This window comes from Alterluteimonas muca (assembly GCF_021191595.1).
Classification (GTDB): Bacteria; Pseudomonadota; Gammaproteobacteria; order Xanthomonadales; family Xanthomonadaceae; genus Luteimonas; species Luteimonas muca.
This window is the reverse complement of the sequence record NZ_JAIWPS010000001.1, coordinates 396,055-453,725: the sequence shown is the minus strand read 5'-3', so window position 1 is coordinate 453,725 and position 57,671 is coordinate 396,055. Positions and strand designations below refer to the sequence as shown.

The following is a 57,671-nucleotide window of genomic DNA, read 5'->3' as shown; positions in this document are numbered from 1 at the left end:
GCCAGAGCCTGGTCCGACCTAGCGCGCCGCCATTTCGAGCTACGAAGCCTGCCTTCGGCGGCCGCCGCCTTGGGGCTATGAGACAATCCCGCAATGAACATCGAACGCCCCCGTCCCCAGATGGATCCTGTCCTTGGACAGAAGATTCAGCACATTCTTCACGACATACGAGACGAATATCTGGCGGACCATCAGCATCCCTGGATCATTGGTTTTTCAGGGGGCAAGGACAGCACCCTCGTCACCCATCTCGTGTTCGAAATGCTGATGTCTTTGGCTCCGCACGAACGCACCCGCGAGGTCCACATTGTCTCGAACGACACCCTTGTCGAGAGCCCGTTGGTCATCACTCACATCGCATCAGTGCAATCTGAAATCGACCACGCCGCCAATGCTTGGAGACTGCCTATTCAGGTGGTGACGACTAAGCCAGATGACGATGCAACTTTCTGGGTGAACCTCATCGGCCGCGGCTACCCACCGCCCAATCGATCTTTCCGCTGGTGCACGGACCGGATGAAGATCCAGCCCACGAGCCGCTACATCCGTCAACAGGCCGACGTGGCGGGCCAGGTCATTCTGTTGCTGGGCGTGCGCCGCTCAGAGAGCGCGACCCGTGCGGCGTCTGTCGCACGTTACGACAATGGCGAACGTCTTAACCGCCATAATGACCTGGTTAACTGTATGGTATTCCGCCCGATTGTGGAGCTATCCACAGACGAGGTCTGGGAGTACTTGGCTTTTACGCCCCCACCGTGGGGCGGTACTCATGGCGCGTTAATCCAGCTCTACATGGACGCCGGCGCAGCCGAGTGTCCAACAGTGCTGTCCCAAGACGACGCGCCCGGCTGCGGCACTTCGAACTCCCGTTTTGGCTGCTGGACTTGCACCGTAGTGGAGAAGGACAAGAGCCTCATGGGCTTCGTCGAGGCCGGCTATGGCGAGTTCACTCCGCTGATTCGCTTCCGCGACTGGCTAGCGGCCATCCGGAACGACGCGGAGCGCCGCCTGGCGCGTCGTCGCAATGGCAAGCTCACGGTCACCAACGACGGCGTTTTCATTCCCGGCCCTTTCACACTTGAAACCCGCCAGGAAATTCTGGACAGGGTCTTCTCGCTACAAGATGAAATGAAAACGAAACTGATTGATGATTCGGAAGTGAGTAGAATTCGAGAAATATGGGCTGAAGATGCCAGCGTGTTTGCCACGCGCTCGATGGAAGAAGCGCGGGCGATGGCTGGGGCCAAGTAAGGACGCAGGGGAGGAGTAGCCAATGCCACGTGACGTTGTGACGCTGTTCGCGCAGGACGCAGGGAAGAAACTTATTCGAAAGTGCTGCCGCCAAATCAACCTACCGGTTGATGATCTTCGACGGCTTGTCGAGGAGGTTGTGGACAAGAGCACCATGCAGCGCCGTCATGGCCTTTATGAGGCGTTCGACGAAGTTCTGGGTGCCACGTATGAAGATGAGGCCGACGATGCATCTTGAGTCGATTAGCCTCCGCGACTGGAAGGCCTTTGAGTCCGCGACCTTTGACTTCCCTACACCCGGCAAAACCAGGAACGTCGTCGTCATTGGCGGCCGCAACGGGTTTGGCAAGACCTCCCTGTTTGAGGCGCTAGCGCTGGGCCTGTTCGGCCGAGATGGGCTGCGTCTGGTTCTCCGCGCTGGCGTGGCCAGCGACGACCAGGGGCGGGCGCAGTCATTCAAAGACTTCATGGAGCGGGCCCTTTTCGGGAATGCGCTGGCGAAAGGTCGCAACTCCTGCCGTATTGAACTCAAGTTCATTGACGATGTGGGTGAGCCGATTTGGATAGACCGCACCTGGTATTTCAACGATCAGGGCAAGCTAAAATCTGGCGAGTCTGCCGAACAGCTGAAAATCTTCCAAGGCATTGGTCGCCGTGTTGTCGGTCCTGGACGGACCGAGCACGACGTAGAAGGCTGGTATCGGGACTGGCTTTCTAAAACCTTTATTCCTACTTCGCTTGCCGGATTCTTCTTATTCGATGGTGAATCGGCAGCGGTTTACGCTGAGCGAGACATGGGCTCGCAAGTCCGGGAGGGCATTGAGGGATTGCTCGGCCTGAACTGGCTTAAGCAGCTTCAGAAAGACCTGCGTGGCTATGCCAATAGCAAGCGTAGCCAAGTCCCGAAAGGGGTCAGCAACGAAGCGATCGCTGAGCTAGATGCTGCTGTCAATGCTATGGAAGATGAGTTGGCCCGATGCAAAGAGCGACTCACTACTATCGAAACTGACATACGAGACAATGAAGCGCTACGAGATGCGCTCACCCGGGAATTAGGCTACGGAGCCGGCACGCGGGCGCAGCTGGAAGAGCTGACGCGGGACCAGGCGGATCATGAAAAGCGATACAACGCCGCTCAGGATCAACTCGTCAGGGCCTCCCAGTCTGACCTGCCATTGGCGCTTGCGGGTGGATTACTTCTTTCGAAGGTGGAAACACGGTTGGACCAGGAATCACGTCTCGACCAGTGGGAGGCTGCGTTGTCACAGCGTGACAGCCGCACTGCCAGCGTCCTGGAGTTCTTGAACGAACAGTTGCCCTCCGTCGAACCCGCATTGCTGGAGCGTCAGGTAGACAGCGTTCGGGGAGCTGTGGAGAAGGCGCTGGAGCGGCTATGGTTCCCACCTCCAGGCGACGTGGCTGATGGATTCCGACATGCACATGCCCGTGGCCCCATGCTTCACCGCGTTCTTGATCGCCTGAGGGATGCCAAGGCCGTTTCGTCCGCCAGCATCATTGAGCTTCTTGAAACCATGGAGAGCAGTTCGGCCAAGCTGCGCGAAGTGGCTGCACTCATCCGCTCCACCGAAGGCTCGACCCCTCAGGTTGAAGAGAAGCGAGACCAACTCAACGACATCAACCTGAAAATCGGGGTGATGCGCGAAGAGCGTGGTTCGCTGACCAATATTGTGAAGTCCCGTGGCGCGGATCTGGAGCAGAAGCGGCGCGAGTTGGGACGGCTCACCGGGCACCTTGACCAATCCGAACGCCCCGCACAGTTGGCAGGACGGGCGGAACAGGTGGCCAGATGCTAGGAAATCTGGTGGAAGAGGCATGGCCAATGCAGTCCGAGGCCGTCGCTGAAGCCATGACTCGCGGCATCCGTTCGATGGCGCATCGGAGTGATTACCTGCGCGAGGTGACCATTAATGACGAGGGGGCTGTTGAGCTCTCCTCGCCAGATGGTCGTGACCTGAGGCAATACGATCTTTCCGCTGGGGAGAAGCAAATCTTCACTCAGGCGTTGTTCTCGGCAATCGCTGAGGTCTCTGAGCGCACGTTTCCGCTGGTCGTGGATACCCCATTGGGGCGTCTGGATGAGAACCATCGGCTGAATGTCCTGAAGCACATCACGAGTCGGAAGGGCCAAGTCATTTTGATTTCCACGGATACCGAAGTGGTGGGCCAGTATCTAGCTGCCATCCGCAGCAAAGTTGGAAAGTTCTACATCATTCGCAACAAGGTGGAGGATGGTGTAGCAAGGAGTTGGTGTGAGGAAGGCTACTTTGACGGGCAAGGAGTCTGAGATGAGCAATGACAACAACGACTACCTAACGCTTGAAGTGGTTTCGGGGGCGGCGTTCCGTTCAACCGCCGACACCGACGAGCTTTCGCAGCGCGTCAAGGACCGGCTGGGCTTCGGTTCTTTCAACATCCCGGCACGCCTGGCAATCGCCAGGTCCCTTGCCATTCAAACGCCGCCGCCGAAGCCTGCGGGGGAGGCGGGGCGCGTCATCAAGGGCGACGTGCTTTTTGGATCCGGGGCCGACTTGGCTGCGTGGATTTCGCTGTTGGTGGAGCACGCCGGCGCGGCGTTGACGATCAAGGACCTTCAGGGCACCGTTCAGCGCCATTGGGCCAGGGGCATGATGATACTCTCCGAAGAGCTGGATGCCTCTGACGGGGACAACGCCGAGTTCTGGAGGCGTTTGGCAGAAAGTGCACTGCCGGATGTCACCGAGAAACGTCGTGGTCACACCGCTGCAGTCACCGCAGAGCCGAGCCTTGGTCCTGTACCGGTACGCATTGGTGAGATTGGTCGTGAGGTGGCCAGCAACGAGGAAGTTGTCTGGACGCTCAATGCGCCTGGCGGCAGTCCGCACAGTGCCTTCATGGGGGGCGTCGGCAGTGGCAAAACGCGCACGGCCGCGTTTGTTCTGCGCTCCATCGCAGAGCAGACCAACGTCCCCTTGCTGGCCTTTGATTTCAAAGGCGACATGGCAGACCGCCACAATGCTCTGGACCGGGCGTTTGGTGCCCAGGTGCTGTCGCCGCCGCTGGTTCCCATCCCCCTGGATGTATTCGCTCTTTCTGACAAGAGCAAGCATGGCATCATCTCGACGGCTCAGCGGCTCCGTGACAGCCTCAGCAACCTGAAGCAGACCAGGTTTGGCGACCTCCAGAAACGTCGTCTCAATGACGCGCTGGAAGAAGCGTTACGCACTCGCAGTCCTTGCACTCTAGAGGACGTGAAGGATTGCCTTGAGAGCGCTTACGCAACTGCTGGTGCAAAGGAGGATGGGGCCATCGCGACGCTCGTCGACCTGTGCCGCCTGCCCCTTTTCGAGCCCAAGATGTCTCCGGAGGACTTCTTCTCGAAGTCCTGGATCATCTCCTTGCCGGCCAATGTTCCAGAGCTGGTCAGGGTAACAGTAGTGGCCTTGTTAACGGACGCACTGGAGCGTTTCATCAACTCCCAGCAGGACTCCGAGACGGACAGCGAAGGCAATCGCTCTCTCCGCATCCTGTGCGTGGTGGATGAGGCGCATAGAGCTTTGGAAGCCCGGCTTCCCGGCTTGTCGAACTTGATTCGCTTGGGCCGCTCTAAGGGGGCAGCAGTCATGCTGATCTCTCAGAAGCCTGACGATTTCGAAGGCGAAGACGATGATTTCCTTTCGGAAATGGGGCTGCTGGTATGCTTTGGAACCAATGCAAGAGAAGCTTCAGTCAAGCGAATCTTGGGCGCAGGGGCGTCCCTGACTTCGCTGAAGACTGGCGAGGCGTTTGTCAGAGCCCGTGGAGACGCGAAGGCTCGAAAGGTTTTAGCCTGGAAGTAACTGTCTGAAATGGCGCTACAAGACGACCGTTAACAGCCACACTATTATTTATCTTGCGACTGCCGTTTCCGTCGAACTTCAACTGGGTCGTTGGCGTGCGGAGTTAACTCAGCCTCGTTGAACGCTGCGATCGCTCCAGAATTCTTTTCTGCGTTAGCAGAAATAGCGCCGGAACGAGTGGCGCCTACGCCCTTGCAGTTCACCTCACATAACGTCATCTCCAGCGATTGGGAAGGCGGACGCGCGACCTGTCCACCCCCTTCCACTCCGCATATGCTTGCTTCAACTTGTCGTCCGCCTGTTTGAGACCAAGCATGTAGTGGGTTAGGCGTATAGCTAGCGTCGCGCCCTTGCTTACCATAGTGCTCCGCTCCTCATTCCATATGGTCTCATTAAAGGGCCGGGCATTCATGGTCATCGGAATCTTCTCGATCTGCTGGAAAGATGCGGGAACGCTCTTTGTCGTACGCAGTAATGCGCAAGTGTCGGCCACGATCTTCATCCCGATTGGCCTGAACAAAAGCCTCGGATCCGTAGAGCTTCTTGCCCTCTTCGATGTTTCTTCAATCTTCTTGCCATCGAATACGCTTTTCAGAACGGGGTCGACGATCGCGAGACGCCTATAAAAGTCGATGACTTCACTCCTATAGGCATCAATTCGGTCGTCGGGCAGGCGATTCTTGGAACCCAGCTTCAGCTCATCGGCGCTTCGTGTTTCCGCGATGTGCTTAACGATGGTGCTGTTTACGTCGTAGAACTTTCCTATTGTGGTCCAAGCGCCTGAGGTTCGCGGAATGGAGCTCCCAAACAGCTCCGTGTCCACCTGCCCTCGACTAAACCAAGGATGATCGTCAATTAACTGTCGAGTTATAATCGCCGGGAGATCGACCTCGTCCAGAGCAATGATGTCACGCCGAGCTACTGGTACAGCCCTCTTGTTAAGCGCAATAAAGAGGCCTCGGGTCTTACGCAACCCTAGCTGGGTGTTGACGTGAGGGACGAAGATCACGGAGACTTTTTCGTCCCCAATATCTACTCCCATCTCTAGGACTTTCTTAACTCCAGCCAGGCGATGTTGACCATCAAGCGCAAAAAGGACTTCGTCGCCGCGAAGCTCTAGGTATCCAACAAGGTCCTGATCACGCTCGATGATGTCGCCGAGGTCATGCTCAGGAAGGGTGCTACTCAAGCCGAATGGATGCCAGACGGGAGCACCGCCCTGCACCCCGATTACAAGAGAATTGAAGAATCGATCCTCTGTCGTTCGCAGGTACTCCGCAAGGTCTGTCGTGCGCCCCTTATCGTCCAAAGCACGCTGTATTAACGCGCCCAGTTTTTCGTTAGATTGAATCTGACTAGCGTAACCAACGCGTTCTGAAAGCTCTTTAAGGTTAATCAGAGAGGAGTAATATATCCAACTACCCAAAGCACCCTGGAGGGATGGGAGGAATATCTTATCTTTCGTTGAAAAGCGCTCCTTGCTGCTCTAACTTCGGCGCTGAATCCTATATCGCTGTACGCAGGCATAAGGGCATCGTGGAGTTCCATCTCAACATCCTTCACTTCTTGAGGAGTGCCGTAAAAATGCGCAAAGAAAAAGAGCAATTCGCCTTCGAACACCTTGATGAACTTCCGAACACGAGCCCTCCCCCTCGCGGATTCTTGCTCTCGCAAGTATTCACCGAATCTTTTGTGAAGCGTGCGCTCGGTCTTGCCCACGTAGAGGGGGTACCCAATGGGAGGAAGCGCTGGGCCAAGAAGCCCCACGACAAAGCAGTAGAATCCTGGCTGCGCCGGAATAGCTGAGTGATTAGCCCTTTCGAAACGAGTGTGTTGCCAGGCCAGCCTATGCTTAGCCGAAAAGTCTGCCCATCTTGCTGGCTTGGGAAGGCAACTTATCTTGCGGAGTTCGTCACCCGCCAGCCCTTCTAGGAATGCGTCCATTCAGCTCCTGCGGTGAAATAGTGCCACTCGCGCCTTCGGTACTTGGAATCTTGCAGGACCCTAGGCGCTGATTGTCGATCACTCGACACTGCCGATACTCCCCATCCACGTCATGCAAGACAGTGGCTGATCCGCCCCAAGGCTGTGCGTCCCCCCTCGATCAGAGGCTGGAACACGTTGGTTGCGGCGTTCGCGCGCGGTCTTCTGCAGTGAAAACGGGGTCAGGTTCACTTTTTTGACGTGGCTGCGTCGGGTCTGAAACGGGGTCGGGTCCACCATTCCGACGTGGCTGCGTCCGGAAGCCTGACGGCACTGCACGGTAGGCGGCGATCGCTCTACCGTCAGCGGCCGCCCACGATCTATGACATGGCCCGTCTGCCACGATTCGACCTGCCCGGCGTAGCGCAGCACATCGTGCAGCGCGGCAACAACCGCTTGCCCTGCTTCCTCGACGACGGCGACCGCCTGCGCTATCTCACGCTGCTGGGCGAGGCATTGGCCGCCTCCGGCGTCCAACTGCACGCGTACGTACTCATGGACAACCACGTGCATCTGCTGGCCACACCACCCGAAACCGGCGCGATCAGCCGGCTGATGCAGCGCCTCGGGCGCCAGTACGTCGGCCTGTTCAACGCACGCCATGCACGCAGCGGCACCCTGTGGGAGGGCCGCTACAAGGCGTGTCTCGTCGACACGGAGCCGTACGTCCTCGCCTGCTATCGCTATATCGAGCTCAATCCGGTGCGCGCGCGGATGACGGATGATCCCGTGGCCTACCGCTGGTCGAGCTGCGCGGCCAACGTTGGCCAGCGCCCGCACTCGAAGCTCACCCCGCATTCTGCATGGCACGCGCTGGGCACGTCGCCCGAAGCACGCAACGCCGCCTACCGGGGCCTGCTTGACGAGGCCCTTCCCGCCGACCAGCTCGACGAGATCCGGCTCTACCTGCAGCAACAACGCGCCTGGGGCCGCGACGACTTCCGTGCCATGGTGGAAGCCAAAACCCGGCGCTTCGCCGGCACCCGACCGGCGCACCGTCCAGGCAAGGCCTCGCACGGGAAGTGAACCTGACCCCGTTATTCCCAAGCAGATGCTCCAACCGGTCCCACCGCACTCGCGTCAACGCGTCATCGCGCCGACGCGACACCCCTTTCAGTCCGTATCGCATGCCGTCCCCCTGACGGACCTACGCTGCCGCGCTTTGCGAGCACGACGTCATTTAAAAGAAGTGAACCTGACCCCGTTACTTCGACCTGACCCCGTTTTCCCGGAACGCCTACTCTTCGCGCGCTGCGCGCAGCGTCGCCCCGTTATTTGCACCAGGGAGTTTTACTCCCCATTTTCCTCTGCTCCCTCGGCCGCCTCGGCCGCCTCCAAGACGGAACTCTCTCCAGCTGGGGCAGCGGTGAAGATGCGAGTAGCCCTAGTGATCATCGATGAAATCTCAGGGTCAGCCAAACGCTCCTCCGCGCTTCGGAGCAGATCCAGAGCTGCGTCGAACACCTCCACTTGACCAGTGTATTTGAACCATTTGACGCCAACTTGCGCATAGGCGTTTAGAACATACTTATTGTCACCAAACTTCTGGGTTGCCGACCCCGCATAAGTCACCGCCTCACGAAGAATAGCAATCCGATCTTCTTCGAGAATACCAGGCGAATGCTCTGCACGCGCAAGCATCAGATCCATCTTATATCTCGCAATTGGACCCTCCTCCCGAAAATCTGATTCGAATATCCTTATCTCCGTTGCAGCTTCCTCAAACTCCCCCAACCGGATCAAGTTCCTGATAAGCCGATGGCGCGGGACGCGCTCACCAGGGACGACAGATGTGATCATCCGATATAGTACATTCTGACGCTTCCGGTCTGCGAGTCGCGGTATTCCGTACTCTGACGTACACAATTCACGAAGGCTCCGCACCTCCAACTGGTAAGTGGGCGAGGACTCTTCGATAACCCGGGAAAGCAATGCATACAGAGCGTCTTGATCAGCAAACTTGTAGCGCGTTATGATTTCAGAGATGACCTGATGCCGTCCCACCCAACCATATATTCCTTGACGCGAATCGACCGTTTTCTCAATAACCACGTCGGAAAGCGCCGCGAGGACACCCGCAATCTGATCCGTTGGAATCGATAGTAAACGTATAACGAGCTGACGGTGCACGCTTACGCCAGCGCTCTGCAGTGCGGCTACCAGCCGATAAATCCCTCGGCTATTCTCGTCAAGGGTCGCGTACTCACGCAAAATGATGTCGTCGAACTTCTCGGACGCGAAGACATTCCTCAAGCAGACAAAAAAGTCAGATTCGCAACGTTCGACCAACCGACGTCTGCGTTCGTATCGTGAGAACCCTTTGAATGATGCCTCAACTAGAGCGGCGATGGCGCCATTATTGTCCACAAGACTCAGCAGACGGTCAATCTCGGAAGCTTCTAAACGGCGTAAGTTGAATTCTTTGCCAAACCTGTAGATATACGGGGACTTAATTCTTGGCGCCCAGGCGGACTTCGCCGACACGATCAATAGGCCCAGGCTCCACAAGCCTTTCGCACTCAGCCCATCGATGAGTCTATTGATTTCATTTATATGGGCACTCGCCTCATCTACGAGGAGCACGCCTCTCTGATCTTCGCCCGCAAGCCTTTCCGCAACAACTCGCCATGCCTCCGGAACAAATGCGGAATTGGTGTCGTGCTCCCACACAAAGATGTCTCGCGCCGCCAACCGTACTAGCGCTTGCCTCGCAGCAGTTGTTTTTCCAACCCCGCTAGCCCCGACAATCACAGCGTGACGGAAGTCACCGCGTTCGATTCCGACAGCTATATCGCTTGAAATATTTCTATCGAACGTGAGCCCACCTTTGATGTCGGCATACTTAGCTGGCCATCCATTGAACATGGCGACGACGTTGGGCTCGTCCGCAGCCATAGAGTGCGAAACAGACTTTGTCACTGGGAGAAGGAGCGGAGCCGCGTCCAGGGGATCGCCTGTGGCGGTGCGCACGAGAGCTGATTCCGGCGCTTTACGGGCCAACTCGGCGAAAAACTCATCGACGCCAGCGAAAACCACCTGGAGACCCTTGTTCTCAAGAAGAACCGCACGATTGTCGTCGCGAACATAAGCTAAAATAGTTACCGACCGGTGATTATGGCTCTCAGCATTTATCTTAATCGCACGCTGCACAATTTCACGGATGTGCGTATCGGCCAAGGAATGGCCCACAATTATTAGGTGAGAACCCTCAATGTCAGCCTTAAGGCGGTCGTAGAGTTTCTCACGATACTCAGTAGTTAAATCGTAATCGTCGTCGGACACTATCAGCCGCGACTGAACCCCATCAACAACATCCTTCTCTATCGTCCCATGGACCTTGAACAGTTTCTGGGCACCCGGCGTTTCAGTTTGGCTGAAATCGAAATTAGAACTGTATACGTTCAGAGGCGCGTTCTTTTGCGCGTATGCTTGCTCAATCAGGTTGTCATAGTTAGTCGTGTACAACCCTTTCCACCTGTACATAGGCAGTGTCAAGAGACCGCCGGTAGGCCGCAGTGCACTAAAGAGGGGCCGAAGTGTAGTGACCAACTCTCGTCGATTGGACACGCTTTTTTCTACCAGAGTCGAGATCTCCCGTAATGTAAGCCCATCCGGATCGATTTTAAATCGCACTGCAAGCGCTCGAATGAGCTTATCCACATCAGGAGCACCAGACGGCAGCGAAGCACCTGCCCCAAAGAAAAGCACACAGCGCTCGGGCGCTAGAGTTGATATCAGTCTGGACAGCTCTGCCGGCATTCGATTAACTCCCTGTTGTCGAAGTACTCACCAATATCAGGCTTTCTGGTCTCTCAAATAAAAGGGCGCCACCAGGGCGCCCTTTGACCGCTTCACATATTCCTTCGATATTCCCCGCCCACGTCGTACAGGGCGTGGCTGATCTGCCCCAGGCTGTGCGTCTTCACCGCCTCCATCAGCGCCTCGAACACGTTTCGGCGTTCGCGGGCGGTCTTCTGCAGGTAGCCCAGGCCGTGGCCGTCGTGCGGTTCGGTGGCCGCGGCGGCATCGACTTCCACCACGTGGCTGTGCTCGGTCTCGCCGACCGGCGCCAGCACGTTGCGGGACTGCTGCCACAGGCGCACGTTCTCGATCTGCTGGCCCTTTTCCTCTTCCGTTGAGCGGATCAGTTCGATCTCGGTAGCGACTTCGCCTGCATGTTCTTTAGGCAGGAAGGTGTTCACGCCCACCAGCGGCAGGCTGCCGTCGTGCTTCTTGTGTTCGTAGTACAGGCTTTCTTCCTGGATCTTGCCGCGCTGGTACATGGTGTCCATGGCGCCGAGGACGCCGCCGCGCTCGCTGATGGCCTCGAACTCCCTGTACACGGCCTCCTCCACCAGGTCGGTCAGCTGGTCGACGATGAAGCTGCCCTGCCAGGGGTTCTCGCAGAAGTTCAGCCCCAGCTCCTTGTTGATGATCATCTGGATGGCCACGGCGCGGCGCACGCTTTCTTCGGTGGGCGTGGTGATGGCTTCGTCGTAGGCGTTGGTGTGCAGGCTGTTGCAGTTGTCGAACAGCGCGTACAGCGCCTGCAGCGTGGTGCGGATGTCGTTGAACTGGATCTCCTGCGCGTGCAGGCTGCGGCCGCTGGTCTGGATGTGGTACTTCATCATCTGGCTGCGCTCGTTGGCGCCGTAGCGCTCGCGCATGGCGCGCGCCCAGATGCGGCGGGCCACGCGGCCGATGACGGTGTATTCCGGGTCCATGCCGTTGGAGAAGAAGAACGACAGGTTGGGCGCGAAGTCGTCGATCTTCATGCCTCTAGCCAGGTAGTACTCGACGATGGTGAAGCCGTTCGACAGGGTAAAAGCGAGCTGGCTGATCGGGTTCGCGCCGGCTTCGGCAATGTGGTAGCCGCTGATCGACACCGAATAGAAGTTGCGCACCCTGTTGTCGACGAAGAACTGCTGGATGTCGCCCATCATCCGCAGCGCGAATTCGGTCGAGAAGATGCAGGTGTTCTGCGCCTGGTCCTCTTTCAGGATGTCGGCCTGCACGGTGCCGCGCACGGTGGCCAGCGTTTCCGCCTTGATGCGCGCGTAGGTGTCGGCGTCCACCAGCTGGTCGCCGGTCATGCCCAGCAGGGCCAGGCCAAGGCCGTCATTGGTGGGCGGCAGTTCGCCGTGGTACTTCGGGCGTTCGCGGCCCTCGAAGAACGCGTCGATCCTCTTCCGCGCCACGGCCCAGCGATCAGAATCGGACTTCAGGTACTTCTCGATCTGCTGGTCGACGGCGCAGTTCATGAACAGCGCGAGGATGATCGGCGCGGGGCCGTTGATGGTCATCGAGACGCTGGTGGTGGGCGCGCACAGGTCGAAGCCGGAGTACAGCTTCTTCATGTCGTCCAGCGTGGGGATGTTGACGCCGGAGTTGCCGATCTTGCCGTAGATGTCCGGGCGCGGCGCCGGGTCCTCGCCGTACAGGGTGACGCTGTCGAAGGCGGTGGACAGGCGCGCGGCGGGCTGGCCGACCGACAGGTAATGGAAGCGGCGGTTGGTGCGCTCGGGCGTGCCCTCGCCGGCGAACATGCGGATCGGGTCCTCGCCGGTGCGGCGGTAGGGGTAGACGCCGCCGGTGTAGGGGTAGCTGCCCGGCAGGTTCTCCTTGCCGAGGAAGGTCAGCAGTTCGCCCCAGCTCTTGTAGCTGGGGGCGGCGATCTTGGGGATCTTCTGGTGGCTCAGGCTTTCGCGGTAGTTCTCGACGCGGATGGCCTTGCCGCGCACCTGGTATTCGGTGACCTCGTCGGTGATCGACTTCAGGCGTGCCGGCCACTCGCGCAGGTTGCGCAGGTTCTCGCTGGTGAGGGACTGCACGGCGTCGTTGTAGCGCTGGCGCAGCGTCAGCAGGGTGCGGTCGGGTTCAAAGGCGCCCTCATCCGCCCTGCGGGCACCTGGACTCGCAACATCCATGTTGCTCGCCCTACGGGCGGCTTCGCCGTCCAAATCGGCAGTCCATGCCGATTTGTCTCCCGCAGGCGGGAGAAGGGTGTTCTTCGCGGCGGGGATTACGTCGGCGCCGTCATAGAGGTCGAGCTGCTTCGGCAGCTTGTCGTCACCGAGCTCGTGCAGCGCCTGCCAGAACGATTGCGCGCGGTCGGCGGCTTCGGCCTGTTTTTCGATGGAGGCGTTGATCGCCCTGCCCTGCTCGGCGATCTCGGCCAGGTAGCGCACGCGGCTGCCGGGGATCAGCACGGTGGCGCGCGGTTCCCTGAGGCTGGTGTCGATCTGCGGCTGGAAGTCGCAGCCGGGGGCTTCGGCGTTGATCTTCTCGCGCAGCAGGCGGCACAGGTTGGCGAACATCCAGCTGATGCCGGGGTCGTTGAACTGGCTGGCGATGGTCGGGTAGACCGGCACGTCCTCGTCGGCCATCTGGAAGGCCACGCGGTTGCGCTTCCACTGCTTGCGCACGTCGCGCAGGGCGTCCTCGGCGCCGCGCTTGTCGTACTTGTTGAGCACGATCAGCTCGGCGAAGTCGATCATGTCGATCTTCTCGAGCTGGCTGGCCGCGCCGTAGTCGCTGGTCATCACGTACATCGGGAAGTCGACGAGGTCGACGATCTCCGAATCCGACTGGCCGATGCCCGCGGTCTCCACGATCACCAGGTCGTAGCCCAGGCCCTTGAGGAAGCCGACGCAGTCCTTGAGCACGGCGTTGGTGGCGACGTTCTGGCGGCGGGTGGCCATCGAGCGCATGTACACGCGGTGGGATCTAAGCGAGTTCATGCGGATGCGGTCGCCCAGCAGCGCGCCACCGGTGCGGCGGCGGGTCGGGTCCACCGAGACCACGGCGATGCGCATCTGCGGGAAGCTGGCGAGGAAGCGGTTCAACAGTTCATCGGTGACCGACGACTTGCCGGCGCCGCCGGTGCCGGTGATGCCGATGACCGGCGCGGCCTGGCCCTGCGAGGCCCACTGCTTGCGCAGCATGGCGAGCTCCGCTTCGGAGTGCGCGCCGTCCTCGATGGCCGAGAGCACGCGGCCGATGGCGATCTCGTCGTCCAGCGACGGGCGGGTGGTGGCGAGTGCCTGCGCCTCGTCGCTGCGTGCATTGCGCGCGTTGGAGACGCGGCTCACCACGTCCTCGATCATCTCCACCAGGCCCATCTTCATGCCGTCGTTGGGGTGGTAGATACGCTCGACGCCGTAGGCCTCGAGTTCGCGGATCTCTTCCGGGGTGATGGTGCCGCCACCGCCGCCGACCACGCGGATATGGCCGGCGCCGCGCTCGCGCAGCATGTCGACCATGTACTTCATGTATTCGACGTGGCCGCCCTGGTAGCTCGACAGCGCGATGCCATCGGCGTCCTCCTGCAGCGCGGCGCGCACCACGTCCTCCACCGAGCGGTTGTGGCCGAGGTGGATGACCTCGGCGCCCTGGCCCTGGATCAGCCTGCGCATGATGTTGATGGCGGCGTCGTGGCCATCGAACAGGCTGGCAGCGGTGACGAAGCGCAGCGGGGTGGCGTCCTGCTGGGCAGCGGGGGTCTGGTCGAGGGCGTTGCTGGCTGGCGTGCTCATGGCGCGCTCCCTGGAAGCGTCAAAACGATGCCCGCCATTGTAGAGAAGCGCGCCGCTGCGCGGCCCTGTACACGGTTCGCGCGCGGGGAAAGGCGCGCAATGGTGCGGCCGGCGCGCGGGCGGTTGATCCGTGCGGGTGCGGATGGTGCGCGGGTGCGGCGGCGCTTCCGTGCTGTTGGCATTACCCGGCGCTGCGCCACGTCGCCGGTGCGGAAACGACGAAGCCGCCGGAGGGCCGGCGGCTTCGGGTACACATCAGGAAAGAAGGCGTCAGCGTTGAGTGACCCCTGCCGGGTCCGGGCGACGCGGCGACCTTTTCCAGCCGATGGCGGCCGCTACGCTGCAGATGCCGAAGAAGACAGCAAGGATCAGGGCGATATTCGTCGCGGCGCCGGCAATCCCGCTGGAATACAGGGCGACGAAGAACACGGTCGCCATGGCGCCAAGAATGGTGATACCGGCGAACAGGACTCTGACTGCGGACACTTGCTGCGCTCCATGCGGGTGGTGGGCAATCCTGCCACAACCGCCAAACGGCTACTTCGTGACCTTTCTGTACACCGTCATGCCGAGGATGAAGAGGATCACGGCGACGATGATGCCGGCCCAGAACAGGAATTGGGCGATGCCCATCATGGCGCCCGCGGCGCCGGAGAAGCCGAGCGCGCCTGCGATGAGGCCGATGACGGCGAAGATGATGGCCCACTTGATCATGGCGGCTCCTTGTTTGAAGAGGGACCGGTTGCGCGGCGCGTGTTCCACCCGGGTGGACCCTGCGCGCTGCGTGAACCGGTTGGGTTGCATGGTGTCGGGGGCGTCGTGCGGGGTGCGTGAATGGGACGCCGAAAAGCGCCGGGTCGTGCTACGGCGTCTCGCAGATCGCCCGGTAAAGCCGGCGGCGGCGTTCGTCGAGGCCGGCGCTGGAGCGGTGGATGTCGACGGCGCCGCTCCCGGTGCGCGGGATGTCGAGGATGCGGGTGACGGTGGCGCACAGCGTGGCGGCGTCGTCGTCGAAGGCGCCGTGGTTGCTGGCCTCCGAGGCATCCGCGGAACCGGCGGGTTCGTCGACGGTGGGTGCCTGGATCCAGTCGAGCAGGCCGTCGCGGATCAGCGCGCGCATCTCCGGGCTGCCGAACTCCGCATGCTCGATGAAGAGCGCCATGCCCGCCAGCGGGGTGCCGTGGCGGCGGCTGCGGTCGATCCAGTTGCGGGCGGTGGCCTCGAAGGCGTGGGCGACCAGGTACAGCAGCGACTTGTTGTAGACCCGTGCGCAGTGGTCGTCGCGTTCGGCGCGGTCGGTCAGGGTGAACAGGCTGGCGCGGTCGATACGGCGTTCGCGCAGCGCGGTGCCGAAGGTCTGCAGGAACAGCTCGGTGGTCAGTGCCGGCGCCCACAGGTGCGCGCTTTCGATCTTCGCGCCCAGGCCCAGCATCCCTGCGGCCGGGCCGCTGGCGATCTGGCCTTCGCTGGTGAGCAGCTGCACCAGCGGCGCCATCAGGATCGAGCCGGCACTGTGCGCGGCGACGTGGATCTCCACCGTGGGGTCGCGCTGCTGCCACTCGTGCAGCAGGCGCGCCACCTGCGCCGCGCCGCCGGCCTCCTGCACGCCGCCCGCGCCATCGCGCGTGACCGCGGTGGTGGCCAGCAGCGCGTTTTCCTTCATTTCCTCCCACAGTGCGCGGCCGCCGAGCACGCGCGCCAGCGGTTCGAGGGTATCGTCGAGACGATCCAGCAGCAGGTCGCGGGCACGGTCGAGCAGGCCTTCGGTGCGCGGGCGCGCGGCGTCGCGCAGCAGGTTGCCGAGCGTGGTCCAGAAGTCGGTCTTCCAGACAAAGGCCAGCGGGTAGATCTCCTGCCCCAGCAGGTTCTGCCGGTAGTCGGCGATGCGCTGCACCGCGCCCTGCTCCGGCACCAGCCCGCCGTGGGCGTACAGCAGGATGCGCTTGCGCGCCCAGCCGCGGGTGATGCGTGGCAGGTCGCTGCGCACCAGGTTGCGGATGTCGTCCTGGGTGTTGCCGAAGCGGCCGCCGCTGCGCAGGCGGCCGTCGTTGCCGAGGCTGACGATATGCGGGCGAAGGTCGGCCTGCGAATAGCCGGTGGACTGCGCGGCCAGCGCGGAGTTGAACACCGCGGTGGTGGCCGGGCGGCGCACTTCCACCGGCACCGCCAGCCGGCCGACCCAGGTGTCGGTGCCGCGCTCGAGCCATTCGTCGTAGCTCACGTGCGCGTGGCCGCCGCGGCCCCAGCGGCTGCCCCAGCTGTTCTGGATCCAGAAGCCGCGTGCGTCGTAGCCGACGATGGCGAACGCGTGGTAGCCGCTGACGGGCTGCTGGCGCCAGGCGATGACGCCGCTGGCCGGTGGCTTCAGCCAGCCATCGTGCACCGCGGCCGAGGCGTACAGCACGCCGGTCTCGGCGATCGCCACGTGCATGGCGACGAGGTCGCGGTGGTTGACCCGCGCATAGGCGCCGAGCGGATGGCGCTGCGCATCGCGGGCGCGGCGCTCGGTGTAGGCATCGGGCTCGTGGGTATCGCTCCACGGCCACACCGCCTCGGTGGCGAGGCCATGGCGGTGCCAGCCCTTCATCGCGCCGCGGCAGCTGGAGCCGGCGTAGTCCTCGCCCTCCCATTCGTCGTAGCGGCGCGCCATGTCGTAGGCCATGCGCGGGCTGAGCCGGGTGGCCACCGGCCGCGGCCGGCGGCTGCGCAGCAGGGTGTGGGCGACGGTGACCAGCGCGAACGCCGTGCAGGCACCCTCTTCGCCTTGGTCGAGCACCGGCACCCGGCGTTTCAGATGGCGGTCGAGCGGCGTCGTCGGCGGCACGTCGACCAGTGTGGGTTCGAACATGCGGTCGCGGAAATCGGCGGTGTCGGGGCGGGCATCGAGCAGGCGCTCGGGCTGGCGTGCGGTGCGTGCGGACATTGCGGATCCCTCCGGGCAGCGGGTTCGGTCGAGCAGACGATCGGGAGAAGCAACGCGCCGGGCGGCGGTGCCGGGACAGGCCACCGCGCCCGGCACCGAGCATGCGCGTGCGGCGTCGCGCGGTCCGCGACGCGTGCCACCGATCGGGGCTGCCCATTGCCGGCATGCCGCTGCCCCTACAATCGGCCCGTGAATACGGGGACGACATGCGCAAGCGCCTGAAGAAGATCTTCGCCTGGGGCCTGGTGGGGCTGGTGGCCCTGATCGCCAGCGGCCTGCTGCTGGCCGACCACCTGACGCCGCAGGCCACCGGCGCGCCCTCGTGGACGCTGCCGCTGGAGCGCGACGCCACCGCCATCGACCGCGAGCTGATGCCGCTGCTCGACCGCAACCCCGGCATGAGCGGGGTGATCCTGGTGCCCGATGGCCTGGATGCCTTCGCCTCGCGCGCGATCAGCGCACGCCAGGCCGGGCGCAGCCTCGACGTGCAGTACTACATCTGGAAGGACGACCTCGCCGGGCACCTGCTGCTCAACGAGCTGTGGCAGGCCGCCGAGCGCGGCGTGCGCGTGCGCCTGCTGCTCGACGACATCAGCACCCGCGGCAAGGATGGCGCGCTGCTGGCGTTCGACCAGCACCCCAACATCGAGATCCGCGTCTACAACCCGTTCCGCAACCGCGATGGCCTCGCCCGCCTGCTGGAAATGGTGCAGCGCGCCTGGAGCATCACCCACCGCATGCACAACAAGGCGTGGATCGCCGATGGCCGGGTGGCGGTGGTCGGCGGGCGCAACGTGGGGCTGGAGTATTTCGACGCCGCCGAGGACGTGAACTTCCGCGATCTCGACGTGGTGGTGTTCGGGCCGGAGGTGAATTCCGCCAACGCGATCTTCGACGCCTTCTGGAACAGCCAGGCGGTGGTGCCGATCAGCGCGCTCAACAGCAAGTCGTCGCGACGGCTGGATGAAGTGATGGCGGGCATCCGCGAGGAGGTGGAGAGCGAGGAGGCCCGCCGCTTCCTCGACCTGGTGGATACCTCCGACAGCGTGCGCCGCTATTTCCTGCAGACGCTCGAACCGTACTGGAGCAGCAGCCTCAGGATCATGTCGGACCCGCCGGTGAAGCGGAACGGCGATCGCCGCGACGGCTGGCTGATCACCCCGATCCTCGAGGACCTGCGCAGCGCGCGCGGCAAGGCGCTGGTGGTGTCGCCCTACTTCGTGCCCGGCCCGGAAGGGGTGGTGCTGATGGCGCAGTCGGTGCGCGCCGGCGTGCACGTGGGCGTGGTGACCAACTCGCTGGCGGCCAACGACGTGCTGGCCGTGCACAGCGGTTACAGCCGCTACCGCAAGCAGATGCTGCGCCATGGCGTGGCGCTGTACGAGACCAAGCCCGGCGTGGCCACCGAGTCGAGCGTGTTCGGCAGCAGCGGCGCCAGCCTGCACACCAAGGCCTACATCGTCGACGACCGCCGTGGCTTCGTCGGCTCGTTCAACGTCGACCCGCGCTCGATCGACCTCAACACCGAGATGGGGCTGTTCTTCGACGACCCGGCGCTCGGCGCGGCGCTGCGCGAGCTGTACGTGCACCTGTCCAGCCCCGAACTGGCGTACTGGGTGTACATCAACGACGAGGGCCGGCTGCGCTGGCTGGACGCCGCGGCCACGCCCCCCGAGGTGCTGGACAACGAGCCGGAATCCACCCGCCTGCAGCGCCTGCTGGTGTGGTTCATGACCTGGCTGCCGATCGAATCCCAGCTGTAACCCCCTGTACCGCATACGGGGCCGCACGGTGGGCGTGCAGGCAATTGCCGGGGCAGGCGCGTAGAATGCGGCCCCCATCGGCACCCGTTCGCGGCTGCCGCGCCCCCGCAGTAATCCCATCACCCACAGCGACCGGCCCGGTTCGCCCGCGAATCGCGCCGCAGCGGAGTTTGCGATGATCTTCGAACATCTCGATACCTACGGCCATGAACAGGTCGTCTTCTGCCACAACAAGGACGCAGGCCTGAAGGCCATCATCGCGATCCACAACACCGTGCTGGGCCCGGCGCTGGGCGGCACCCGCATGTGGCCGTACAAGAGCGAGCAGGAAGCGCTGAACGACGTGCTGCGCCTGTCGCGCGGCATGACCTACAAGAACGCCGTGGCCGGCCTGAACCTGGGCGGCGGCAAGGCGGTGATCATCGGCGACCCGGCCACCGACAAGTCCGAGGCGCTGTTCCGCTCGTTCGGGCAGTTCGTGGAATCGCTGGGCGGCCGCTACATCACCGCCGAGGACGTCGGCATCGACGTCAACGACATGGAATTCGTGTACCGCGAGACCCAGTTCGTCACCGGCGTGCACCAGGTGCATGGCGGCTCGGGCGACCCCTCGCCGTTCACCGCCTACGGCACGATGCAGGGCCTGCTGGCCACGCTGCAGCGCAAGTTCGGCAACGAGGAAGTGGGCAACTACAGCTACGCCGTGCAGGGCCTGGGCCATGTCGGCAGCGAGTTCGTGAAGCTGCTGTCCGAGCGTGGCGCCAAGGTGTTCGTGACCGACATCAACAAGGACCGCGTCGACCGCGTGGTCAGCGAGTACGGCGCCGAGGCCGTGGGCCTGGACGAGATCTACGACGTCGACGCCGACGTGTACTCGCCCTGCGCGCTGGGCGGCACCCTCAACGACGACACCCTGCCCCGCCTCAAGGCCAAGGTGATCTGCGGTGCGGCCAACAACCAGCTGGCGACCAATGCGATCGGCGACGAGCTCGAGAAGCGCGGCATCCTGTATGCGCCGGACTACGCGGTGAACGCCGGTGGCGTGATGAACGTGTCGCTCGAGATCGACGGCTACAACCGCGAGCGCGCGATGCGCATGATGCGCACGATCTACCACAACCTGACGCGCATCTTCGAGATCTCCGAGCGCGACAGCATCCCGACCTACAAGGCCGCCGACCGCCTGGCCGAGGAGCGCATCGAGGTCATCGGCAAACTGAAGCTGCCGCTGGGCCGTGCGCAGCCGCGCTTCCAGGGCCGGGTGCGCGGCGGGCATTGATCAACCGGCTTTGCCGGTGATCAATCCCACGTTCTGCGCGACGCGCAGAACGTGGGCCCCAGCCTGATCTCCACATCCCCCGCCGCCGCTGCCGCGGCGGCACCCCCTTGACTCGGATTGAGCGCCGGTCTTGCCGGCTCTCAATCCCAAAGTCCGCGCCTTGCGCGGACTTCGGGCCCCACCTGGTGTTTCCACATCCCCCGCGCCGCTCTGCGGCGCCGCCCCCTTGACTCAAGGGGGCATGGGGCTCGTAACGGCACAGGCTGGCACAATCCGATCGAATTCCACGAGGTGCTGCATGCGTACGTTTCCGCTGGGTGAGGACATCGATGCGCTGCGCGATGCGGTGAGGCGCTTCGCCGAAGCCGAGATCGCGCCGCGTGCCGAGGCCATCGACCACGACAACGCCTTCCCGCAGGAGCTGTGGCCGAAGCTCGGCGAGATGGGCCTGCTCGGCATGACCGTGCCCGGCGAGTTCGGCGGCAGCGGGATGGGCTACCTCGCCCACCTGGTGGCGATGGAGGAGATCTCGCGTGCGTCCGGTTCCGTGGGTCTTTCGTACGGCGCGCATTCCAACCTGTGCGTGTCCAACCTCCACGTCAACGGCAACGATGCGCAGCGCGCGAAGTACCTGCCGAAACTGTGCAGCGGCGAGTGGAAGGGCGCGCTGGCGATGAGCGAGCCGGGCGCCGGCTCCGACGTCGTCGGCTCGATGGGCTGCCGCGCCGAGCTGCGCGGCGACACCTGGGTCGCCAACGGCAACAAGATGTGGATCACCAACGGCCCCGAGGCCGATGTGCTGATCGTCTACATGCGCACCGCGAGCCGCGAACTGGGCTCGAAGTGCATGACCGCCTTCATCGTCGAGCGCGGCATGAAGGGGTTCCGCACCGCGCAGAAGCTCGACAAGCTCGGCATGCGCGGGTCCAACACCTGCGAGCTGGTGTTCGAGGACTGCGAGATTCCCGCCGAAAACGTGCTTGGCGACGTCAACAACGGCGTGCGCGTGCTGATGAGCGGGCTCAACACCGAGCGCGTGGTGCTCAGCGGCGGCCCGCTCGGCCTGATGCAGGCCGCGCTCGACATCGCCCTGCCCTACGTGCGCGAGCGCCGCCAGTTCGGCCAGGCGATCGGCACGTTCGGGATCATGCAGGCCAAGATCGCCGACATGTACACCGCGCTGCAGTCCAGCCGCGCGTTCGCGTACCAGGTCGCGCGCGATTACGACGCCGGCTACAGGAGCCGCGTGGATGCCGCCAGTTGCCTGCTGCATGCATCGGAATCCGCGGTGCAGGTGGCACTGGAAGGCATCCAGGCACTGGGCGGCAACGGCTACATCAATGAGTTCGCCACCGGCCGCATCCTGCGGGACGCCAAGCTGTACGCGATCGGCGCCGGCACCAACGAGATCCGCCGCATGCTGATCGGCCGCGAGCTGTTCGAAGACCGCAGCTAGCGACCTGATGCCCGAACGCGCGTCGCTTATCCGGGCCAACCACTGCGATGAGGCCGGCAACGGCCCTCACCCGCCCCTTCGGGGCACCCTCTCCCGCACGCGGGAGAGGGGTTACGCCGAAGCGCCCTGTGGTTACCAGAAGCCCTTGACGTAACGCATCGACAGCATGCGGTCGTCGCCGCGTGGGCCGAAGCGCTGGTCGTAGCCGAAGTTCACCCGTGCGTCGCGACCGGCCCAGGCATCGATGCCGATGCCGAACAGCCCGCCCGAGCGACCCGGCTGCAGGCCGCGCAGTGCCGACCAGGCATCCACGCCGACGAAGCTGGCGTCGATATCGAGGCCCTGCGCCGACAGCGTGTGCTGCCATTCGGCATAGCCATGCACGCTGAAGCGCGACAGCTCCCACGCCCCGCGCAGGCCCGCGACCGCCTGGCTGCGGCTCGAGGTCCAGGCATCGGTGCGCAGGCCGAAGCCCTCGGCGCCCAGTTCGCGGAAGCCGTCGCTGTCGATGCGGGTGTATTCGGCACCGAGGTACGGGGTGAGCCGCCCATCGGCACCGAGATCGAAACGGTAGCCGCCCTCGATGGCCGCGGTGGTGATGTCGCCGGCGTAGTTGCTGTGCACGCCCGACCATTGCGCGCCGGTGTAGAGGTCGCGGCGAAGCTCGCGGTCGAAGCGGCCGACGCCGGCCTGGCCGAGCACGTGCGCATTGCCGAACGCCTTGCCGGCAAACATCTGCGCCTGCACCTGGCGATCCTGCCCACGGTCGCGGCTGTCGGCGCGGCGGCTGTCGGCCTGCATCTCGCCGAACGCGAAACCGGCAATCGTGCCGTCGGCGAGGCGGAAATCCTGCCCGAGCAGCCAGCCGTCGAACGACGACTGCCCGGCGGCGAAGCCGCCCTCGCCGCCCGCACCCAGGCGCTTCTGCCAGCCGCCAACGGCCTGCGGGCGCTCCAGGCTCCCCGACAGCTGCGACGCCAGCGCACGCCGGCCGATGTCGACATGGTCGAAGGTTGCGCTGGAGGCCAGCGCATGCAGCTCGCCGGAAAGGCTCGACAGTGCGGTGCGCGCGGTGTTGGCGTCGGCCAGCGACTGGAAGTCGCCGGCGGTACGGATGAAGCCGTCGGCGATCGGGCCGCGGCCACCGGCATCCAGCTGCCCGTCGATCTGCCGGAACGCGCCTTCCACGCGTTCGGCCGCCGACAGCGCGGCCGGCGTCATGTTGCCCATCGCGGAGGCCGCGGCCTGCACGTCGAGACGGGTGATGTTGAGCCACACGCTCTCGAAGTCGTAGCTCACCGAACCCTGGAAGAACACGCGGTTGGCGTCGTAGGTCACGCCGTCGAAGAACCCGCTGCGGGTGCCGGCGACGCGCAGGATCTCCTCGCGGTCACGGGTCACGTAGCCCTGGCGTGCGCCGGCCACGTGCACCGTGCCGTCGAGACTGGCATTGCCCTGCACCTGCAGCGCGCCATGACCCAGCGTGACCGCCAGCCGCGCATTCGCGCCCTGCACGTAGTTGCCGCCGATGCTGAAGCCGTTGCCTGCGTCGAGCGCCATCGTGCCCTGGTTGTCGACGTTGCCGTCCACGCGGCCACCGCCGCCGAGGGTGCCCGCGCTGGCAATGGCCACGTCGGAGTCGCGCAGCGCACCTCCGACCCACAGCGTGCCTTCCTCGACGCGGGTATCGCCGCGGTAGGTGTTGTCGCCGGTCAGTACCAGCCTGCCGTCGCCGCGCTTGGTCAGGCCGCCGGCGCCGGCGATGTCGTTGGACCAGTCGGACTCCAGCCCGTCGAAGTCGACGGTGACGCGCCCCCAGTCGAAGCGGCCCGGCCCCTGGATCGCCTTGCCGACATCCAGCAGGCCGTAGCCGAACACGTCGTCCACGCCGGCTTCGCCGATGTCGGTGGCGGTGCCCAGCAGGGTCTGCCGGACCAGGTCGTTGTTGAAGTACGGGAACGCTTCCCATACCAGTGCGGCCGCGCCGGAGACCTGCGGAGCGGCGAACGAGGTGCCGCGCCAGCGCCAGTACTCCGGATCGTCCGGGGCATCGTTGGTACCGGTGACGATGACCGTTCCGGGCGCGGCCAGACAGTAGCTGCGGGCATAGGCGCAGGTGCGGGAGAACGACGCCAGCTGCGAGGGGTTGTCGGTATCCACCGCCACCACCGCCAGCCAGCCACGCTCGAGGTCCGCGGCCGGCCTGCTGTCGTTCGGCCCGGCCTGGCTCGGCAGCCCGGCCATGTCGGTGAGTGCCATCGAATCGTTGGAGTCGGGATCGCGGTTGCCGGCGGCAAACACCACCAGGCCGTCGGTCTGGGTGATGAAGCGACGGTATTCGGCCGCGATCGGCGCGGTCGCATTGGCGTCGTTCCAGTACAGGCCGCCCCAGGAGTTGTTCATGATCCGCATGCCGCGCGCGATCAGGTCGTTGTGGATGGGCTCCAGACCGAGCGCGCCGCTGACCGGGTTGCCGTCGCCGGAGCCGTCGTCCTCCGGCGGCTCGTCATTGATGATCCGCGCCGACACGATGCTCGCGCCCTGCGCCAGGCCACCCGGCCATTCGCCGAACGGACCGCCGGCGATCACCTGTGCCACCGCGGTGCCATGCCCATCCTTGTCGTCCACCGACATGTCATTGATGTTGCGGTTGACGTAGACCAGGTTGTCGACGACCCGGCCGCGTAGCGACGGATGGTTGCGGTTGACGCCGCTGTCGATCACGCCGATCACGATGCCCTCGCCGGTCAGCCCGGCGTCCAGTGCCGGATAGGCATTGGTGAGCTCGAGGTGGCGGCTGTAGGCGGGGTTCGGCGGCTGCACCACGGTCGGCGGCGGCGTGGGCGGCGGCGTGGTGGGCGGCGGGCTCACCGGCGGCGGGACTTCCGGCCGGATCGTGTCGCCACCGCCTCCGCCACAGGCCGAAAGCGTCGCCACCACCGCGGCGGCCAGCGCCGAGCGGCGCAGCGCGCGCCATGCATGCATTCCGTTGTGCTTCGTCATGGTCCCCTTCCCTTCCTGATGTGCCGCGCCGCGCGCGATCACGCGAATCTATACCGTCGCCACGCGCGGCCGCCAGCGCCGCGCGGCTGAACCGTGCCGCGCATTCGCGGTGCAGATGACCCCTTCAGGTTTGCCGGGCTCCGGCGCGGCCCGGATAATGGCGCCATCAGTCCGCCCCACGCGGCCCGCTTCCGGAGTTCTCCATGCAAGATGTCGTCATCGTCGGCGCCAAGCGCACGGCCATCGGTTCCTTCCTCGGCCAGTTCACCGGCGTGCCGACGCCCACCCTGGGTGCCGCGGCGATCGAGGGCGCGCTGGCCCACGCCGGCCTCGCGCCCGACCAGGTCGATGAAGTGATCATGGGCTGCGTGCTGCCGGCAGGCCTCGGCCAGGCGCCCGCGCGCCAGGCCTCGCGCGCGGCCGGCATCCCCGATGCCGCCGGTGCCACCACCATCAACAAGGTCTGCGGTTCGGGCATGAAGGCGATCATGCTCGCCCACGACCTGATCAGGGCGGGCTCGTCGTCGGTGGTCGTGGCCGGTGGCATGGAGTCGATGACCAATGCGCCGCACCTGCTCAACGGCTCGCGCACCGGCGTGCGCTACGGCAGCGCCGAGATGCTCGACCACATGGCCTGGGACGGCCTGACCAACCCCTACGACGGCAAGGCGATGGGCGTGTTCGGCGATGCCATGTGCGAGGCCTACGATTTCAGCCGCGAGGCGCTGGACGAATTCTCCACCGAGAGCGTGCGCCGCGCGCAGGAAGCCACCGGCAACGGTGCCTTCAAGGCGGAGATCGTCCCGGTCACGGTCAAGGGCCGCAAGGGCCACACCGTGGTCGACACCGACGAGGAGCCGGGGAAGATCGACCCCTCGCGCATCCCCGGCCTGCGCCCGGCGTTCGGCAAGGAAGGCCGGCTGACCGCCGCGTCGTCGTCGAAGATCTCCGACGGCGCCGCCGTCACCGTGCTGATGTCGGCCGACGAGGCGGCGAAGCGCGGGCTGGAGCCGCTGGCGCGCATCGTCGCGCACGCAGGCCATGCGCAGGCGCCGGAATGGTTCACCACCGCCCCGGTGGCGGCGATCCGTGCGGTCATGGAGAAGGCCGGCTGGACGGTGGACGACGTCGACCTGTTCGAAGTCAACGAGGCCTTCGCAAGCGTGGCCATGGCGCCCATGAAGGACCTCGGGATTCCCCACCAGAAGCTGAATGTGAATGGTGGTGCCTGTGCCCTCGGGCACCCGATCGGCGCCTCCGGTGCCCGCCTCGTGGTGACCCTGGTGCACGCGCTGAAATCGCGCAATCTGCGTCGTGGAATCGCTTCCCTGTGCATCGGTGGCGGCGAGGCCACGGCCATTGCAATCGAGTTGCCGCAACAGGGTTAACGCGCTCTTTACGAAAGTTTCCAAACGCCTGCTTGACAGCCATCATCGGCTTGTCATCATGTTGCCCGGCGCGCATCGAGCGCGTTTGTTTCAACAACGACGAGGAAATTCACCATGTCCATCAACAAGGCTCTGCTCGCCCTCGCCATGGGCTTCGCCCTGGCCGCGTGCTCGAACCAGAACTCCGCCCAGGACGCCGCTGCCGACGCTGCCGACGCCGCTGCCGAAGCCCAGGCCCATGCCGACGCTGCTGCCGCGCCGTTCGCCGACGCCGCCCAGGAGTCCGCTGACACCGCCGCTGTCGCCGCCGACGTTGCTGCCAACGCCGCTTCGGACGCCACCGCTGCTGCGACCAACGACGCTGCCGACGCTGCTGCCGACGTGGCCGAGACCGCGGCCGACGTGGCCGAGGACGCTGCCGACAACGCCGAGCAGGCTGCCGACGCGCAGCAGTAAGCCGCCGGCCGCGGATCTCCGGATCCGCAGTCCGCTGCACGCGTTACCGGAGACCGCCCGCAAGGGCGGTCTCTTTTTGTCTGGACCCTACAGCTGAATCGGCGGGCCAGCCTTCAACACCCCCTTCACCGTGAGCCGCAAACACTGCGCCCGCCTACCACCAAGCGCCACCGGCGCGGAGAAGACACATGCTCAACAGCAAACTGATCGTGCTTGCCATCGCATCGACCCTGGCCCTGTCCGCCTGCCAGAACAGCGACTCGCCGGAAGCGCGCGCCAACGCGGCCGAAGCCGATGCAGCCGCCGAGCGCGCCCACGCGAACGCCTCGCAGGCGCTCGACGAGACCGGCAACGCCATTTCCGCCGGTGCCGACTCGGCCGCCGCGCAGTCGCGCGAAGCCATCGCCGATGCACGCGAGGCCAGCCGTGAGGCGGCTGCCCGCACCGAAGCCGCGACCCGCGAAGCCGCGGCCGATGTGTCCGAAGCCGGTGCAACCGCCGCGCGCAACACCTCCGATGCACTCGACCGCGCGGCGGAGAATGCCGACGCCGCCGCGCGCGACGCCCGCACCGACGGCGACTGAGTCCCGTACAGGCGGCCATCCGGCGACCACTGATACGCAGAAGGCCCACTCCGGTGGGCCTTTTCGCGTCTGGACGGAGGGATACCCACGGGTAACCCCGATTGCCGGCCGCGGACCGGGTGACTCACCCCGGCCACGGGGAATGCCGGCGGGAACCCGGGCTGCACCATGACCACAGGGATGCCCAGCCAGATATCTCCGCGTCCTGCTCCCATATCGGCCGCGGACTTTCATCGGCTGTCGGGCGCGCAGCGGCTTCCGCCAAAAGCGGCTTGCGGTGCGGATCCCGGGCGGCCCGCCACGGCCACAGGCGGATGCCCAGCCGGATATCTCCGCGTCCTGCTACCACATCCGGCCGCCGGCCATCCATGGCCGGCTCTGGACATCCGCCTGCGGCCGCGGCGGGCCCCAAGCTGTCGTCGCATCTGGGAAAAGGCCAACGGCAAGGGACGTCAGGCCGTCGTTATCGGGACTTCGCTGAGCCCCTGTGGATTTCCATGCCAGTCCTCAGGGACGAGAGACTGTTGACCGCCGAACGCACGAGCGTGGTCGTTGAGGCAACACCGGCAGTGCCCGCTGTTGATTTTCGTGCCGGACCCCGCGAACGCCAGGGCCCGTCGCGTGCACCGCGGGGTGTGCTCCCAGCCGGCCATGGATGGCCGGCGGCCGGCCGTGGTAGCTGGACGCGGACTCCGGCCGGGGGAGCACACCCCCCGGTGCGCGCGACGGGCAGCGCGAACCACAACGAAGCCACCCACGGACGCACAAGCATTCCAGCCGTATACCGTCGCTCGGCAATCTGAAGATAACCCAGAAAAAGCCCCGCCATTGGCGGGGCTTTCGTCTGGCCGACCCGAGCCGTCAGCCGACGGCGCCGGAATCCGCGTGGTGCTGGGCCTGCACCGAGCGCGACGGCTGGTCGAGCCTGTCGCCCAGCACCCGTCGCACGATCACGAAGAACAGCGGGATGAACAGCAGGCCGAGGAAGGTCGCGAACAGCATGCCGCCGATCACGCCGGTGCCCAGGGCGTGACGTGCGTTGGCGCCGGCGCCGGTCGACAGCGCCATCGGCGTCACGCCCATGATGAAGGCGAACGAGGTCATCAGGATCGGGCGGAAGCGCAGGCGCGCCGCCTCGATCACCGCCTCGCCCAGCTTCCTGCCCTCCACCAGCTGCTGCACCGCGAACTCGACGATCAGGATCGCGTTCTTCGCCGCCAGGCCGATCACCGTGATCATGCCGATCTTGAAGAAGATGTCGTTCGACAGCCCGGGCCGCAGCATGGTGAACACCACCGCGCCGAGGATACCCAGCGGCACGATCAGCAGCACCGCCACCGGGATCGACCAGCTCTCGTAGAGCGCGGCCAGCGCCAGGAACACCACCACCACCGACAGCACCAGCAGCAGCGTCGCGGTGTTGCCGGCGATGATCTCCTGGTACGACATGCCCGCCCAGTCGGCACCGAAGCCCGGCGGCAGTTCGTTCGCGACCAGGTCCTCCATCGCCTGCATCGCCTCGCCGGAACTGCGCCCCGGAGCGGCGGAGCCGACGATGTTGACCGCGGCATAGCCGTTGTAGCGGGTCAGCGATGGCGTGCTCGTGACCCACTGCGCATCGACCACGTTCGACAGCGGGATCATCGCCCGGTCGCCATCCATGCCCGGCTGCGGGGCCGGCGTGTAGAAGCGGTTGAGCGAGCCCGGGTCGGTGCGGTACGGCGCGTCGGCACGCATGTTGACGCGGCGGATGCGGCCTTCGGAGAAGTAGTCGTTGACGTACACCGGCGCCAGCATCAGCTGGATCGCGTTGTAGATGTCACCGACCGACAGCCCCATCGCCTCGGCCTGCACGCGGTCGACCGTGAGCCTGAGTTGCGGCGCGTCCTCGAGCGTGTTCGGGCGCACGCCCTGCAGCAGGTCCGGCTGCTGCGCGGCCGCGCCCAGCAGCTGGTTGCGCGCGGCCTGCAGCGCATCGCGGCCGGCGCCGGCACGGTCCTGCAGGTACATGTCGAAGCCGCCGAACTGGCCCAGGCCCTGGATCGTGGGCAGGTTGACCACGAAGATCTGCGCGTCGCGGATGCCGTACAGCGCGCCATTGGCCTCCTGCAGGAAGTCATTGACCGTGCCCTCGCGCTCCGCCCAGTCGGTGAGCTTGATGAAGGCCATGCCGACGTTCTCGCCCTGGCCGACGAAGCTGAAACCGGCCACCTGCATCATGCTCTCGTAGCCCGGCAGCTGTTCGAGCGTCGCGCGGACATCCTCGAACACCGCCTGGGTACGCTGCAGCGTGGCGCCGGGCGGCAGCTGCACGATCGCCATCGCATAGCCCTGGTCCTCCTCGGGCACGAAGCTCGACGGCAGGCGGGCGAACAGCAGCCCGGTGACCGCGACGATCACCACGAACACCAGCATCCACTTCGGCGCATGCCGCACCGCGCTGGAGATGTGGCGCACGTACACGCCGCTGGTCTTCTCGTAGTAGCGGTTGAAGGTGCGGAACACGACGTTCTGCTTCTTCTCCCCGGGCTCGTGCTGCTTGAGGAACGTCGCGCACAGCGCCGGCGTGAAGCCCAGCGCGAGGAATGCCGAGAAGCCCATCGAGATGGCGATGGTGATCGCGAACTGCTTGTAGATCTCGCCCGACGCACCGCCCTGCAGCGCGCTGGGGATGAACACCGCCGCCAGCACCACGGTGATCGCCACCACCGCGCCGGTGATCTGGTCCATCGCCTTGATGGTCGCCTCGCGCGCTGGCAGGTGTTCCTCCGCCATGATGCGTTCGACGTTCTCGATCACGATGATCGCGTCGTCGACCACGATGCCGATCGACAAGACCATCGCGAACAGCGTCAGCTGGTTGACGGTGAAGCCGATCAGCGACAGGCCGAGGAAGGTGCCCAGCAGCGCCACCGGGATCACCAGCGTCGGGATGATGGTGGCGCGCAGGTTCTGCAGGAACAGCAGCATCACCAGGAACACCAGCACCACCGCCTCGAGCAGGGTGACCAGCACTTCCTGGATCGACATGGTGACGAAGGTGGTGCTGTCGAACGGGCTGAACCACTCCACGCCTTCGGGGAAGCTCGCCGACAGCTCGTCCATGCGCGCGGTCACCGCGTCGGCGACGGTCAGCGCATTGGCACCGGGCAGCAGCTGGATCGCAAAGGCACCGGTCGGCACGCCGTTGAAGCGGGTGTCGAAGCCGTAGCCGGAGGCGCCGACCTCGAGCCGGGCGACGTCGCGCAGCCGCACCGTGGATCCGTCGGCACCGGCGCGCAGGATGATGTTCTCGAACTCCTCCGGCGAGGCGAAGCGGCCTTCCGCCGAGACCGTGGCGGTGAAGCCCTGGCCCTCCGGGGCCGGGTCGGCGCCGAGCGAGCCGGCGGCGAACTGCACGTTCTGCGCGCGCACCGCGGCCAGCACCTCGCTGGCCGACATCCCGAAGCCCTGCAGCCGCTCCGGGTTGAGCCAGATGTTCATGGCGTACTCGGAACCGAACTGCTGGGTGCTGCCCACGCCCGGCACGCGCGCGATCTGCTCGAGCACGTTGGCGCCGATCATGTTGTTGAGCGCGTTGCGGTCGATCGCGGGATTGGACGAACGCAGCGCCACCACCATCAGGAAGCCGGCGTTGGCCTTGGCCACCACCACGCCCTGCTGGGTCACCTGGGTGGGCAGCCGCGGGGTGGCCAGTGCCACCTTGTTCTGCACCTGCACCTGGGCGATGTCGGGGTCGGTACCGGTCTGGAAGGTCAGGGTGATGCTGGCGCGGCCGGACGAGCTCGAGCTGGAGCTGAAATACAGCAGGTTGTCGATGCCGGTCAGCTGCTGCTCGATGACCTGGGTGACCGCCTGTTCGGTGGTCTGCGCATCGGCACCGGGGTAGGTCGCGCCGACGGTCACCTGCGGCGGCGCCACGTTCGGGTAGGACTCCACGCCCATGTTGAGCACGGCGATCAGGCCCGACAGCGAGATCAGGATCGAGATGACCCAGGCGAAGACCGGGTGGTTGATGAAGAACTTGGGCATGGCGGATCAGTCCTGGGTGTCGGCCGGTGCTGCGGCCTCGCGTGCCGCGGCCCCGGCGGCGTCGCCCTGCGCATCCGGCGGCACGGCGGCAGCGCCGTCAGCGCCCGTCTGTCCGTCGGCACCTGCGGCACCCGCCTCGCCGGCAGCGGCAGGGGCGGCTGCGGCGTCGCCTTCGGCGGTGGGTGCGGCCGGGCCCCGGCCCGCTGCGGCCGGCTGCCACGGCACCGCCACCGCGGGCGCATCTGCGCGCACGCGCTGCAGGCCGGAGACGATCACCTGGTCGCCGGGCGACAGGCCCTGGCTCACCACCCACTGGCCGTCCTGCGCGCGGTCCACGGTGACGTCGCGGCGCGCGACCATGCCGTCCTGGCCGACCACCATCAGGTAACCGCCGGCTGGATCACGCTGCAGCGCGCTCTGCGGCACCAGGTACAGGCCGGACTGCTGGCCCATCGTCGCCTTGAGGGTGACGTAGGCGCCGGGCAGCAGGCGGCGGTCGGGGTTGGGCAGCGTGGCGCGCAGCGACACCGCGCCGGTGGCGGGGTCGACCACGTCACCGGAGAAATCCACCTCACCGGCGTGCGGATACACGCTGCCGTCCTGCAGCAGCACTTCCACCGCCACCGCGCCATCGTTCTGCAGCTGGCGGCCCCGCAGGTCCTCGAGCTCGGCCAGGCTGAGCGAGAAGTTCACGTACAGCGGGTCGATCTGGTCGACGGTGGTGAGAAGCGTGGCCGTACCCTGCCCGACCAGCGCACCCTCGGTGACCTGCTGCTTGCCGGCACGGCCGGAAATCGGCGCGCGCACGGTCGCGTAGCCGAGGTTGATGCGCGCGGACTCCGTCGACGCGCGCGCCGCCTGCACCGCCGCGGTCGCGCTGCGTTCGGCGGCCAGCGCGTTGTCGAGGTCGGAGCGCGAGATGAAGTTCTCCGGTGCCAGCCGACGCGCGCGCTCGGCCATCGAGCGGGCGTTGGCGGCGTTGGCCTCGGCCTGCGCCAGCGCGGCCTGGGCGGCGCTGAGGTCGGCCTGGAACGGTGCCGGGTCGATCACGAACAGCACATCGCCCTCGCGCACGTCGCTGCCTTCCTCGTAGACGCGGCGCTGCACCACCCCCGGCACGCGGGCGCGCACGTCGGCACTGCGGAACGGCGCCAGCCGCCCGACCATGTCTTTGGTCATCGCCACCGTCGACGGCTGTACCGTGATCACTCCGACCTCGGGCGGCGGTGGCGCCTGCTGTTCCTGTTCGCCACCGCAGGCGGCAAGCAGGAGGGCACTGGCGGCAAGCGCGATCAGGCGCGGACGCATCGACATGGGGGAGCTCCGTGGAAAAGGGATAACCGGCACCCGGGCGGGCGCCTATTGCTATACCAGTGAGTACAGGAAAAAAAGTCTAAGCAGTCGCGTGCCGGAAGTCACCAGAAATGTCGGCCGATTCCGCATGCACCATGGCGCTGGCCGGGTGCACCCGGCCCCGAAAGGCCAGCTGTCACGCGGCGGGGGACCTCGCCGGCACCGCGGACAGAACGCAAGCGGCAGCCGCGGCGGGCCACGCCGGCGGCGCGGCCCCGGGCGCCCTAACCGGCCCCGACGCGCGGCCTGCCGGTGCCGGCGATGGCAGCCGCGGCCGCGGCCAGGTGCACGCCCTGCGACGCCGGCCCGGCGTCCGGCGCATAGGGCAGCACGCCGAGGCAGGGCGCCGGCAGCGCGGCACGCAGCAGGTCCAGATAGCCGTCGCGGTGCTCGAACCGCGGGTCGACGGCACTGCCGACCCAGCCCAACAGCCGGCAGCCGTCGGCGATCACCGTCCGCGCGCTCAGGCGTGCATGGTTGAGGCATCCCAGCCGCAGGCCGACCACCAGCAGCACCGGCAGCTGCAGCGCGCGCGCCAGGTCGGCATGCTCGATGCCGTCGCCCAGTGGCGACAGCCAGCCACCGGCGCCCTCCACCACCACGATGTCGGCGCCAGCCGCCAGGCGTGCGTGCGCGGCCAGCACCGGCGCCAGCTCCACCCGCACCCCGGCCGCACGCGCGGCAAGCTGCGGCGCGGTCGGTTCCGGCAGCGCCCACGGGTTGACGTCGGCATACCGCGGGCGCGACGTGCTGGCCTCCTGCAACGCCAGCGCATCCTCGTTGCGCAGGCCGTCGGCGGTCGGCTCGCAGCCGGCGGCCACCGGCTTCATGCCCACCGCGCGCAGGCCCCGCGCGCGCAGCGCATGCAGCAGCGCCACGCTGCACAGGCTCTTGCCGACCCCCGTATCGGTGCCGGTGACCAGCACGCCGGGGGTGGCCGTCGTCCCGGCCTGCCTGCTCTCCGCCATGCGTTGTCCTCCGTCAACCGGTGCGGTCGCCGCGGTAGACTGCGGCGCATGTTCACATCGCAAAGTCTAAGCGGCGACAAGCCGCAGCAATACGCCCAGCTGGCCGAACAGGCCCGCGCCCTGCTGCACGGCGAGCGCGACCGCGTCGCCAATGCCGCCAACCTGTCGGCGCTGGTCTACCACGCGCTGCCGGACCTCAACTGGGTGGGCTTCTACTTCTTCGACGGCACCGAGCTGGTGGTCGGGCCCTTCCAGGGCCAGCCCGCCTGCGTGCGCATCCCGCTCGACCGCGGCGTCTGCGGTGCGGCGGCGCGCACCCGCACCACCCAGCGCATCGATGACGTGCATGCCTTCCCGGGCCACATCGCCTGCGATGCGGCGTCGCGCTCGGAACTGGTGGTCCCGCTGGCCGATGGCGAGCGGCTGGTCGGCGTGTTCGACATCGACAGCCCGCAGCCGGCGCGCTTCGATGCCGAGGACCAGGCCGGGCTGGAAGCCGTGGCCGCGATCTTCATGGAATCGCTGCGGTGAGCGGCGGCCGGTCGCGCGATCCGGGGCTGCGCAACATCGGCCCGAAATCGTCGGCCTGGCTGCGGCAGGTCGGGCTGCACACCCGCGAGGACCTCGCGGCCGCGGGCCCGGTGGACGCGTACATGCGCGTGCGCCGCGCCGGCTTCCGGCCGAGCATGAACCTGCTGTACGCGCTGGAAGGCGCGCTGCAGGACTGCCACTGGCAGGAGGTCCCGGAAGCGCGGCGCCAGCAGCTGGTCGGTGAAGCGCAGGCGGCGATCGCCGAGCTGCCCGATCCGAGGCGTCCGGCCGCAGGCCCGGTCACCACCACCCGTCACGATCACGGTGACGGAAGCGCCGACGACGCCGGCCCCGGCTGGCGGGACGAACCCGGCCGCGACTGACCCGCGACGGCTACGGCGTGGCCGCAGCCGTCCCCGACAGCGGATCGATCCCCAGCAGCGCCGCCCCGGCGGCGCGCACGCTGGCGCGGGCGTCCTGCAGGCGGCGGCTGTCGGGCACCAGCCGCGGCCGGCGATCGAGCGTCTGGGCGAGGCCGAGGCCGAGCAGCGTCGCATGCGCCTCGCGCAGGCCGCTGCAGGTGTCGTCGGCCGGCATGCCGGCACCGCACAGCGCGTCGAGCAGCGCCGGCGTGGCCCGCGGCAGCAGCAGCGCGGGCATCGCGTGCGCCTCGCGCAACACCAGGTACTGCACCAGGAACTCGAGGTCGACCAGGCCGCCCTCGCCCTGCTTGAGATCGAACACGCCATCGCGGCTGCGGTCGAGCTCGGCGCGCATGCGCTGGCGCATCGACACGATGTCGTCGCGCAGCGCATCGGCCTCGCGCAGCCGCCCCAGCGCCGCCGCGCGCACGCGCTCGAACTCCGCGACCAGCGACGCATCGCCGGCCACCGCGCGCGCGCGCACCAGCGCCTGGTGTTCCCAGGTCCAGGCCCGCTCGCGCTGGTAGTCGTCGTAGCTGCCGAGCGACGACACCAGCAGGCCGCTGGCGCCATCGGGCCGCAGGCGGATGTCGACCTCGTACAGCCGGCCGGCGCCGGTGACGGTGCCCAGCAGCGCGACGATCTTCTGCGCCAGCCGCGCATGCCAGCGGATCGCATCCAGCGGCCGCGGGCCGTCCGACTGCGCCGAGGGCGGTGCGTCGTACAGGAACACCAGGTCGAGGTCGGAACCGACCCCGAGCTCCTCGCCGCCGAGGCTGCCGTAACCGAGCACCGCGAAGGTGGCGCCATCGATGCGGCCGTGGCTGTCGTGCATGCCGCGACGTGCCAGCTCCAGCACCGCGGCGACCACGCCGTCGGCCAGCCATGCCAGCTGGCGCGCACTGTCCTGCGCGCCCTGGCGTCCATCGAGCATCGCCAGCGCGATGCGGAAGCTCAGCGTCTGCCGCACCTCATTCAAGGCGTACAGCGCCGCCTCGACATCGTCGCGGGCCAGCGCCGTCTGGCAGGCGGCATGCAGCTGCGCGCGACCGGGCAGCGGGCCCTCGATGCGCGCATCGAGCAGCTCGTCGAGCAGCAGCGGATGCATCGCCACGCGCTCGGCCAGGAACGCGCTGCGCGTCATCAGGTCGACCAGCCGCGCCAGCGCGCCGGGCTGCTCGTCGAGCAGTGCCAGATAACTCGACCGGCGCAGCACGTTGTGCAGCAGCGCCAGCAGGCGGCGGATCGCCTCCAGCGGCCGGTCGGCGGGTGCGCTGGCCTGCAGCAGCACCGGCATCACCCGCTCCAGGCGGGTGCGGGCGATATCGGGCAGGTCGCGCACGCCGGGCGAGCGGGCGAAGTCGCGCAGTGCGGCGTCCACCGCCGGCGCATCACCGAAACCGGCCGCCTCCAGCTGCGCCGCGGCGCCACCGTCGGGCAGCGCGCGCCAGTAGCCGGCCAGGTCGCAGTCGGTGGCCTGCGGCGCCTGTTCGCGATGCAGCAGTGCGTCGAAGGTCGTCGCCACCACCTGGCGGTGGTCGGCGAGGGTCTGCGCCAGCGCGTCCCAGGACAGGCCGAGGCCCGCTGCGACACGTTCGCGGTCCAGCGGCTCCGATGGCAGCGCGTGCACCTGGGCGTCCCGCAGCATCTGCAGGCGGTTCTCCAGCCGGCGCAGCCAGCGGTAGGCGTCGAGCAGCGCGTGCGTCGTCTCCACCGGCACATGGCGTGCGGCGGCCAGCGCGTGCAGGGACGGCTGCAGGCGCCGCCCGCGCAGGCTGGCATCGCGTCCGCCGTGGATGAGCTGCAGCACCTGGGCGAAGAACTCGATCTCGCGGATGCCGCCACGGCCGCGCTTGATGTCGTCGGCGAGTTCCTTGCGCGCGACTTCCGCGCTGATCGCCGCCTTCATTCCGCGCAGGCCGTCGAGCGCGCCGAAGTCGAGGTAACGGCGGTACACGAACGGCCGCAGCTCGGACAGGAAGGCCTCGCCCGCCGCGATGTCGCCGGCCACGGGGCGCGCTTTCTGCCAGGCGTAGCGTTCCCAGTCGCGCCCCTCGCGCTGGAAGTAATGCTCCATCGCGCCGAAGCTCAGCGCCAGCCGCCCGGCACCGCCGAACGGACGCAACCGCAGGTCGACGCGGTGGCAGAAGCCGTCGACGGTGACCTCGTCGAGCAGCTTCGCCAGCGCCTGGCCCAGCCGCATGCACCAGGTTTCCGCGGCCAGCGGACGCGGCCCGTCGCTCTCACCCTCGTGTGGATAGGCATAGACCAGGTCGACGTCGGAACTGAAGTTGAGTTCGCCGCCGCCGAGCTTGCCGAGTGCGAACACCACCAGCCGCGCGGGCGTGCCGTCGGCATCGCGGACCACGCCGTGGCGGGTGATGAACTCGGCCTCCAGCGCATCGTGGGCCAGCTGCAGGCAGCGCTCGGCGAGGTGCGTGGTGCCCGCCAGGGTGGCATCGACATCGTCGAGTTCAAGCACGTCGCGCCACACCAGGCGCGTGGATTCGGCAGCACGCCAGCGCCGCAGTGCACGGGCCCAGTCGTCACGGCCGCCGATCGGGAGATCGGGTTCCGGCAGCGGGGTGGCGCCGGCGTCGTGCGCCAGCCGCCGCAGCAGGCCGGGCTGCCGCTCGAAGGTGTCGACCGCGAAGTCGCTGGCGATGGCGACCCGCGACAGGGCGGCGCGGAACGCCGGGTCCGCGCAGGCGCCCTCGCCATCGGCCAGGGCGCCTGCGCGATCGAGGCGCTCGATCGCACGCGCGGCGATCAGCTGCAGCGGGTCGTCGGTAGGTGCAGGCGGAACGGGCATCCGCCGATTGTGGCATCCGCCCGGCGCGGCGTATCCGGACGTCCTGTCCGGGATCGCTGGGCCGGCCCGGCGCTTCGCGGACTCCCGCCCAAGGTTCCTTCTCCGATCAAGGAGATGCGGTGCGAGTCCCGGGCTGCTCATCACGGCCTTGGGGGATGCACGGCCGGATGTCTCGGCGTCCCGATCGCACATCCGGCCGCGTGCGTCCATGACTGCTTTTGGCGCGCGGCGGGCGTCCGTCAACGAGGTCTCGAGCGCCGGGTGCGTCCCGGGCGGCCCGCCACGGCCACAGGGGGATGCCCAGCCGGATATCTCCGCGTCCTGCTAACACATCCGGCCGCCGGCCATCCATGGCCGGCTCTGGACATCCCCCTGCGTCCGCGGCGGGCACCGAGCCGTCACCGCGTCGGGAAGAAGATCAACGGCGAAGAAGGTGAGGCCGTCGCGGCGGTCGACGACTTCGGCTGCTGCGTTGTTGACCCCCGTGCCGGTTCTGAGGGACGGGAGAGTGTGGACCGCTGAACGCACGGGCATGGCCGGGTGCAGGCGACCCCGGCAGTAAACCGCTGTCGATTTCCGCGCCGGAGCCGGCGATCGTTTGAGCCCGTCGCGTGCACCGGGGGTATGCTCCCAGCCGGCCATGGATGGCCGGCGGCCGGCCGTGCTAGCTGGACGCGGACTCCGGCCGGGGGAGCACGCCCCCGGTGCGCGCGACGGGCAGCGCGGATCGCAACGAAGCACCGCGCGGCTCAACGTTCCAGCGGCAAGATCGCGTGGGACTGGAGATGAAGCAAAAAAAAGCCCGCTGCCGGAAAACCGGTAGCGGGCTTTGCTCCCTCCCCCACGTCGGGTGCGGGGCCATCGTGAACGAAGTGTTATCCCGGATGCACGCTGCACTGCAAAACGATACTTGCAAGTACAAAAATCAAGAAAAACAGACACCTGCGTATGGCGGCGGCGCCACCGCCCATGTAACCGCTTCCGCGGGATCAGGCCGGGCGCGGGGTGCGTCGCAGGTCGCGCAGCAGTTCGCGGGCAGCGTTGCGACCCGGTAGTCCGGTCACACCGCCACCCGGGTGTGTGCCGGAGCCGCAGAGATACAGCGCCGGCACTGCGCCCCGGTAGTCCGCCTGGCCCAGCAGCGGGCGCGCCGAGAACAGCTGGTCGAGGCCGAGCGCGCCGTGGAAGATATCGCCGCCGACCAGGCCGAACTCGCGCTCCAGGTCCAGCGGCGACAGCGCGCTCCAGCCGAGCACGCTGCGGCGGAAGTTGGGCGCGACGCGATCGACGGTATCGATCATCAGTTCCGCGACGGTGTCGCGGTGGGTGTCCCAGCCGCCGTCGACCTCCGGATTGACGTGCTGGCAGAACAGGCTCGCCACGTGCTGCCCGGGTGGGGCGAGGCTGTCGTCGAGCGTCGATGCGATCACCAGCTCCACCACCGGCTCGCGCGCCCAGCCGGGGTTGTATGCCTTCGAGCGCGCATCGAAATACGCACGCTCGAAGTAGCCCAGCGACGGCCCGACCAGGATCCCGCTCTGGTGATGCGGCTGCAGCGCGGTGCCGGGCGCGCAGGTGAAGTCCGGCAGCTCCGCAAGCGCCACGTTCATGCGGAAGGTGCCCGACCCGCAGCGGTAGCCGTCGATGCGCTGCGCGGTGTCGTCATCGAGCGCGCTGCGCGGCACCAGCCGCTGGTACAGCAGCTTCGGATTGACGTTGGCGACCACCGCGCGGCGTGCGTGCAGTTCGCGGCCATCGGCCAGCAGCACGCCGCGTGCGCGACCGTCGGCGACCAGCACCTCGGCGACTTCGGCGCCGGTGTCGATGCGCACGCCGCGCGCTTCGCACTCGCGTGCCATCGCCTGGGTGATCGCACCCATCCCGCCGATCGCATGCCCCCATGCGCCCTGCCGGCCGTTGACCTCGCCGAACACGTGGTGGAGCAGCACGTAGGCCGACCCCGGCGTGTACGGGCTGGCGAAGTTGCCGACGATGGAATCCCAGCCGAGCGCGGCCTTGAGCGGCTCGCATTCGAACCAGCCGTCGAGCAGGTCACCGGCGGATTTCGTGAACAGCGCCAGCAGGTCGCGCCGGGTGGCAAGGTCCAGGCCACGCAGCTCGCGCACCACCTGCCACGATGCCAGCCAGTCGGCCACGCCCATGCCATCGCCGGGGTTGGGCGGGGTGCGCCGCATCAGCTGGCGCAGCACCGCGACCACGCGGCCGAGCATCGCTTCGTAGGCGACCAGGCGTTCGACGTCGCGCGCCGAATGGCGTGCGACCTCGCCGGCGGTCAGCCCGCCGCCAAGCCGGAACGCGCGTCCGTCGGGCAGTGGCAGGAAGTTCGCGAAGGGACGCTCGACCACGCGCAGCCCGTGTGCGGCCAGGCGCAGCTCGCGGATCACCGCGGGATCGAGCAGGCTCACGGTGTAGCTGCAGCTCGAATTGCGGAAGCCGGGATGGAACTCCTCGGTCACCGCGGCGCCGCCGACGATGCCGCGGCGCTCGAGCACCCGCACGTCGAGCCCGGCGGCGGCCAGGTAGGCGGCACAGACCAGCCCGTTGTGGCCGCCACCGATGATCAGCACATCGTGGACGGCCGCTGCGCTCACGCGGCGCGCCCCCCACGCGCGACCAGCGCCAGCACCGCATCCGCCAGCCGCGCGGCGGCGTCCGGCCGCCCTGCTGCAGCCGCTCGGGCCGCGGCCTGCGGCAATGCTTCGGTCGACGCGAACAGCGCCTGCAGCCGCGCGGCCAGCGCAGCCGCATCGAGTTCCGCTTCCGGCATGCACCAGCCGGCACCCAGCTGTTCGAGCGTGCGCGCATTGCGCAGCTGCTCGTCGGCCGAGCCGCCCTGCGGGATCGGCACGAAGATCGCCGGGCGGCCGATCGCCAGCAGGTCGGCGATGGTGGTGGCGCCGGCACGGGTGACCACCAGGTGCGCATCGCGCAGGCGCGCGCCCATGTCCTCGAAGAACGGCCGCACCTCGGCGGCGATGCCCGCGCCTGCGAGTTCGCCGGCGATCGCCGCGGCGTCGTCGCCGGCCAGCTGCAACGACAGCCGCAGCCGCGTGCGCAGCGTTTGCGGCAGCGCGCGCAGCGCCGGTGGCACCACGCGCCCGAATACGGCCGCGCTCTGGCTGCCGCCAACCACCAGCAACCGCAGCGGGCCGTCGGCCGGCAGTGGCGGATACGGCGCGCGCGCATCGAGGATCGCCTGGCGCACCGGATTGCCGGTCTCCACCACGCGATCGGCGGGCACGCGGGCAAGACCCCCGGTATCGGCGAACGACGTGGCCACCCCGGAGGCGAAACGCAAGAGTTGCCGGTTGGCCAGCGACAACCGCGTCCCCTGCTCGTGCAGCAGCAGCGGCAGCCCGCAGGCACGCGCACCCAGCGCCGGCGCGAAACTCGGATATCCGCCGAAACCGACCATGGCCTCGGCACCGCGGCGGCGCAGATCGCCGCGCGCACGCCAGGCCGCGCCGAGGATGGTGGTGGCGGCGGCAAGCTTGCCGCCGATGCCCCCCGCGAGGCTGCGCGCGGGCAGCACCACATGCGGCAGGCCTTCGAGTGCGTGCGTGTAGCGCGCGCCGCGCGCGTCGGTGTAGATCACCGCGCCGTGTCCGCGCGCGACCAGTTCACGTGCGAGGGCCTCGGCCGGGAACAGGTGGCCACCGGTACCGCCGGCGGCCATCGCGATGACATGTTTCAAGGTGCTGTCCGTATCCGCTGCGGGGCCGCGATTATGGACGCCACGCCGCCCGGCCTTCAGCGCACGGGCGTGAAGAACATCAGGTAGACGAAGCGCCCGTTCTCGACGCGGTGTGCCAGAACCACGGCCGCAGCAGCACCAGGCGGTTGAAGCGCATCGGCACCCGCATGGTCATCTCCCAGCGCGACATGTCGTTGCTGTCGCGGCCGATGATCGCGTCGTGCAGTTCGGCGCCGGTGCGGTAGCCCATCGCCTCGATGCCCTCCTGGGTCATCGGTGCCTGTTCGGTGCCGGTCTCGACATGGCGATAGAACTCGGTGCCGCCGCGGCAGTCCTCCGGCCGGCTGAGATAGAGGATTCCCGACCACCACGCACCCTGGTCGATGTGCACGCGGCCGGTGCCGACGTCGTCGGCGAGGGTGATGCGGAACTTGCAGTGCGATTCCGGCGGATCGATCGCGCGCAGCGGCTCGCCGGCCAGTCGCGATACCGCTTCATCGAGTTGCGGCAGCAGCAGCCGTTCCCTGGAATTGCGGCCCGGGAACGCGCCCTGCTGCGGTGGATAGGTCAGGCGCAGGCCCGCCTCGCGCAGGCGCAGGGCATCCTGGGCGGCGAGGAAGTCGTCGACGACGATCAGTGAAGTGCTCATCCGCGCAGTCTGGGAAGGCGTGCACGCGGGTGCAAGTGGACCTCCTGCCCACACTCAGTGCGCCGGTGCCGCCGGCTGGCCACGCATGCGCCCGAACAGCCACACCGCGGCGAGCACGAGCGCACCGACAACCAGGCCGACCACCAGGCTTGCCAGCGCATCGGCGGCGAACCCTGGCAGGCCCGCATGTTCGGCGGTCTCCAGCAGGCGATGCAGCAGGTCGACGTTGTGCACGAAGATGCCGCCGCCGACCAGGAACATCGCGATCGTGCCGAGGATGCCCAGCGCCTTCATCAGCCACGGTGCCGCATACACCAGTGCACGCCCGGTCGCCGGCACCAGCACGCCGCGACGCTGACTCATCCACAGTCCGGCGTCGTCCATCTTCACGATCGCCGCGACCAGGCCGTACACGCCGATGGTCACCGCCAGCGCCACCACCGACAGCGTCACCGAGCGGGTCAGCAACGACGCGCCGGCCACCACTCCCAGCGACAGCACGATGATCTCGGCCGACAGGATGAAATCGGTGCGGATCGCGCCGCGGATCTTCTGCTTCTCGATCTCCTGCGGCGTCTCTTCGGCTTCGAGCACCGCCTGCACGCGCGCCTCGGGGTCCGGGCGATCGTCGCGATGGAACAGCTTGTGCACGACCTTTTCGAAGCCCTCGTAACAGAGGTAGGCGCCGCCGACCATCATCAGCGGCACCACCAGCCACGGCAGGAACTGGCTGATCAGCAACGCCGCCGGCACCAGGATCAGCTTGTTGAGCAGCGAGCCCTTGAACACCGCCCACACCACCGGCAGTTCGCGGCTGGCACGCACCCCGGCCACCTGCTGTGCATTGAGGGCGAGGTCGTCGCCGAGCACCCCGGCGGTCCGCTTGGTGGCGGCCTTGGTCAGCAGCGCGACGTCGTCGAGTAGCGTCGCAATGTCGTCGAGCAGGGTGAGCAGCGAGGCGCCGGCCATGGGTGTATCCGCGAGGTCGTGGGCGCGGATTGTGTCACCCGTGCGTGATGCCGGAAATGACGTCGGGCCGTGCACGGGGCGGCCGGTCGCGACAAGGAAAAACCCCGCCTCGCGGCGGGGTTTTCCGTGTTGCAGGTGACGCGATGGCGCTGGATCAGAAATCCATGCCGCCCATGCCGCCCATGCCACCGCCGCCCGGCATCGCCGGCTCTTCCTTCTTCGGAAGCTCCGCCACCATCGCCTCGGTGGTGATCATCAGGCCGGCGATCGACGCCGCGTTCTGCAGCGCGGTGCGGGTGACCTTGGTCGGATCCAGGATGCCGAACTCGACCATGTCGCCGAACTCGCCGTTGGCGGCGTTGTAGCCGAAGTTGCCCGAACCGTCCTTGACCTTGTTGACGATCACGGAGGGCTCTTCACCGGCGTTGGTGACGATCTCGCGCAGCGGTGCTTCCATCGCACGCAGGGCGATCACGATGCCGTGGTTCTGGTCTTCGTTGGCGCCACGCAGGTTCTCGATGGCCGCCTTGGCACGCAGCAGGGCCACGCCGCCGCCCGGGACCACGCCTTCCTCGACCGCTGCACGGGTGGCGTGCAGGGCGTCTTCGACGCGCGCCTTCTTTTCCTTCATCTCGACCTCGGTGGCAGCGCCGACCTTGATCACCGCAACGCCGCCGGCCAGCTTGGCCACGCGCTCCTGCAGCTTCTCGCGGTCGTAGTCCGAGGAGGTCTCCTCGATCTGCGCCTTGATCTGCTTGATGCGCGACTCGATGCCACCGGTCTCGCCGGCGCCGTCGATGATGGTGGTGTTTTCCTTGGTGACCTGGATCTTCTTGGCGCGACCGAGGTCGTTGATGGTCGCCTTCTCGAGCGACAGGCCGACTTCCTCGGAGATCACGGTGCCGCCGGTCAGCACGGCCATGTCTTCCAGCATCGCCTTGCGACGGTCGCCGAAGCCCGGGGCCTTGACGGCGCAGACCTTGACGATGCCGCGGATGGTGTTGACCACCAAGGTCGCCAGGGCCTCGCCCTCGACTTCCTCGGCGACGATCAGCAGCGGCTTGCCGGCCTTGGCCACGCCCTCGAGGACGGGCAGCAGGTCACGCACGTTGGAGATCTTCTTGTCGTGCAGCAGGATGAAGGGGTCATCCAGCTCGGCCGACATCGACTGCTGGTTGTTGATGAAGTACGGCGACAGGTAGCCGCGGTCGAACTGCATGCCCTCGACCACGTCGAGCTCGTTGTCCAGGCCCGAACCTTCCTCGACGGTGATCACGCCTTCCTTGCCGACCTTCTTCATCGCCTCGGCAATGATGTTGCCGATGACTTCGTCGGAGTTGGCCGAGATCGTGCCGACCTGGGCGATCGCCTTGTCGTCGGCGGTGGGCTTGGAGAGCTTCTTCAGCTCTTCGACGGCGGCCTTGACGGCCTGGTCGATGCCGCGCTTGAGGTCCATCGGGTTCATGCCGGCGGCGACCGCCTTGGAACCCTCGCGGATCAGCGCCTGGGCCAGCACGGTGGCGGTGGTGGTGCCGTCACCGGCGTTGTCGGAAGTGCGCGAGGCGACTTCCTTGACCATCTGCGCGCCCATGTTCTCGAACTTGTCGGCGAGCTCGATCTCCTTGGCGACGGACACGCCGTCCTTGGTGATCGTCGGCGAGCCGAAGCTCTTCTCGAGCACGACGTTGCGGCCCTTCGGGCCGAGGGTCGCCTTGACGGCATTGGCAAGCGTGTTCACACCGCGCAGCATCTTGGAGCGCGCGTCTTCGCCGAAGCGGATTTCCTTGGCAGCCATGACTCTTTACCTCTGAATGTCTTGGGTGGAATTCGTGGGAGTGGAAAGAAGCGCCGCGATCAGCCGAGGATCGCGAAGATGTCGTCTTCCTTCACCACCAGATAGTCGGTGCCGTCGAGCTTGACCTCGGTGCCGCTGTACTTGCCGAACAGCACCTGGTCGCCGGCCTTCACCTTCGGCGCCCGCAGGTTGCCGTTGTCGAGCACCTTGCCCTCGCCCACGGCGACGACCTCGCCCTTGATCGGCTTTTCGGTGGCCGAATCCGGAATCACGATGCCACCGGCCGAGACTTTCTCTTCCTCGGTACGCTTGATGACCACGCGGTCGTACAGCGGCTTGATATTGCTCATGTCAATCCTCTTAAGTGATTGATTGGGTTGAAGAATGGCGGCGATCTTAGCACTCGCACTCGGAGAGTGCCAAGGCCGCGGGCGGCAAAGACCCGGCAAGCCGGGCACGGACCAGAAGTTGGGGGCCGTTCAGGGCCTTTCAAGGGGCCCGATGGAAATTTCCGTCGCCCCCGGCCGTGGACGGACGCGGGCCTGGACCCGGCTCAGAAGCGCCAGGCCGCCACCACCATCGTCTCGCCGTCGTTGGGCTGGTGGATGCTGGCGTTGGAGATATGCCGCGCCAGCACCGAGAAGCGCTCCCAGCGCCAGCCGATGGTGCTGACGAACTGCGGGTCGCCCGACAGCGCGTCGGTGTAGCCGCTCTGCACGCCGATGCCGAAGCCCAGCGTCAGTCCGTTGTCGGTGCGGTCGTAACGCAGGCCGGCGTGGCCGACGGTGACGTCGTCCTCCAGGTCGTACGCGGTGTCGTCGCGGCCGGGCACGTGGATCACACCCAGCTCCCAACGCAGCAGCGCGTTGTCGAGGCCACGCAGCTCCGGCAGCCACGCCGCGGCGATGACCGGGGTGACCTCGTTGTCGCGCGTCCACGACGCGCCGGCACTGAGCTCGAACTGGGATTGCGCGGCGGCGGGAAACACGGCGGCAGCTGCCATCGCGATGGCGCACAGCGCCGGAAGGCGGATCCTGGACATGGGCGGGGATTAGTGAACCGGGGAGTGCAGATTGTAGATCCTGCCGTCGTGAGCGCGCGGCGACGGGCGCGACGGGCTTAAGCGCGCGGCGCATGGGCGTGGGCTACCCTATGCGGCCCACCCGTTGCGCCTGCCTGCCGTGTCCGTCCTGCTCTGTCTGTCCACCTGCCCGGATCGTGCCACCGCCGACCGCATCGCCGACGCCCTCGTGGGCGAGGGCCTGGCGGCCTGCGTGACGCTGCTGCCGGGTGCGCGGTCGGTCTATCGCTGGGAGGGCCGTGTCGAGCGTGGCGAGGAAGTGCAGTTGCTGATCAAGACCACCCGGGCGGCGTTCGCCGCTCTACGCGAGCGGTTGTGCGCGCTGCACCCGTACGAAGTGCCGGAACTGGTCGCCTGCGACCTGGTCGACGGCCTGCCCGCCTATCTCGACTGGATCGTGCGCGAGACCGCGGGGCCGGCATCCTGATGGGTATCGCGGTCTGGTGGCGCGCACTCGCGCTGGGCGCGCTCGCAGTCGTGGCGGGCGGCGCGCAGGCAGCGGTCGACATGGACGACCTGCTGCCGGTGGACGAGGCCTTCGCGCTGCGCGTGCACGCGCCGGACCGCGAGCGCATCGAATTCGACTGGACCATCGCCGAGGGCTACTACCTCTATCGCCACCGCATGGGCGCCGAAGCCGAAGGCTTCCCCGCGGACGGCCTGCAGCTGCCCGACGGCAAGCGCCACGTCGACGAGTTCTTCGGTGAGGTCGAGACCTACCGTGGGCGCATGCGCGCAGCCCTGCCCGGCAACGCCGCGGACGGCCGCGAGCAGGTCGTGGTGCGGGTCCGCTTCCAGGGCTGCGCCGATGCCGGCATCTGCTATCCGCCGCAGACGCGCGAGATCAGCGTGGCCCTGCCCGCCGGCCCCACCGCCAGCGGCCGCGCCGGCTTTGCCGCGCTCGGGCGCAGCCTGCTCGGTGCCGGCACTGCGTCACGCGGGGTTGCCGACGCGCTGCGCCCGCAGGCGCTGCCGCTGCCCGAGGCCCAGGCCTTCGGCTTCGATGCGATCGCCGACGGCGGCGACCGCCTGCTGCTGCGCTTCGTGCCGGCGCCCGGCTATTACCTGTATCGCGACCGCAGCGGATTCACCGTGCGCGGCGAGGGCATCACCGCCGGCAGCCCCCGGTGGCCGGCCGGCGTCGATCACCACGACGAGCACTTCGGCAACGTGGTGGTGTATTTCGATCCCGTCGAGGTCGCGCTGCCGCTGCAGCGCCTGCATGGCGATGCCACCACGGTCGCGCTGACCGCGACCTTCCAGGGTTGCCAGGCCGACGGCATCTGCTATCCGCCGATGACCCGCACCGTGGAAATCGCGGTGCCGGCGTCGGGGACGTGGTCCGCACCCGGCGAGGCCATGACCGCACCGCCCGTGCCCGGTGACGAGCCGGCGCCCGCCTCGCCTGCGGATGACGACGCGGCCGGCGACCCCGACAACGCCATTCGCGAGACACCGCCGGCGTCGACGGCGGCGGCGGCGGCTGCGGCAGCGGAGGCAGCGGGGGCAGGTACCGTCGCGACCCCGGCACGCGCTGGTGGCAGCCTCGCCGGTGCCCTGCTGCTGGCGCTGCTGGGCGGGCTGCTGCTCAACCTGATGCCCTGCGTGTTGCCGATCCTGTCCCTGAAGGTGGTCGGGCTGGCGTCGAGTGGCGGCAGCCGGGCCAGCGCGCGGCGGCATGCGCTCTGGTACACCGCCGGCGTGCTGGTGGCGTTCGCCGCGGTGGGCCTGCTGGCGCTCGGGCTGCGCGCCACCGGGCAGGCGCTGGGCTGGGGCTTCCAGCTGCAGCAGCCGTGGTTCGTCGCCGCGCTGGCCTATCTGGTGTTCGCGGTCGGGCTGGCGCTTTCCGGCGTGTTCACGCTGGGCGGCAGCATCGGTGGGGTCGCGCAGTCGCTGGGCAGTCGCACCGGACCGGCCGGTGACTTCTTCACCGGCGTGCTCGCCTGCGTGGTCGCCAGCCCCTGCATTGCGCCGTTCATGGGGGGCGCGCTGGCGTTCGCGTTCGCAAGTTCCGGCGTGGCTGCGCTCGGGGTGTTCCTGGCGCTGGGGCTGGGGTTGGCGCTGCCGTTCCTGCTGGTCGGGTTCGTGCCGGCGCTTGCCGACCGCCTGCCGCGCCCGGGGCCGTGGATGGAGACGCTGAAGCAGGCGATGGCCTTCCCGATGTATCTCACCGCGGTGTGGCTGGTGTGGGTGCTGGGCCGCCAGCGTGGCGTCGATGCGATGGCGCTGGTGATCGCCGGGCTGGCGCTGCTGGCGCTGGCGCTGTGGTGGTTCGAGCGCCAGCGCTGGACCGGCGGGCGTGCCGCGCCCGCGCTGGCGCTGCTGCTGGCGCTGGCAGCGCTGTGGCCGGTGGCGGGCGTGGAGCGCTTCGCGCCGCCGGCGCCTGCCGACGCCGCCGACGACTCCGGCGCCGTCGCATATTCCGCCGAGCGGCTGGCCACGCTGCGTGCGGCGGGCACGCCGGTGTTCGTGAACATGACCGCCGACTGGTGCGTGACCTGCAAGGCCAACGAGCGCCGGGTGCTGTCGCGCGAGCCGTTCCGCGACGCGCTGGCGGCAACCGGCACGGTCTACATGGTCGGCGACTGGACCCATACCGACGCCGCGATCACCGCGTTCCTCGACCAGCACCGCGCCGTGGGCGTGCCGCTGTACGTGGCCTACCCGGCCGATGGCGGCCCCGGCGAAGTGCTGCCGACGCTGCTGACGGAGAGCGCCACCCTGGCCGCGGTGGCCCGCGCGGCCGCGGGTGGTGCGCGATGAGGACCGGCGTGGTCATCGGCGTCGCGCTGGCCGCCGGCCTGCTCGGGCTGGGCGCGGCACTGCTCGGTTCCGGCCCCGGCCCGCTGCTGCGCACCGAACCCGGGCAGCGCATGGCGCAGGCCGCACTGCAGGCGGCGGCACCTGCGGCGCCCGAGGGCGTCGCCACCGCACGTCGTGGCGAGCCGGTGCCCGCGTTCACCGTGCCCGCGCTCGACGGCGATGCCTACGCGCTGCCTGCCGATTTCGCCGGCCAGCCGCTGCTGGTCAACCTGTGGGCGAGCTGGTGCGCGCCGTGCATCGAGGAGATGCCGGAACTCGACCGCTACGCACGCAGCCAGGGCGCCGACGGCACGCAGGTACTCGGCATCGCGCTCGACGATGCCGACGCGGTGCGCGCATTCCTTGAGCGCATCCCGGTCGATTACCCGCAGGCCCTCGACGTGCCCGGGCCGACCGACGCCGGGGTGCGGCTCGGCAATCCGCGCGGGGTGTTGCCGTATTCGGTGCTGATCTCCGCCGATGGTCGCCTGCTCAAGGCCCGCATCGGCCCGTTCGAGCATGGCGAGATCGACGCCTGGGCGCGCCACTGAGCAGCCGGCACCACCATACGCCCGCGACTGGTCGCTGATTCAAACAAACGTTCAACTTCGGGCAAGTTCGGCGAACTGGACACCATCGCCCCCATGCAGCAGACTGCGCGCCTTGTCATCCCGGCGCGCTGCATGGCGACCCTGCTGCTCCTCCACGGCCCCAATCTCAACCTGCTCGGCACCCGCGAGCCCGGGGTCTATGGCAGCACCACGCTGGCCGCGATCGACGCCGACCTGCGCGAGCGCGCGGAAACCGCCGGCCACACGCTCGACAGCCTGCAGTCGAACGCCGAGCACGTCCTGGTGGACCGCGTGCAGGCAGCCGCACACGACGGCACCGCCTTCGTACTGATCAACCCGGCGGCGTTCACCCACACCTCGGTGGCGCTGCGCGATGCGTTGCTGGCGGTGGCGATTCCCTACATCGAGATCCACCTGTCCAACCCGCATGCGCGCGAGCCGTTCCGCCAGCACAGCTATTTCAGCGATCGCGCCGTCGGCGTGGTCTGCGGCTTCGGCGCCGACAGCTACCGCTATGCACTGGACGCCGCGCTCAAGCACCTGGCGTCGGCCTGACCCGTTTCCCATCCTGATGCCCGGCCCGCCCGGGCCCGCAACCACGAGGCCTCCATGGACCTGCGAAAGATCAAGAAGCTCATCGACCTGCTCGAGGAGTCGAACCTCGCCGAAATCGAGATCAAGGAAGGCGAGGAGTCGGTGCGGCTGTCGCGCAACCCGACCGGCACCCCGATGACCTACGCGCCAGTGCAGGCAGCGCCGCAGCCGACGCGGGCCGCCGAGCCGGTGATGCCGATGGCCTCGCCGGTGGACGCCGCCACCGGCAGTGGGCGCAGCGCCGAGACCAGCGGCGCGGGCCCGGCGATGCCCGAAGGCCACCGGGTGCTCTCGCCGATGGTCGGCACCTATTACGCATCGCCTGCGCCGGACAAGCCGCCGTTCGTTACCGTCGGCCAGCAGGTCAAGGCCGGCGAGACGCTGGGCATCATCGAGGCGATGAAGATGTTCAACCCGATCGAGGCCGACGCGTCCGGCACCGTACTGGCGATCCTGTGCGAGAACGGCCAGCCGGTGGAGTTCGACCAGCCGCTGTTCGTGATCGGGTGAGCGGGCATGCTCGATAAAGTCGTCATCGCCAACCGCGGCGAGATCGCGCTGCGCATCCTGCGCGCGTGCCACTCGCTGGGCATCCGTACGGTCGCGGTGCATTCCACCGTCGACCGCAACCTCAAGCACGTGGCCATGGCCGACGAGTCGGTGTGCATCGGCCCGCCACCATCCAACCGCAGCTATCTCGACATGCCGGCGATCATCGCCGCCGCCGAGGTCACCGACGCCCAGGCCATCCACCCGGGCTATGGCTTCCTGTCGGAGAACGCCGACTTCGCCGAGCGCGTCGAGCAGTCCGGCTTCATCTTCATCGGCCCCAAGGCCGAGACCATCCGCCTGATGGGCGACAAGGTCGAGGCGATCCGCGCGATGAAGGACGCCGGCGTGCCCTGCGTGCCCGGCTCCGGCGGCCCGCTCGGCGACGACGCGGCGACCAACGTCAAGATCGCCCGCGAGATCGGCTACCCGGTGATCGTCAAGGCGGCCGGCGGCGGCGGCGGGCGCGGCATGCGCGTGGTGCATACCGAGGCCGCGCTGGCGAATGCCATTGCCACCACCAAGCAGGAAGCCAAGGCCGCGTTCGGCAACGACATGGTCTACATGGAGAAGTTCCTCGAGAACCCGCGCCATGTGGAGATCCAGGTGCTGGCCGATGGCCAGGGCAATGCCATCCATCTCAGCGAGCGCGACTGCTCGATGCAGCGCCGCCACCAGAAGGTGGTCGAGGAAGCGCCGGCGCCGGGCATCACCGAGGAACAGCGCGCGGAGATCGGCCGGGTGTGCACCGAGGCCTGCATCCGCATCGGCTATCGCGGTGCCGGCACGTTCGAGTTCCTGTACGAGAACGGCCGCTTCTACTTCATCGAAATGAACACCCGGATCCAGGTCGAACACCCGGTCACCGAGATGGTCACCGGCATCGACCTGATCCGCGAGCAGCTGATGATCGCCGCCGGGCAGAAGCTGTCGATCCGCCAGGAGGACGTGGTGCTGACCGGGCACGCGATCGAGTGCCGCATCAATGCCGAGGATCCGGAGACGTTCCTGCCGTCACCCGGCCTGATCCAGCATTTCCACGCCCCGGGCGGCCCGGGCGTGCGCGTCGATTCGCATGTGTACGAGGGCTACCGCGTGCCGTCGAACTACGACTCGATGATCGGCAAGCTGATCGTGCATGGCGCCGACCGCGAGCAGGCGATCTGCCGGATGCGGGTGGCGCTCTCCGAGATGGTCATCGACGGCATCCGCACCAACATCCCGCTGCAGGCGCGGATCATGCGCGACAAGGGCTTCCAGGCCGGTGGGCAGAACATCCACTACCTGGAGAAGCGCCTGGCCGAGCGTCGCGACAAGTCGCTGACGATCGGCTGAGCCGGCACCGCGGCCCGGGCGCCGCGGTTGCACCCGCATGCCGACCGCGCGGGCTGCGCGGTCGGCATCGGCGGCTCAGTTGCGCACGCGGCCCTGCACGGCACGCACCTCGCCGGCCGAGGCGGGCAACAGCTGCAGCCGGCCGGTCGCGGCAACATCCTCGGGCGCCGGCCGCTGGGTACCGGGAATCGGCCGGATGCCGGTGCCGGAGGACCGGCTCACCACCATCACGTATTCGCTGGAGCCGTCGGGCCACACCACCCGGAACATGCTGCCCGGCGGCAGGGTGGCGAACGGCGCCCCGCTCTGCGCGCGATACGCCGCCGCCAGCTGCGTCGCACCCAGGCTGCGCGTGTGTTCCGGCGACTCGACCGAGGTCGACGCCACCTGCGAGAGCTCGCGGTAGTTGTCGGCGAGCGCGTCGATCATCACCCCGGCCGCGGTGACCGAGTAGGCGGCGAACACCGCGACCCACACCCATTGCCGCGCCCGCCGCGGCGCGCGGCTACCCGTCCTTCTGTTCATCGCTCCAGCCTCCCGGACACACGCTGCGGCTGCACGCGCTGCAGCAGTGTGTCCACCATGTCCTCGAGCTCTTCCGCCCCCTGTCGCGGAATTGCAGCGTCGTATACGAACCCTTCGAAATCCTGCCTGGCATCGCGCGCGCAGATGCCGCCGTTCGCGCAGTAGCCGGTCATCAGCGCCGAGCCGGGGCCGCAGTCGAGCCCCTGCCGGCACGCCGCCAGCTGCCAGGCCAGTTCGGCCAACGGGGTACCGGCCACCAGGCCGGCGAATGCCGTCCGGCCACTGGCCGCGACGCCCATCCCGGGCGACAGCGCGGCGAACGCCTCGGCATCACTGGACCGGTGCACCCGCTCGACCAGGTCGCGCAGGTATTCCGGGCTGTCATCGAGCGGAACCTCCAGCGCCAGCAGGCTGGCCTCGGCGGCGAGATGGCCGGCCAGCGCCGCGTCCTCGCGCTGGCGGATGACGCCGGCCACGGTCAACGCATCGACAGGCGCGAAACGGCCGCAACGCTGCGCGACGCGCTCGCGCGCCGCGCGCAGTGCGGCAGCACGCCGGCCATCGAGCCGCGCAAGCACGCCGGTGTCGCGTGCATATCCGGCCGGCGACGCGGCATAGCCCGCGCAGTAGTCGTGGATGCGGCTGTTGACCCACAACGCGTCGGCGTCGCCCGCCATCACCGCGGGCGCGAGGTCACGCGACAGCGCATAAAGGTCGGGCGCGCGTTCGAAGGCGGCGGCCAGGGCATCGGCGCGGCGGGCGGCCAGCGGGCGATGCACGGAAGCCGTGGGGACCGGCCGTGTCGCCTGCACAGGGGCCGGCTGATCGCGCACGGCCGGCACCGGACGTGGAGCGCTGGCTCCGCCCGGCATCATGGGCGCTTCGCCGGTGTCCACGACAACCGCCGACGCGGCCTCGCCATCACGCATCCGCGCCAGCCCGGCAACCAGCAACGCCGCCAGCACGGCCAGCATCAGCGCCCGCGCCAGCCCGGCGACGGGTGCCGCGCCGCGCCCGGAGAACAGGGAATCCACCAGCGCGGCGAACTGCCGCATGCAAGCCTCCGTCGTCACGACCGCGCGGCGTCGACGCGCCCGGCGTGGCGGCATGGTACGCCATCATCGCGTCCACGCACCGGGGTTTACCCTGCCCGGCCCGGGGCCCAAGATGCGCGGCCCCCTGCTGGTCCCCCGCCATGCCGTACCTCGAATTTTCCCTGCCCTGCACCGAGGACGAACAGCCGCGCTACGAGCGCGCGCTCGACGATGTCGGCGCACTGGCGGTCACCCTGCTCGACGCCGATGCCGAGACCGGCAACGAGCGCGCGATCCTCGAACCGGGCGTCGGCGAGACGCCGCTGTGGCGCTCGCTGGTGCTCAACGCACTGTTCGCGCACGACGCCGACCCGCTGCTGCTGCTGGCGGCACTGGAGGCGTTCGACCCGGTGCTCGACTGGAGCCGGGCGTCCTTCCGCACCGTCGAGGACCAGGACTGGGAGCGCGCGTGGATGGACCAGTACGTGCCGCTGCGTTTCGGCGCGCGCACCTGGATCGTGCCGTGGAACGCTCCGCTGCCGGCCGAGGCCGAGGGCGCCGATGCCGCGGTGGTGCGGCTCGACCCCGGGCTCGCCTTCGGTTCCGGCACCCATCCGACCACCTCGCTGTGTTTGCAGTGGCTGGATGGCCTCGCCGCCGCCGGTGAACTGCGCGGGCGCCGGGTGCTCGACTACGGCTGCGGCAGCGGCATCCTCGCACTCGCCGCACTCAAGCTCGGTGCCGTCGCCGCGCTCGGCATCGACAACGATCCGCAGGCGCTGCTGGCCAGCCGCGACAACGCCGACCGCAACGCGGTGGGCGCGCAGCTCGAGGTCGCCAACCCGCAGGCGGCACCCGCCGGGCAGTTCCCGGTGGTGGTCGCCAACATCCTCGCCAGTGCGCTGGATGCACTGGCGGAGCCGATCGCCGAGCGGGTGGAAGCGGGCGGGAGGCTGGCGCTGTCGGGCATCCTCGATGGCCAGCAGGAGGAGCTGTTGCGTCGCTACCGGCCGTGGTTCGAGTCGCTGGCCGTCACCCACGAAGGTGACTGGGTTCGCATCGACGGAGTGCGTCGCCGTGATTGAATAGGGCGGCTCCGGGGGGATCGCGGTCCGTCATGTTCATCAACTGTCCGAACTGCAATGCGCTGGTCGCCACCGACCTGGTGACCGACCTGCCGCCGCTGCAGTGCCCACGCTGCGACTTCGGCCTGCGCGATATGCAGGCACGGCAGGTGACGGTGCCCACGGCCACCGATCCGGTGGCCGTCGCACCACCGCCGCTGCTGGCCGATCCGCCGGGGCTCGCCGCCCCGACCGCGCCGATGATGCCGGCGACGCCGCCCGCGCCGGGTCCCAAGCCCGCGGTGCGTTTTATCCCGCTGCACGAACCGCCACCCAGCGCGGCACTGGTGCCGCCATCGTCGCCAGGGTTCGAACCTGCGGACACCGCCGCACCCCCTCGCGACGATGCAGCCGGGCGCGCGACCGACGCAGCCGCGAGCCCCTCCCCACATCAGGACGACGAGGCACCCGGCGACGACGCGCCACCGGCGCCCGCCACAGCGCGGCCGACGGCCGCTGCGGGCACCCGGCCACCACCAGCGACCGCGCCGCCACCGACGCAGCCGGCGCCGTCCGCCGTGGCGGATGTCGACACGCCTGTCGCGGAGGCAACAGCGCCGGCGGCATCGACATCGTCGCCTGCCCCGCAGGCGCCCGCGAGCGCGCCGGCGCCCGCAGCCACCGGTGCGCCCGCTGCGCCGCCGTCCGCGCAACCTGCTGCGGGCGTACGCACGGCACCCAGCTTCCTGCGCACGGCATCGCCGGCCGCCCACGCCCTGTCGCCGCGCGAACGCCGCGTGCTGCGCATCGCGATCCCCGCGCTTGCGGTGCTGCTGGTGCTGCAGCTGCTGCTTGCCGATCGCGTCCGTCTTGCCGGCGACGCCACCTGGCGGCCGTGGGTCGCGGCCGCATGCACGCTGGCGCGCTGCACGCTGCCACCGTGGCATGCGCCGGATGCGATCGTTCTCGTGCAGCGCGACGTGCGTCCGCATCCCGCGCAATCCGGCGTGCTGCAGGTCAGCGCCACGCTGCGCAACGATGCCGCCTACCCGCAGGCGTGGCCGATGCTGCTGCTGACCCTGTCCGATGTCGACGGCCGTCCGCTCGGCGCGCGCTGGTTCGCACCCGGCGAATACCGGCCGACCGATGCCGCCGACATGCTGGCCCCCGGCGCCGCCGCCGCGTTCCGGATCGACGTGGTGGAGCCGTCCCCGCACACGGTGGCGTTCAACTTCACCTTCGGCTGAGCGGTTTGGACTTCGGGCCGAGCGGCGCGCTAGACTCGCTGGCCCCGTCGCGGGTCCGCTGCCGTGGGGAGGCAGGGGCTGCCGACGGCGCCGTCGCAGTTGCGGAAGCCGCCTTGAACACCGCCGATCGCCCAGAACCGTCCAATCGCGCTGGTCAGCGCACGCCGTTGCGCGAGCACGTCGCCAATTCCGTGCGGCGCTATATCGGCGATCTCAACGGCAGCGGTACCGACAACCTCTACGAGGTCGCGCTGCGCGAACTGGAGATCCCGCTGTTCGTCGAGGTGCTGAACCACTGCGAGGGCAACCAGAGCCGCGCCGCGGCGATGCTGGGCATCCACCGCGCGACGCTGCGCAAGAAGCTGCGCGACTACGGCCTTACCGTCGGCGACTGAAGCCGCATCCGCGGACGAAGCGCGCGCGCACCGCGGGCACCCGGACGCCACCGGTACAATGGCCGCCCGTTTTCGCCTGCAGATCCCCGCGATGTCCGTCGATCTCCTGCCCGTGCGCCGGGCCCTGCTGTCCGTTTCCGACAAGACCGGCCTGGTCGAGCTGGCGCGCGCGCTCGCCGCGCGCGGCGTCGAACTGCTGTCCACCGGCGGCACCGCAAAGGCGATCCGCGACGCGGGGCTCGAGGTCAGGGACGTGGCGGAGGTCACCGGCTTTCCGGAAATGATGGACGGCCGCGTCAAGACCCTGCACCCGATGGTGCACGGCGCGCTGCTCGGCCGCGCCGGCACCGACGATGCGGTGATGGCCGAGCACGGCATCGCCCCGATCGACCTGCTGGTGCTGAACCTCTATCCGTTCGAGGAGGTCACCGCGCGCGCCGACTGCACGCTGGCCGAGGCGGTGGAGAACATCGACATCGGCGGCCCGGCGATGCTGCGCTCGGCGGCGAAGAACTTCGCCCGCGTGGCGGTGGCGACCTCGCCCGACCAGTATCCCGGCCTGCTTGCCGAGCTTGCCGCCAACGACGGCCGCCTGTCGGCGGCGAAGCGGTTCGAGCTGTCGGTGGCGGCGTTCAACCGGGTCGCCCAGTACGACGCCGCGATCAGCAACTACCTGTCCGCGGTCACCGACGCCGCGGCCACGGTGCCGACGCGCACCCCGTTCGCGGCGCAGGCCAACGGCAATTTCATCAAGGTCATGGACCTGCGCTACGGCGAGAACCCGCACCAGCAGGCCGCGTTCTACCGCGACCTGCATCCGGCGCCGGGTTCGCTGGCCACCTTCCGCCAGCTGCAGGGCAAGGAACTCAGCTACAACAACATCGCCGATTCGGACGCGGCCTGGGAATGCGTGCGCCAGTTCGATGCGCCGGCGTGCGTGATCGTCAAGCACGCCAATCCCTGCGGCGTGGCGGTAGGCGTGGCCTGCGGCGACGCCTACGAGCTCGCCTACGCCACCGATCCGACCAGCGCGTTCGGCGGCATCATCGCGTTCAACCGCGCCCTCGATGCCGCCACCACGAAGGCCATCCTCGACCGCCAGTTCGTCGAGGTGCTGATCGCCCCGGACTACGACGACGGCGCCCTCGAGTACGCGCGGAAGAAAGCCAACGTGCGCGTGCTGAAGATCCCGATGGCCGCGGCGGCACCGGGCTTCATCGACACGAAGCGCATCGGCTCCGGCCTGTTGCTGCAGACCGTGGACGACCGCGTGGTCACGCGCGACGAACTCACCGTGGTGACGAAGGCCGCGCCCACCGAGGCACAGTTCGCCGACCTGCTGTTCGCGTGGAAGGTGGCGAAGTTCGTGAAGTCCAATGCGATCGTCTATGCGAAGGACAAGCGCACCATCGGCGTCGGCGCCGGTCAGATGAGCCGGGTGTACTCCGCGCGCATCGCCGGCATCAAGGCGGCGGACGCCGGGCTGGAGGTCGAGGGTTCGGTCATGGCCAGCGATGCGTTCTTCCCGTTCCGTGACGGCATCGATGCCGCCGCGGAATGCGGCATCAGCGCGGTGATCCAGCCGGGCGGTTCGATGCGCGACGGCGAGGTGATCGCCGCCGCCGACGAGCACGGCATCGCGATGGTCTTTACCGGCGTGCGCCACTTCCGCCACTGAGCGGCATCGGGGCCACGCAGGCAGTGCCGGCGACAGAACCGGTCAGTCGGCGTCCGGCAAGGGGCGCGCCCAGCGGCGATAGCTTGCGGCGA

Annotated in this window: 45 protein-coding genes and 1 pseudogene (1 of these 46 running past the window's edge); 24 read left to right on the top strand and 22 right to left on the bottom strand. The window is 67.7% G+C overall.

The genetic code is table 11. The annotated features are described in order from the left end of the window. Positions 1 to 93 precede the first annotated feature (93 nt). From dndC to LDO11_RS01940, 5 genes are read left to right on the top strand one after another with little or no spacing between them, the layout of a single operon-like run. Positions 94 to 1,251, top strand: coding sequence for a DNA phosphorothioation system sulfurtransferase DndC (gene dndC, locus LDO11_RS01960; protein WP_232140087.1), 1,158 nt, complete (start codon positions 94 to 96; stop codon positions 1,249 to 1,251). 22 nt (positions 1,252 to 1,273) lie between these two features. Beyond that, a complete protein-coding gene (locus LDO11_RS01955) occupies positions 1,274 to 1,489 on the top strand; it encodes a DNA modification system-associated small protein (RefSeq protein WP_232140084.1) in 216 nt (71 codons plus the stop codon). After that, complete coding sequence (locus LDO11_RS01950; RefSeq protein ID WP_232140082.1) at positions 1,479 to 3,065, top strand: ATP-binding protein; 1,587 nt, start codon at positions 1,479 to 1,481, stop codon at positions 3,063 to 3,065. Before LDO11_RS01955 ends, LDO11_RS01950 begins: the two co-directional genes overlap by 11 nt. Further along, a complete protein-coding gene (locus LDO11_RS01945; RefSeq protein ID WP_232140081.1) occupies positions 3,059 to 3,556 on the top strand; it encodes a hypothetical protein in 498 nt (165 codons plus the stop codon). The genes LDO11_RS01950 and LDO11_RS01945 overlap by 7 nt, the downstream gene beginning before the upstream one ends. Position 3,557: 1 nt before the next feature. Continuing rightward, positions 3,558 to 5,087: a DndE family protein gene (locus LDO11_RS01940; protein WP_232140078.1), complete on the top strand. Its 1,530-nt coding sequence runs from the start codon at positions 3,558 to 3,560 to the stop codon at positions 5,085 to 5,087. A 214-nt stretch (positions 5,088 to 5,301) separates the two neighbouring features. Here LDO11_RS01940 and LDO11_RS01935 read toward each other — a convergent pair whose 3' ends face one another. Both LDO11_RS01935 and LDO11_RS01930 read right to left on the bottom strand, forming a co-directional pair. After that, positions 5,302 to 6,513, bottom strand: a complete 1,212-nt coding sequence (locus LDO11_RS01935; protein ID WP_232140076.1) for a DGQHR domain-containing protein — start codon at positions 6,511 to 6,513, stop codon at positions 5,302 to 5,304. Then, positions 6,483 to 7,031: a hypothetical protein gene (locus LDO11_RS01930; protein ID WP_232140074.1), complete on the bottom strand. Its 549-nt coding sequence runs from the start codon at positions 7,029 to 7,031 to the stop codon at positions 6,483 to 6,485. The genes LDO11_RS01935 and LDO11_RS01930 overlap by 31 nt, the downstream gene beginning before the upstream one ends. A 366-nt stretch (positions 7,032 to 7,397) precedes the next feature. Here LDO11_RS01930 and LDO11_RS01925 point away from each other — a divergent pair, with 366 nt between their 5' ends. Beyond that, complete coding sequence (locus LDO11_RS01925) at positions 7,398 to 8,096, top strand: transposase (RefSeq protein ID WP_232140072.1); 699 nt, start codon at positions 7,398 to 7,400, stop codon at positions 8,094 to 8,096. Between the two features lie 264 nt (positions 8,097 to 8,360). On the opposite strand, the gene LDO11_RS01920 is transcribed toward LDO11_RS01925, so the two are convergent. From LDO11_RS01920 to LDO11_RS01900, 5 genes are all read right to left on the bottom strand, one after another. After that, positions 8,361 to 10,730 carry an SIR2 family protein gene (locus tag LDO11_RS01920; RefSeq protein ID WP_232140070.1) on the bottom strand — a complete coding sequence of 790 codons (2,370 nt, stop codon included), beginning with the start codon at positions 10,728 to 10,730 and terminating at the stop codon, positions 8,361 to 8,363. 191 nt (positions 10,731 to 10,921) lie between these two features. Next, positions 10,922 to 14,605 carry a methylmalonyl-CoA mutase family protein gene (locus LDO11_RS01915; protein WP_232140068.1) on the bottom strand — a complete coding sequence of 1,228 codons (3,684 nt, stop codon included), beginning with the start codon at positions 14,603 to 14,605 and terminating at the stop codon, positions 10,922 to 10,924. A gap of 270 nt (positions 14,606 to 14,875) precedes the next feature. Further along, positions 14,876 to 15,043, bottom strand: coding sequence for a hypothetical protein (locus tag LDO11_RS01910; RefSeq protein WP_232140067.1), 168 nt, complete (start codon positions 15,041 to 15,043; stop codon positions 14,876 to 14,878). 99 nt (positions 15,044 to 15,142) lie between these two features. After that, positions 15,143 to 15,319: a DUF1328 domain-containing protein gene (locus LDO11_RS01905; RefSeq protein ID WP_129135663.1), complete on the bottom strand. Its 177-nt coding sequence runs from the start codon at positions 15,317 to 15,319 to the stop codon at positions 15,143 to 15,145. A 148-nt stretch (positions 15,320 to 15,467) separates the two neighbouring features. Then, on the bottom strand, positions 15,468 to 17,528 hold the full coding sequence (locus LDO11_RS01900) for a C1 family peptidase (RefSeq protein WP_232140066.1): 2,061 nt from the start codon (positions 17,526 to 17,528) through the stop codon (positions 15,468 to 15,470). Positions 17,529 to 17,734: 206 nt separating this feature from the next. Between LDO11_RS01900 and LDO11_RS01895 the strand changes: the two genes are divergently transcribed. From LDO11_RS01895 to LDO11_RS01885, 3 genes are all read left to right on the top strand, one after another. Beyond that, a complete protein-coding gene (locus LDO11_RS01895) occupies positions 17,735 to 19,291 on the top strand; it encodes a phospholipase D family protein (protein ID WP_232140064.1) in 1,557 nt (518 codons plus the stop codon). Between the two features lie 175 nt (positions 19,292 to 19,466). Next, the gene (locus tag LDO11_RS01890) at positions 19,467 to 20,570 is read left to right on the top strand and encodes a Glu/Leu/Phe/Val dehydrogenase dimerization domain-containing protein (protein ID WP_129135660.1); all 1,104 of its coding nucleotides are present in this window, start codon (positions 19,467 to 19,469) and stop codon (positions 20,568 to 20,570) included. A gap of 298 nt (positions 20,571 to 20,868) precedes the next feature. Next, on the top strand, positions 20,869 to 22,026 hold the full coding sequence (locus LDO11_RS01885; protein ID WP_232140062.1) for an isovaleryl-CoA dehydrogenase: 1,158 nt from the start codon (positions 20,869 to 20,871) through the stop codon (positions 22,024 to 22,026). Between the two features lie 132 nt (positions 22,027 to 22,158). Here the strand turns inward: LDO11_RS01885 and LDO11_RS01880 are convergent, their stop codons facing one another. After that, on the bottom strand, positions 22,159 to 25,029 hold the full coding sequence (locus LDO11_RS01880) for an autotransporter serine protease (protein WP_232140060.1): 2,871 nt from the start codon (positions 25,027 to 25,029) through the stop codon (positions 22,159 to 22,161). 203 nt (positions 25,030 to 25,232) lie between these two features. On the opposite strand from LDO11_RS01880, the gene LDO11_RS01875 reads away from it, so the two are divergent. The 3 genes from LDO11_RS01875 to LDO11_RS01865 all read left to right on the top strand — a co-directional run bounded on the left by LDO11_RS01875 (position 25,233) and on the right by LDO11_RS01865 (position 27,457). Continuing rightward, on the top strand, positions 25,233 to 26,417 hold the full coding sequence (locus tag LDO11_RS01875; RefSeq protein ID WP_232140058.1) for a thiolase family protein: 1,185 nt from the start codon (positions 25,233 to 25,235) through the stop codon (positions 26,415 to 26,417). Positions 26,418 to 26,531: 114 nt separating this feature from the next. Next, the gene (locus tag LDO11_RS01870) at positions 26,532 to 26,873 is read left to right on the top strand and encodes a hypothetical protein (RefSeq protein WP_232140056.1); all 342 of its coding nucleotides are present in this window, start codon (positions 26,532 to 26,534) and stop codon (positions 26,871 to 26,873) included. Positions 26,874 to 27,061: 188 nt separating this feature from the next. Continuing rightward, on the top strand, positions 27,062 to 27,457 hold the full coding sequence (locus LDO11_RS01865; RefSeq protein ID WP_232140054.1) for a hypothetical protein: 396 nt from the start codon (positions 27,062 to 27,064) through the stop codon (positions 27,455 to 27,457). A gap of 861 nt (positions 27,458 to 28,318) precedes the next feature. Here the strand turns inward: LDO11_RS01865 and LDO11_RS01860 are convergent. The 3 genes from LDO11_RS01860 to bioD all read right to left on the bottom strand — a co-directional run bounded on the left by LDO11_RS01860 (position 28,319) and on the right by bioD (position 33,810). Beyond that, positions 28,319 to 31,489, bottom strand: coding sequence for a multidrug efflux RND transporter permease subunit (locus tag LDO11_RS01860; protein WP_232140052.1), 3,171 nt, complete (start codon positions 31,487 to 31,489; stop codon positions 28,319 to 28,321). 6 nt (positions 31,490 to 31,495) lie between these two features. Beyond that, positions 31,496 to 32,803 (bottom strand): efflux RND transporter periplasmic adaptor subunit, encoded by a 1,308-nt coding sequence (locus LDO11_RS01855; RefSeq protein ID WP_232140050.1) that lies wholly within the window; start codon positions 32,801 to 32,803, stop codon positions 31,496 to 31,498. 263 nt (positions 32,804 to 33,066) lie between these two features. Further along, positions 33,067 to 33,810, bottom strand: a complete 744-nt coding sequence (gene bioD / locus LDO11_RS01850; protein ID WP_232140048.1) for a dethiobiotin synthase — start codon at positions 33,808 to 33,810, stop codon at positions 33,067 to 33,069. Positions 33,811 to 33,858: 48 nt separating this feature from the next. On the opposite strand from bioD, the gene LDO11_RS01845 reads away from it, so the two are divergent. Continuing rightward, positions 33,859 to 34,341, top strand: coding sequence for a GAF domain-containing protein (locus LDO11_RS01845; protein ID WP_129135021.1), 483 nt, complete (start codon positions 33,859 to 33,861; stop codon positions 34,339 to 34,341). Next, on the top strand, positions 34,338 to 34,724 hold the full coding sequence (locus LDO11_RS01840) for a TfoX/Sxy family protein (RefSeq protein WP_232140046.1): 387 nt from the start codon (positions 34,338 to 34,340) through the stop codon (positions 34,722 to 34,724). The genes LDO11_RS01845 and LDO11_RS01840 overlap by 4 nt, the downstream gene beginning before the upstream one ends. 10 nt (positions 34,725 to 34,734) lie before the next feature. Here the strand turns inward: LDO11_RS01840 and glnE are convergent, their stop codons facing one another. The 8 genes from glnE to LDO11_RS01800 form a co-directional block, all read right to left on the bottom strand. After that, positions 34,735 to 37,575, bottom strand: coding sequence for a bifunctional [glutamate--ammonia ligase]-adenylyl-L-tyrosine phosphorylase/[glutamate--ammonia-ligase] adenylyltransferase (gene glnE, locus LDO11_RS01835; protein WP_232140045.1), 2,841 nt, complete (start codon positions 37,573 to 37,575; stop codon positions 34,735 to 34,737). Positions 37,576 to 38,564: 989 nt separating this feature from the next. Beyond that, positions 38,565 to 40,187: a phytoene desaturase family protein gene (locus LDO11_RS01830; protein WP_232140043.1), complete on the bottom strand. Its 1,623-nt coding sequence runs from the start codon at positions 40,185 to 40,187 to the stop codon at positions 38,565 to 38,567. Then, on the bottom strand, positions 40,184 to 41,290 hold the full coding sequence (locus LDO11_RS01825; RefSeq protein WP_232140041.1) for a UDP-N-acetylglucosamine--N-acetylmuramyl-(pentapeptide) pyrophosphoryl-undecaprenol N-acetylglucosamine transferase: 1,107 nt from the start codon (positions 41,288 to 41,290) through the stop codon (positions 40,184 to 40,186). The genes LDO11_RS01830 and LDO11_RS01825 overlap by 4 nt, the downstream gene beginning before the upstream one ends. A gap of 79 nt (positions 41,291 to 41,369) precedes the next feature. Then, the gene (locus tag LDO11_RS01820; RefSeq protein ID WP_232140039.1) at positions 41,370 to 41,939 is read right to left on the bottom strand and encodes a DUF6445 family protein; all 570 of its coding nucleotides are present in this window, start codon (positions 41,937 to 41,939) and stop codon (positions 41,370 to 41,372) included. A gap of 54 nt (positions 41,940 to 41,993) precedes the next feature. Continuing rightward, positions 41,994 to 42,908 carry a DUF808 domain-containing protein gene (locus LDO11_RS01815; protein WP_232140037.1) on the bottom strand — a complete coding sequence of 305 codons (915 nt, stop codon included), beginning with the start codon at positions 42,906 to 42,908 and terminating at the stop codon, positions 41,994 to 41,996. A 154-nt stretch (positions 42,909 to 43,062) separates the two neighbouring features. Beyond that, a complete protein-coding gene (groL, locus tag LDO11_RS01810; protein ID WP_232140036.1) occupies positions 43,063 to 44,703 on the bottom strand; it encodes a chaperonin GroEL in 1,641 nt (546 codons plus the stop codon). Between the two features lie 59 nt (positions 44,704 to 44,762). Next, positions 44,763 to 45,053: a co-chaperone GroES gene (gene groES / locus LDO11_RS01805; protein WP_129135015.1), complete on the bottom strand. Its 291-nt coding sequence runs from the start codon at positions 45,051 to 45,053 to the stop codon at positions 44,763 to 44,765. 203 nt (positions 45,054 to 45,256) lie between these two features. Continuing rightward, positions 45,257 to 45,745: an acyloxyacyl hydrolase gene (locus LDO11_RS01800; RefSeq protein ID WP_129135014.1), complete on the bottom strand. Its 489-nt coding sequence runs from the start codon at positions 45,743 to 45,745 to the stop codon at positions 45,257 to 45,259. Positions 45,746 to 45,875: 130 nt separating this feature from the next. Here LDO11_RS01800 and cutA point away from each other — a divergent pair, with 130 nt between their 5' ends. The 6 genes from cutA (at position 45,876) to accC (ending at position 51,636) form a co-directional block, all read left to right on the top strand. Continuing rightward, positions 45,876 to 46,211, top strand: coding sequence for a divalent-cation tolerance protein CutA (gene cutA / locus LDO11_RS01795; protein WP_232140321.1), 336 nt, complete (start codon positions 45,876 to 45,878; stop codon positions 46,209 to 46,211). After that, positions 46,211 to 48,547 (top strand): protein-disulfide reductase DsbD family protein, encoded by a 2,337-nt coding sequence (locus LDO11_RS01790; RefSeq protein WP_232140035.1) that lies wholly within the window; start codon positions 46,211 to 46,213, stop codon positions 48,545 to 48,547. The genes cutA and LDO11_RS01790 overlap by 1 nt, the downstream gene beginning before the upstream one ends. Beyond that, positions 48,544 to 49,137, top strand: coding sequence for a TlpA family protein disulfide reductase (locus LDO11_RS01785; protein WP_129135012.1), 594 nt, complete (start codon positions 48,544 to 48,546; stop codon positions 49,135 to 49,137). The genes LDO11_RS01790 and LDO11_RS01785 overlap by 4 nt, the downstream gene beginning before the upstream one ends. A 132-nt stretch (positions 49,138 to 49,269) precedes the next feature. Further along, positions 49,270 to 49,713, top strand: coding sequence for a type II 3-dehydroquinate dehydratase (gene aroQ, locus LDO11_RS01780; RefSeq protein WP_232140034.1), 444 nt, complete (start codon positions 49,270 to 49,272; stop codon positions 49,711 to 49,713). Between the two features lie 54 nt (positions 49,714 to 49,767). Next, positions 49,768 to 50,262 carry an acetyl-CoA carboxylase biotin carboxyl carrier protein gene (gene accB / locus LDO11_RS01775; protein WP_232140033.1) on the top strand — a complete coding sequence of 165 codons (495 nt, stop codon included), beginning with the start codon at positions 49,768 to 49,770 and terminating at the stop codon, positions 50,260 to 50,262. A 6-nt stretch (positions 50,263 to 50,268) separates the two neighbouring features. Further along, positions 50,269 to 51,636 (top strand): acetyl-CoA carboxylase biotin carboxylase subunit, encoded by a 1,368-nt coding sequence (gene accC, locus LDO11_RS01770; RefSeq protein WP_232140032.1) that lies wholly within the window; start codon positions 50,269 to 50,271, stop codon positions 51,634 to 51,636. 165 nt (positions 51,637 to 51,801) lie between these two features. Here the strand turns inward: accC and LDO11_RS01765 are convergent. Both LDO11_RS01765 and LDO11_RS01760 read right to left on the bottom strand, forming a co-directional pair. After that, positions 51,802 to 52,161 (bottom strand): annotated as a pseudogene (locus LDO11_RS01765) (hypothetical protein); the annotation flags it as partial. Continuing rightward, on the bottom strand, positions 52,158 to 53,216 hold the full coding sequence (locus LDO11_RS01760; protein ID WP_232140031.1) for a hypothetical protein: 1,059 nt from the start codon (positions 53,214 to 53,216) through the stop codon (positions 52,158 to 52,160). The pseudogene LDO11_RS01765 and the gene LDO11_RS01760, both read right to left, overlap by 4 nt. A 140-nt stretch (positions 53,217 to 53,356) precedes the next feature. On the opposite strand from LDO11_RS01760, the gene prmA reads away from it, so the two are divergent. The 4 genes from prmA (at position 53,357) to purH (ending at position 57,579) form a co-directional block, all read left to right on the top strand. Beyond that, entirely contained in the window at positions 53,357 to 54,280 is a 924-nt protein-coding gene (gene prmA, locus LDO11_RS01755; protein ID WP_232140029.1) for a 50S ribosomal protein L11 methyltransferase, read from the top strand. A 32-nt stretch (positions 54,281 to 54,312) separates the two neighbouring features. Continuing rightward, entirely contained in the window at positions 54,313 to 55,506 is a 1,194-nt protein-coding gene (locus LDO11_RS01750) for a DUF3426 domain-containing protein (protein WP_232140027.1), read from the top strand. A 113-nt stretch (positions 55,507 to 55,619) separates the two neighbouring features. Continuing rightward, positions 55,620 to 55,901: a DNA-binding transcriptional regulator Fis gene (gene fis, locus LDO11_RS01745; protein ID WP_129135007.1), complete on the top strand. Its 282-nt coding sequence runs from the start codon at positions 55,620 to 55,622 to the stop codon at positions 55,899 to 55,901. A 91-nt stretch (positions 55,902 to 55,992) separates the two neighbouring features. Beyond that, the gene (gene purH / locus LDO11_RS01740) at positions 55,993 to 57,579 is read left to right on the top strand and encodes a bifunctional phosphoribosylaminoimidazolecarboxamide formyltransferase/IMP cyclohydrolase (protein WP_232140026.1); all 1,587 of its coding nucleotides are present in this window, start codon (positions 55,993 to 55,995) and stop codon (positions 57,577 to 57,579) included. 42 nt (positions 57,580 to 57,621) lie between these two features. Here purH and LDO11_RS01735 read toward each other — a convergent pair whose 3' ends face one another. Then, positions 57,622 to 57,671: the 3' portion of a hypothetical protein gene (locus LDO11_RS01735; RefSeq protein ID WP_232140024.1), read on the bottom strand. 463 nt of this gene lie beyond the right edge of the window; only the last 50 of its 513 coding nucleotides appear in the window; its start codon lies off the right edge, out of view; the stop codon is at positions 57,622 to 57,624.

Excerpts from the sequence above, each read along its gene's own strand:
- LDO11_RS01885 (WP_232140062.1), top strand. The coding sequence starts at position 20,869 with ATGCGTACGTTTCCGCTGGGTGAGGACATCGATGCGCTGCGCGATGCG.
- LDO11_RS01790 (WP_232140035.1), top strand. The coding sequence starts at position 46,211 with ATGGGTATCGCGGTCTGGTGGCGCGCACTCGCGCTGGGCGCGCTCGCA.
- LDO11_RS01870 (WP_232140056.1), top strand. The coding sequence starts at position 26,532 with ATGTCCATCAACAAGGCTCTGCTCGCCCTCGCCATGGGCTTCGCCCTG.
- bioD (WP_232140048.1), bottom strand. The coding sequence starts at position 33,810 with ATGGCGGAGAGCAGGCAGGCCGGGACGACGGCCACCCCCGGCGTGCTG.
- LDO11_RS01865 (WP_232140054.1), top strand. The coding sequence starts at position 27,062 with ATGCTCAACAGCAAACTGATCGTGCTTGCCATCGCATCGACCCTGGCC.
- LDO11_RS01915 (WP_232140068.1), bottom strand. The coding sequence starts at position 14,605 with ATGAGCACGCCAGCCAGCAACGCCCTCGACCAGACCCCCGCTGCCCAG.
- prmA (WP_232140029.1), top strand. The coding sequence starts at position 53,357 with ATGCCGTACCTCGAATTTTCCCTGCCCTGCACCGAGGACGAACAGCCG.
- LDO11_RS01930 (WP_232140074.1), bottom strand. The coding sequence starts at position 7,031 with ATGGACGCATTCCTAGAAGGGCTGGCGGGTGACGAACTCCGCAAGATA.
- LDO11_RS01820 (WP_232140039.1), bottom strand. The coding sequence starts at position 41,939 with ATGAGCACTTCACTGATCGTCGTCGACGACTTCCTCGCCGCCCAGGAT.
- groL (WP_232140036.1), bottom strand. The coding sequence starts at position 44,703 with ATGGCTGCCAAGGAAATCCGCTTCGGCGAAGACGCGCGCTCCAAGATG.
- LDO11_RS01800 (WP_129135014.1), bottom strand. The coding sequence starts at position 45,745 with ATGTCCAGGATCCGCCTTCCGGCGCTGTGCGCCATCGCGATGGCAGCT.
- LDO11_RS01845 (WP_129135021.1), top strand. The coding sequence starts at position 33,859 with ATGTTCACATCGCAAAGTCTAAGCGGCGACAAGCCGCAGCAATACGCC.
- LDO11_RS01895 (WP_232140064.1), top strand. The coding sequence starts at position 17,735 with ATGCGCAAGCGCCTGAAGAAGATCTTCGCCTGGGGCCTGGTGGGGCTG.
- accB (WP_232140033.1), top strand. The coding sequence starts at position 49,768 with ATGGACCTGCGAAAGATCAAGAAGCTCATCGACCTGCTCGAGGAGTCG.
- LDO11_RS01950 (WP_232140082.1), top strand. The coding sequence starts at position 1,479 with ATGCATCTTGAGTCGATTAGCCTCCGCGACTGGAAGGCCTTTGAGTCC.
- aroQ (WP_232140034.1), top strand. The coding sequence starts at position 49,270 with ATGGCGACCCTGCTGCTCCTCCACGGCCCCAATCTCAACCTGCTCGGC.
- LDO11_RS01945 (WP_232140081.1), top strand. The coding sequence starts at position 3,059 with ATGCTAGGAAATCTGGTGGAAGAGGCATGGCCAATGCAGTCCGAGGCC.
- glnE (WP_232140045.1), bottom strand. The coding sequence starts at position 37,575 with ATGCCCGTTCCGCCTGCACCTACCGACGACCCGCTGCAGCTGATCGCC.
- LDO11_RS01815 (WP_232140037.1), bottom strand. The coding sequence starts at position 42,908 with ATGGCCGGCGCCTCGCTGCTCACCCTGCTCGACGACATTGCGACGCTA.
- accC (WP_232140032.1), top strand. The coding sequence starts at position 50,269 with ATGCTCGATAAAGTCGTCATCGCCAACCGCGGCGAGATCGCGCTGCGC.
- LDO11_RS01955 (WP_232140084.1), top strand. The coding sequence starts at position 1,274 with ATGCCACGTGACGTTGTGACGCTGTTCGCGCAGGACGCAGGGAAGAAA.
- LDO11_RS01900 (WP_232140066.1), bottom strand. The coding sequence starts at position 17,528 with ATGTCCGCACGCACCGCACGCCAGCCCGAGCGCCTGCTCGATGCCCGC.
- LDO11_RS01785 (WP_129135012.1), top strand. The coding sequence starts at position 48,544 with ATGAGGACCGGCGTGGTCATCGGCGTCGCGCTGGCCGCCGGCCTGCTC.
- LDO11_RS01905 (WP_129135663.1), bottom strand. The coding sequence starts at position 15,319 with ATGATCAAGTGGGCCATCATCTTCGCCGTCATCGGCCTCATCGCAGGC.
- LDO11_RS01855 (WP_232140050.1), bottom strand. The coding sequence starts at position 32,803 with ATGTCGATGCGTCCGCGCCTGATCGCGCTTGCCGCCAGTGCCCTCCTG.
- purH (WP_232140026.1), top strand. The coding sequence starts at position 55,993 with ATGTCCGTCGATCTCCTGCCCGTGCGCCGGGCCCTGCTGTCCGTTTCC.
- LDO11_RS01890 (WP_129135660.1), top strand. The coding sequence starts at position 19,467 with ATGATCTTCGAACATCTCGATACCTACGGCCATGAACAGGTCGTCTTC.
- LDO11_RS01875 (WP_232140058.1), top strand. The coding sequence starts at position 25,233 with ATGCAAGATGTCGTCATCGTCGGCGCCAAGCGCACGGCCATCGGTTCC.
- LDO11_RS01880 (WP_232140060.1), bottom strand. The coding sequence starts at position 25,029 with ATGACGAAGCACAACGGAATGCATGCATGGCGCGCGCTGCGCCGCTCG.
- LDO11_RS01860 (WP_232140052.1), bottom strand. The coding sequence starts at position 31,489 with ATGCCCAAGTTCTTCATCAACCACCCGGTCTTCGCCTGGGTCATCTCG.
- LDO11_RS01940 (WP_232140078.1), top strand. The coding sequence starts at position 3,558 with ATGAGCAATGACAACAACGACTACCTAACGCTTGAAGTGGTTTCGGGG.
- LDO11_RS01910 (WP_232140067.1), bottom strand. The coding sequence starts at position 15,043 with ATGGCGACCGTGTTCTTCGTCGCCCTGTATTCCAGCGGGATTGCCGGC.
- LDO11_RS01750 (WP_232140027.1), top strand. The coding sequence starts at position 54,313 with ATGTTCATCAACTGTCCGAACTGCAATGCGCTGGTCGCCACCGACCTG.
- LDO11_RS01925 (WP_232140072.1), top strand. The coding sequence starts at position 7,398 with ATGGCCCGTCTGCCACGATTCGACCTGCCCGGCGTAGCGCAGCACATC.
- LDO11_RS01760 (WP_232140031.1), bottom strand. The coding sequence starts at position 53,216 with ATGCGGCAGTTCGCCGCGCTGGTGGATTCCCTGTTCTCCGGGCGCGGC.
- dndC (WP_232140087.1), top strand. The coding sequence starts at position 94 with ATGAACATCGAACGCCCCCGTCCCCAGATGGATCCTGTCCTTGGACAG.
- groES (WP_129135015.1), bottom strand. The coding sequence starts at position 45,053 with ATGAGCAATATCAAGCCGCTGTACGACCGCGTGGTCATCAAGCGTACC.